Origin of the sequence: Jannaschia formosa (assembly GCF_003340555.1) — a bacterium.
GTDB classification, from domain to species: Bacteria; Pseudomonadota; Alphaproteobacteria; order Rhodobacterales; family Rhodobacteraceae; genus Jannaschia; species Jannaschia formosa.
Window position 1 is genome coordinate 1 of the sequence record NZ_QPLJ01000003.1, and the last position, 54,233, is coordinate 54,233.

Sequence of the window (54,233 nt, forward strand, 5' to 3'; positions counted from 1 at the left end):
GTCCGAAGTTGTCTGCCCAGGCCCTTCGAAGCTTCAGCCCCGTCGTTCCCTCCGGCTCCCAACCGCGCCCTCAGCGCCGCCGGTGAAGGGGGATTTACGGATGACACCGAAGACCCGCAAGGCCTTTTTCGCCCAAACATGTACTTTTTTTGAACGCGGCGCGAACATCGTTTATAGTCAGAGACTTGCGGGAAGATTTTTTCGGCGACGCGGCATGTCTGGCCGCTTGCGCCGTCTCGGATCCCCGACTCGCAAGGGAGAGATGCCCAACTCTTGGGCAGGTGACGCAGGGTCGGACAGGTCCCCCTGCCCTACCAGCGGCGAATCCAGAGCCCGCGCAGCCCCACCAGCAGCAGCGCCGCGGCGAGGTAGACCAGCGCCTCGGTCAGCCAGACCTTCTCCTGCATGACATGGTGGATGCCGCCGAGGATCACTGCCGGATAGACGAGCCGATGGAGACGCGCCCAGCCCGCCGCGCCGAGGCGCCTCATCGCGCCCTGCCAGCTGGTCGCGGCGAGGGGCAGCAGCATCACGAAGGCCGCGAAGCCGATGGTCAGATAGGGCCGCTTCACGATCTCGGAGCCGATCAGCCCCCAGCGCAGCTGCAGGTCCAGCAGCAGCCACACCGCGAAATGAAGCGACAGGTAGAGGACCGACAGAAGCCCCAGCGCCTTGCGGAACTTCACGAGGTTGATCCGCGCGAAGCGCAGCAGCGGCGTGACGACCAGCGAGGCGAGCAGGAACTGCAATCCGAGCTCGCCGAAGCCGTGAAGCAGCACGTCGACCCCGTCCGCGACCGCCGTGACCCCGTTCCAGGCGACGACCCCGCCGGGGACCAGCCCCAGGACGTAGACCGGCCAGGTCGGCAGCTTGCGGGCAAGGCCCGACAGGGTCGGGCCGAGAGCGGTCGCGGCCAGCGCCATCGCTCAGAACTTCTCCGTCAGGTCCATGCCCTCGTAGAGCGACGCGACCTGATCGGCATAGCCGTTGAACATCAGCGTGTCCTGGCGGCGCGCGAAGAGCCCGCTGCCGATCACCCGCTCGCTTGCCTGGGACCAGCGGGGATGGTCCACCTCCGGGTTCACGTTGGCGTAGTAGCCGTATTCGCTGGGCTGGCTCTGGTTCCAGGTCGCGAAAGGCTCCTCGGCGACGAGGCTGATGCGCACGATGCTCTTGATCGACTTGAAGCCGTATTTCCACGGCACGACCAGCCGCATCGGGGCGCCGTTCTGGTTCGGGATCGGGCGGCCGTAGATGCCGGTCGCCATGATCGTCAGCGGATGCATCGCCTCGTCCAGCCGCAGCCCCTCGCGATAGGGCCAGTCGAGGATCGGGTAGTTCACGCCCGGCATCACCTCCGGCAGCACCGCCGTCTCGAAGGCGACATGGCGCGCGCCCTCCTGCACGCCGACCTTGGCGAGCAGCCTGTTCAGCTCGAACCCGTTCCAGGGGATGACCATCGACCAGGCCTCGACGCAGCGGAAGCGGTAGATGCGTTCCTCGGTGGGGATGTCGCCGATCAGCTCCGCGAGGGAGTACTCGCCGGGATTGTCCACCAGCCCGTCGACCGTGACCGTCCAGGGATCGGTGACCATTTCGCCCGCGTATTGGGCCGGGTCGGTCTTGCCGGTCCCGAACTCGTAGAAGTTGTTGTAGCCGGTGATCTGCTCCCAGGTGTTGGGCTCCAGCGCCTCCTGCGCGCGGGCGGCGAAGCTCAGGCTCGCCCCCGCGACCGATCCGGCGCCCAGCGCCGCGATCAGCTGGCGGCGGTTGAGCCAGGCGGCTTCGGGCGTCACGTCCGCTCGGGTCAGGTCGGGCTTGTACATGCGGTGCTCCTCGGGTCTCGCGCTCGCGGAGACATAGCGCGTTTCCGACGGCCCGGGGGTGAAGGTTGCACCGGCTCACGACAATGTAAGCCGCCGCGAGGCCCAAAGCGGCGGTCAGGCCTGGGCGATCGCCGCCTCCAGCGCCTCGATCCGCGAACGCGGGCTTGGATGGGTCGCCAGGAACTCCGGTCCGCGACCGGAGCGCGCGCCCATCTTCGTCCAGAGCGCGATCGCCGCCCGCGGGTCGTATCCGGCACTCGCCATCGTCGTGACGCCCAGAAGGTCGGCCTCCGTCTCCTGGTCGCGGCCGTAGGGGCGAAGGATGCCGAACTCGATCCCGACGCCCAGCGCGCCCGCGATCTCCTCGGCATATTCGATCTCGCCCAGGTTCAGCAGCCACGCGATCAGCCGCATCGCGCCGGTCCCGGCCTTCTGCGCGCTCATCCGCTCGCGCGAATGGTCCGCGTCGAGATGCCCGATCTCGTGGCCGATCACCGCCGCCAGCTCCCCCTCGGAGGCCGCGAGCCGGACCATCCCTTCGTAGACGCCGATCCTGTTGCCGGGCAGCGCGAAGGCGTTGACGGTGTCCCCGGCGAAGACGCCCAGCTCCCAGCCGGCCGGGTCCTTGCCCGAGGCGGCCAGCAGGCGCGAGGCGACGCGGGCGACGGTCTCGCGCGCGGTGGCGTCCCGGCTGGCGGGGGTCCTGGCGCGGATGTCGTCCCAGGCGAGCCTTCCCATCTCGGCGGCCTCCGCCTCCGAGACCAGCAGGGGAAGCCGGTCGCAACCGGACAGGGCAAGCGGAGAGACGGCGGCGCCGGTCAGGAAGGCGCGGCGGGAGAAGCCGTGGCAGGAACAGGTCATGTGGAGGGAACCTCGGCCCGGGAAGGCGGTTCCCTGCCGCCGCGGTTTCACGGGTGGTCGCAGCCCGGGTCCGTGGACCCGGACCCCGCGAGGGAGGGGGCGCCCGTCGCCCCGGCGTCTTCTTCAGACCGGGACCCGGACGCAAAGGGGCGGGCCCGAAGGCCCGCCCCTGCATCGCATCGCGTCAGTGGACCACCGCATCCATCGGCGGCGTCCGGTCCGAGGAGGCGAGACGCTCGCCGATCATCAACCCGTCCGGCGTGGCGCGCACCGGGACGACGCTGTCGTCCGCGACCTCGCCGGCCAGGATCATCTCGGCCAGCTGGTTCTGCAGCGACCGCTGGATCACGCGCTTCAGGGGACGCGCGCCGAAGACCGGGTCGTAGCCCTCCTCGGCCAGCCACTTCCGGGCGCTGTCGTCCAGCTCCAGCCGGATCTTGCGCCCCGCCAGCCGCTTGGCCAGCCGCGCGATCTGGATGTCGACGATCCCGTCCATGTCCTCACGGGCGAGCCGGTCGAAGATGATCGTCTCGTCCAGCCGGTTCAGGAACTCCGGCCGGAAATGCGCCCGGACCGCGTCCATCACGTCCCGCTTGGCCCGGGCGGCATCCGCGCCCTCCGGCAGCTGGCTCAGCGCCTGGCTGCCGAGGTTCGAGGTCAGCACGATCAGCGTCTGCTTGAAGTCGACCGTCCGGCCCTGACCGTCGGTCAGCACGCCGTCGTCCAGCACCTGAAGCAGCACGTTGAACACGTCCGGATGCGCCTTCTCGACCTCGTCGAACAGCACGACCTGATAGGGCCTGCGCCTGACGGCCTCGGTCAGCACGCCGCCTTCGTCATAACCGACATAGCCCGGAGGCGCGCCGATCAGGCGGGCGACGGAGTGCTTCTCCATGAACTCCGACATGTCGATGCGCACCATCGCGTGCTCGTCGTCGAACAGGAACTCGGCCAGCGTCTTGGTCAGCTCGGTCTTGCCGACGCCGGTCGGCCCGAGGAACAGGAAGCTGCCCAGCGGCCGCGCCTCGTCGTTGAGCCCCGCACGCGCCCGGCGCACGGCGTTGGCCACGGCGGTCACCGCCTGGCGCTGCCCGATGACGCGGCGGCCCAGCTCGTCCTCCATGCGCAAGAGCTTGTCGCGCTCGCCCTCCAGCATCTTGGACACGGGCACGCCGGTCCAGCGCTCGACCACGGACGCGATCTGCTCGGGGCGCACGGCCTCCTCGACCATGACGTCGTTGTCGCCGGCCTCCGCCTCGCCCAGCTTGCGCTCAAGCTCGGGGATCCGGCCGTATTGCAGCTCGCCGGCGCGGGCGAAGTTGCCCTCGCGCTTGGCCTGGTCCAGCTCGACGCGGGCGTGGTCCAGCTCCTCCTTGAGGGTGCGGGCGGCATCCAGCTTGTCGCGCTCGGCCTGCCACTTGGCGGTCATCTCGGCCGATTGCTGCTGCAGGTCCGACAGCTCCCGCTCCAGCTTCTCCAGCCGGTCCTTCGAGGCCTGGTCGTCCTCCAGCCGCAGGGCTTCGACCTCGATCTGCTTCTGCAGGATGTCGCGGTCGAGCGCGTCCAGCTCCTCGGGCTTCGAATCGACCTCCATCCGCAGCCGCGAGGCGGCCTCGTCCATCAGGTCGATCGCCTTGTCGGGCAGGAACCGGTCGGTGATGTAGCGGTTCGACAGCGTCGCCGCCGCCACCAGGGCCGAGTCCGAGATCCGCACGCCGTGGTGCAGCTCGTACTTCTCCTTGATGCCGCGCAGGATCGAGATGGTGTCCTCGACCGTCGGCTCGTCGACGATCAGCGGCTGGAACCGCCGGGCCAGGGCCGCGTCCTTCTCGACATACTTGCGGTACTCGTCGAGCGTCGTGGCGCCCACGCAATGCAGCTCGCCCCGCGCCAGCGCCGGCTTGATGAGGTTGGCGGCATCCATCGCGCCATCGGCCTTCCCGGCCCCGACCAGCGTGTGCATCTCGTCGATGAACAGGATGATCTCGCCCGCGGCCGCCGTCACTTCGGACAGCACGGCCTTCAGCCGCTCCTCGAACTCGCCGCGATACTTCGCGCCCGCGATCAACGCGCCCATGTCGAGCGCCATCAGCTTCTTGTTGCGCAGGCTCTCCGGCACGTCGCCGTCGACGATCCGCAGGGCGAGCCCCTCGGCGATGGCAGTCTTGCCGACGCCCGGCTCGCCGATCAGGACGGGGTTATTCTTGGTCCGGCGGCTCAGCACCTGCATCGCGCGGCGGATTTCCTCGTCACGGCCGATGATCGGGTCGATCTTGCCGTCCCGGGCCGCCTCGGTCAGGTCGCGGGCGTATTTCTTCAGCGCCTCGTAGCTGTCCTCGGCCGAAGCCGTGTCGGCCTTGCGCCCCTGCCGCACCTCGTTGATCGCGCCGTTCAGGCCCTGCGCGTTCACCGCGCCGGCCTCCAGCGCTTCCCTGGCCTTGGACTTGACCATGGCCAGCGCCATCAGCACCCGCTCCACCGGAACGAAGCTGTCGCCCGCCTTCTGCGCAACCTTCTCGGCCTCGGCCAGCACCTGCGCCAGACCACGCGACATCATCACGCCGCCCGCGTCGCCCGACACGACCGGCAGCTTGCCGACGGCCAGATCGACCGCCTCGCGCACCCGCGCGGGCGCGCCACCGGCGGCGGCGATCAGATTGGCGGCCATGCCCTGCTCATCGTCCATGATGGCCTTGAGCAGATGCTCCGGCATCAGCTGCTGGTGCCCTTCGCGGGTCGCGATGGTCTGCGCGGCCTGCAGGAATCCGCGCGCGCGTTCGGTGAATTTCTCGAGGTTCATGCCTCACACTCCTCTGACAAGCGCCCGCTCCCGGTCCGCCCGACTTCGGCACGGACCCCTCGGGCCTCATCACGGAGATGGGAGGACTGTTGCGGATGTGCAACCTCGCCGCGGGGCAAAAAATGCCGGTCGTAGCAAGGCAGTCCGCCCCCGGCGGACCCGCGCGGACTCAGCCGCCGACGAGGCGCGGCGCGGCATGCACGACCGGCTCCAGCGGGGTGCCGTCGTTCTCGGTCGCGTGGCGCGCGTAGGTCCTGACCCCCGCCGGCAGGATCGTTCCCGGCCGCGCCTCGCCGGTGAAGATGTGCTTGCTGTTCTCCGGCGTGACCGCGATCGCGGCCGGATCATCGAGCGTGCCGATGTAGATCCCGATCCGGTCCGGCCAGCGCGCGAAGGTCAGCGCCAGCTTGGTCCCGCAATCGGCGCAGAAATGGACATGGATGTCCTTGCCGCTTCCCTCGGAAGGCAAGGTGTAGACGGCCGGCGCGGCCCCGGTGAAGGTCAGGTCGGCGCGCTCGAAGATCGGCTCGATCATTCGGTCCGACCCCGTCGCCCGCTGGCAGAACCGGCAGTAGCAGACCGTCACCCAGAGCGGATCGCCCGCCGTGGCGTATCCGACCCTGCCGCACAGGCAGCGCCCTTCGTGGCCCCTGTCCATGGCGTCCCTCCCCCTTCCGGCGAGGCGATCCGTCACCGGAAGACGGCTTCCTTCCCGAAATGCCGGGTCAGCAGATAGTAGAACACGGCGCGATACTTGGAGGTGTTGGAGCGGCCGTATCTCTCGATCACCGCCGCCAGCCCCTCGTCCAGCGACGGCCCGTCCGACAGGCCCAGCTTCCGGATCAGGAAGTTGTTCTTCACCGTCGCCATCTCGCCCGGCGAGCTGGAGGAGACGGTCTCGCTGTCGCGGTTGTAGATCGACGGCCCGCAGGCGATCGTGACCTTGCGGAGCAGGTCGACATCCGGGTCCGCCTCACCGGCCCTGGTCTTCAGGTCGTTGGTATACTTGCCGATCAGCTCGTCGCGCTTGCTCATGCCGTCCCCTTTCGCCTGGTCCCGGCCGCGTCCCCGCGCGGCCCCGGGGACAGTTCAGCCATGGCCGGCCGGGTGACGCAAAGGAAAACTCGCCCGGCCCCGGCTATCGGCAGGTGCCCCGCCCGCTCGACTGCAGGTGCAGGTGGTCGGCATGGTTGGCGTCGTAATCCGGGCCGAGCACGGTGCCGAACCAGTCGCAACCGCCGTCGCGCAGGGCGCGCCAGAACCGCGCCTCCGGGCCCTCGCCCTCCCAGTTGTCCAGAAGCGGCAGGCGGCGGCCATCCTCCAGGACGACCCCGTTGATGTCGATGGCGAGCGCGTTGGCGTGGCTGCTCATCCGTTCGCCGCCGCGGATCGCGCGGCAATTGTAACTGCCCTGGTGGCTCAACCCCGCGACCGGGCTGCCGAGCAGGGCGCCCGCCTCGGCGACCACGGCCTTCTCCCACATAGCGAGGCGCAGCGCCGTCCCGCAGGTCGTCTCCACCGGCGCGACCCACGCCCCGCCGACGCCGCGCAGGTCTACGCGCGGGACGATGCCGCAGCTCTCCCCGGACCGGAGCGGCGCCATGGCCTCGAACGCCGCCCCGGTCGACAGTGCCGCGAGACAGCTCTCCTCGCCCGCCAGCGCCCGGCGCAGCTTGAACCCGGTCAGGGGCGTGACCGGGTGGGTCAGGTCCAGCGCCTCGGTCGGGTTCCATTCGGGGGCGAGCGGCGTGTCCGGCGCCGTCAGCAGCCAGAAGCCCGCCCCGATCAACGCGGCCAGCGACAGGAGCGTCGGCACGATCTCCGCCAGCAGTCGCCAGGGCCGCCGCCGCCGCGGAGCGGGCGCGGCGTCCGGCGCCATCAGCGCGCGGCGCAGCTCCTCGGGCTCCGGCGGCGCGGGGCGCAGGATCGGGTGCGGCCTGTCGATCTCTGTCATGGTCATGCCCCGTGACATAGACGCCGCGGCGCGGCCCGGGAACGGCGCGCCGCGGCCCCGCCCCGCCCGCCGTGCAGGAGGTATCCCGAATCGGCGCATCGGCCACGCAAAAGGGCCCCGCCATGGCGGCGGGGCCCCGAAACCGTCACCGATGGGGCGTCTACAGCGCCTCGCCCACGGTCATCTCGGCCGGCATCTCCTCACCCGATTCGTCCCATTCCGGCATCGCCTCGAGCTCCTCCTCGGTCAGGGCGTCGAGCCTCAGCCCCTCCTCCGTCTGCGAGAAGCGGTCGAGCGGGATGGCGATGTCGCGCTCGCCGAAGCCGAGGAAGCCGCCGACGCCGACGATGGCGTTCGGCGTACCGCCGACATCGACGAGACGGTCGACCTCGCCAAGCCGCTCGCCGGTGCCGCCCAGCACGTTCATGCCCACCAGGTCCGAGACGCGCATATTGGCAAAGGCGCCATAGAGCCCTTCGCCCGCCGGCGCCTCCGCGTCCCCGGCGACCGCGGTGTCCGCTTCGGCGCCGTCGCCGGTCGCTGCGTCGCCCGATCCGGCGGCCATCCCCGTCTCGGGCGCGACCGTCGTCGCTTCCGCATCGCCGCCTTCGGCCATCGCAGGGCCGTCGGCCCCGGCATCGGAGCCTTCCTCGACGGCCTCGGTCCCGGCGGCCATCGCCCCGTCCTCCTCGTCCTCCCCGGCGGGAACGGTCTCAAGGGTCGCCGCGTCCGGGACGATGGTCTCCTCGGTTTCGAGTTCGCCTTCGGCGACGTCGCTCCCCCGGTTGCGCAGGATCAGCGTGCCGTCCTCGCTCTGGGCGGCGAGGTCGCCGTCCCCGGTCTCGACCTGGCTGTCGGCGGTCTGGGCGAATGCGGCGCCCGAGATCAGCGCCGCGGCGGCGATGCCGCTCAGAAGTGTGCTGTAGGTTTTCATGGGTTGGCGTCCATAGCTGGGTTGCTGTGCACAGCGAACGCCACGCCCTGCCCCGCGTTCCCGCCCCCCGGAAACATATGCGCCGGCCGGCGAGAGGCCGCCCGCGCCCCGGCGTACCGTCGGCACCCGGCCGCCCATCGGACCCACAAACGCAAAAAGGGCCCCGCTATGATGGCGGGGCCCTGTCCTCGTCCGGCTCAGGGTCCGGAGTCAGGCGCGATCAGTAGGAGTCGCCGATCATCGCGTCGAGCGGCATCACGCGGCCCGTCTCGTTCCATTCGGGCATCCGCTCCAGTTCGTCCTCGGTGACCGCGTCGAGGATCAGCCCGTCCTCGGTCAGCGAGAAGCGGTCCAGCGGGATGGCGACGTTGTGCTCGCCAAGGCCGAGGAATCCGCCGACGCCGACGATGGCCATCGGGGTGCCGTCCATGGCGATCAGGCGGTCGACATCGCCCACATCGCTGCCGGTCGAGCCCAAGACGCTCATGCCGACGACATCGGCGACGCGGGTCTCGGCGAAGGCGCCATAGAGACCACGGCCTTCCGCGACCTGACGCTCAGTCGTCAGCGTGCCGACCTCCTGAGTGTCCATCATGCGCTCCTGATCGGAGACGATGATGTTGGCCTCTTCGGACTGCTCGACCTGAACCCGGGGCTCGGCCTGCTCGACCGCAACGGCGGCTTCTTCGGCCTCTTCGATGTTCACGACCGGATCGGCCTCGGAGACGCGGACCTGGCCGTCGCCCTCGGACTGGATCTCGACATTGGCTTCCGCCTGCTCGATCGCCACGGCCGCGGCGCCGGCCTCGTTCACGCGAACCTCAGGCTCGGCCGAGGTGACGCGCACGTTCGGCTCGGCTTCCTCGATCGTGATGCTCGGCTCGGGGCGCACGAAGCGCACGATCGGCTGGGGCTGCTCGACGTTGACGCTGGGCTGCGCGGTCGCGACGTTCACGTCGGGCTCGGGCATGCGCACGGTGACGGTCGGCTCGGGAATGCGGACGGTCACTTCGGGCTGCGCCTGCTCGATCGTGATGATCGGAGCCTGCTGCTCGACCGTGACGGTCGGCTCGGCGACGGTCACGACGACCTCGGGCTGGGCCTGCTCGACGAGCACCTCGGGCTGCGCCTGGTCGACGGTCACCTGCGGGTCGGCCACGTCCACCGAGACCTGAGCGTCGGGCTGCTCGACCACGATCTGGCCGCCCATCGCATCGGCGGTCGCGGTGGTCGTCTCCACCTGGCTCGTCTCGTCCATGAGGACGAAGCCGGCCAGTTCGACGGTCACTTCGGAACCGGAGGTATCGACGACGCGGTTACCTTCCATGTCGACGACGTAGCCTTCGACATCGGCGTAGAGCGGGTTGCCCTCGGGGTCGAGCGCGGGCGCGCCGGACGGGTCCATCAGGGCGTTCTCAAGATACGAATCCTGATATTCGGTGTTGCCATCGAGATCGGCTTGCTGGGCGAAGGCCGAACCGGCGAGAAGCGCGGCCGTAGCCACGCCACTCAACAAAAGCTTGTGCGTGTTCATGGGAATCTCCCGTTGCGTGTTTGCAGTGGCTAGACAACGGTTGATCGGGGGCTGCGTTCCCGGATTCGCATCAAAAAGTGACGCGGGAACAACGTGCGGTTTCGTGCGTTGGGATCGTTACGATCCGGTGCGGAAATCGCGGACCCGGGGTCGCAAACCCCACCAAAACGCCGCAAGGCGGCGAGGCTCTCCCCGCCGCCCCAGGGGGACCGCCGCCCGCACCGGGCGCGGCCCTCCCCCGCTCAGTAGCGGTAATGCTCGGGCTTGTAGGGGCCCTCCTGCGGCACGCCGATATAGTCCGCCTGCTCCTTCGAGATCTGCGTCAGCTTCACGCCGATCCGGCCCAGATGCAGCCGCGCGACCTTCTCGTCGAGATGCTTGGGCAGGATGTAGACGCCGGGCGCATACTCGTCGCCCTTCTGCCAGAGCTCCATCTGCGCCAGCACCTGGTTGGTGAAGCTGGCCGACATCACGAAGGACGGGTGCCCCGTCGCGTTCCCGAGGTTCAGAAGACGCCCCTCGGACAGGAGGATGATGCGATTGCCCGAGGGCATCTCGATCATGTCGACCTGTTCCTTGATGTTCGTCCACTTGTGGTTCTTCAGGCTGGCGACCTGGATCTCGTTGTCGAAATGGCCGATGTTGCCGACGATCGCCATGTCCTTCATCTCGCGCATGTGCTCGATGCGGATGACGTCCTTGTTGCCGGTGGTGGTGACGAAGATGTCGGCGGTCTTGACCACGTCCTCCAGCACGGTGACCTGAAAGCCGTCCATCGCGGCCTGCAGCGCGCAGATCGGGTCGACCTCGGTGACGATGACCCGCGCGCCCGCGCCCGCCAGCGACGCGGCCGATCCCTTGCCGACGTCGCCATAGCCCATCACGACCGCGACCTTGCCGGCCATCATGGTGTCGGTGGCGCGGCGGATGCCGTCGACCAGCGATTCCTTGCAGCCGTACTTGTTGTCGAACTTCGACTTGGTGACGGAATCGTTCACGTTGATCGCCGGGAAGGGCAGCAGCCCCTTCTTGTGCAGTTCATAGAGCCGGTGGACGCCGGTCGTCGTCTCTTCCGAGACGCCCCGGATCTGGTCGCGCGTCTTCGTGAACCAGCCCGGGCTCTCCTTCATGCGCTTCCGGATCTGCGCCTTGATGACCTCTTCCTCCTCGGAGGTCGGCACGGCCAGCACGTCCTCGCCCGCCTCCATCCGCGCGCCGAGCAGGACATAGAGCGTCGCGTCCCCGCCATCGTCGAGGATCATGTTCGGGCCGTCGGGGAACTGGAACGAGCGGTCGAGATAGTCCCAGTGCTCCTCCAGCGACTGGCCCTTGATCGCGAAGACCGGCGTGCCGCCCGCGGCGATGGCGGCGGCGGCATGGTCCTGGGTCGAGAAGATGTTGCACGACGCCCAGCGCACGTCGGCGCCCAGCGCGTTCAGCGTCTCGATCAGGACGGCGGTCTGGATCGTCATGTGCAGCGAGCCGACGATGCGCGCGCCCTTCAGCGGCTGCGCCTCGCCATATTCGGAGCGCAGCGCCATCAGCCCCGGCATCTCCGTCTCGGCAATGTCCAGTTCCTTGCGGCCATAGCCGGCGAGGTCGATATTCTTGACGACGTAGTCCTTCATCGCGCGCTCCTGCGAAATCTGCTTGGGGCGCGGCGTAACAGGCGACCGCCGGCGCTTCAATGCGGCCGGGTGCAGCGGGACGGGCTGTCAGGCAGGGGTGTTCGGGTCGGTCGACCTTCCCGGGGCGCAGGCTCCGCCCCGGGTGTGCGTCTTCAGGACTCGACGCCCTTGACGATGTGCCGCTCCAGCTGCGGCCGCCAGTCGGTGCCCGCCGCCATCACGCAGGAGATGCCGTTGGGCCGCGTCAGCAGGATCGTCCAGGTGCCCTGCTCGGCCGAGGTCCAGACCTCGTAGACGGCGCTGTCGCTCTGCAGGCCGCCGCCCGAGAAGTTCTCGCCATAGGTGTCGAGCAGCTTCTCCACGATCCTCTCGCGCGGGGCGCAGGACAGGCCCTGCGCCTGGGCGAGGCCGGGGGTGAGGAGCATCGCCGCGGCGATGAGGGTTGGGATCGTCGTCTTCATTCCGGTCTTCCTCCGGTGATTGAGGGCGCCGTGGCACCGTTATCCCTCGCCTCCCTCTAAATCCTTACCCCCGGGCCGCCGATTTGGTTGCATCACGGCTTCGCCAGCGGCAGGCATCGGCCATGGCACGGATGCGCGCATGGCAGAGGATGCTGTCGGGCCGCAGGCTCGACCTGCTGGACCCGACGCCCATGGATATCGAGATCGCGGACATCGCCCACGGTCTCGCCTTCGTCGCGCGCTGGAACGGCCAGACCCTTGGCGACTGGCCCTATTCCGTCGCCGAGCATTCGCTGCTCGTGGTCGACATCCTGGACCGGCTCGGCCCCTCCACGCCGGCGGAGCGGCTGGCGGCGCTGCTGCACGACGCCCCGGAATACGTGATCGGCGACATGATCTCGCCCGTAAAATCGGCGGTCGGGCCCGATTACGAGGCGCTCGACGAACGGCTGCAGACCGCGATCAACCTCCGCTTCGGTCTTCCGGCGGCGACGCCGCAGCGGCTCAAGCGGCGCATCAAGAAGGCCGACCGGATCTCGGCCTGGCTTGAGGCGACGCAGATCGCAGGCTTCACCGAGGCCGAGGCCGACCGCTATTTCGGCCGCCCCAACCTGGCCTCGCTGCGCGGCCTCGGCGTCACGCTGCGCCCCCCGGCCGAGGCGCGGGCGGCCTTCCTCGACCGCCACGCCACCCTCTCGGCCGAACGGGACGCCGCATGACCCGCCTCCATGTCCGCCCGGCGCGCCCCTTCGACGCGGGCGCGATGGCGACGCTGCTCAACGCGATCATCGCCCAGGGCGGCACGACAGCGATGACCGAGCCGGTGACCGGCGCGGACCTGCGCGACTGGATGCAGGAGGCCGATATCTGGCACGTGGCCGAAAGCGACGGCGAGATCCTCGGCTTCCAGTGGATCGGGCGCCATCCGGGCCTGCCCGAGGACGCCTGCGACATCGCCACCTTCGTGGCGCTCGGCTCGCACGGGCTGGGCGTCGGCAGCCGCCTGTTCGACGCCACCCGCGCGGCGGCGAAGGCGGCGGGCTTCGCCTGGATCGCTGCGCGGATCGCGCCCGGGAACGAGGGCGGGCAGGCCTACTACCGCTCGCGCGGCTTCGAGGATTGGCTCCGGACCGGGGACAAGGTCATCAAGCGCTTCGACCTCTGACGCCGGACCCGCGACCCGGGGCACGCGGCCCTGGCGCCAGCTTCGCCGGAACGATCTCCGGCGCCCCCCCCGCCCGTGGCGCCGGCCCCATCGCTTCCAGAACGCGCCGCCATGTGAGAAAGGGCAGCGAAGCCTCCGTCGACTCCCCTCCCGGGCCGACGCTTTTGCAAACCATCCGGAGCAATCCGGCAAGACATGTGCAGAAATCGCGTATGACCCAGATCACCCCTTCGTCACCCGTGGATCACCCATGAGAATCGCCGCCTGGTCCGGCCCCCGGAACCTCTCGACCGCGATGATGTATTCCTTCGGCAACCGGCCCGATTGCGACGTCATGGACGAGCCCTTCTACGCCGCCTTCCTCGCCCGCACCGGCCTTCCCCACCCGATGCGCGAGGCGGTCCTGGCTTCCCAGCCGACCGAGCCCGAGGCGGTCGCCGCGCTCTGCGCGCAGGAGGGGAATCCCCATGTCTATCAGAAGCATATGGCCCAGCACATGGACGGCATGCCGCTCGGCTGGGCCGAGGGCTGCGCCCATGTCCACCTGATCCGCCACCCCGCCCGCGTCATCGCCAGCTTCCGCGAAAAGCACGACGCGCTGAGCGAGGAGGCGATCGCCTTCGCCGGGCAGGCCACGCTCTACGACCGGCTCGGCGGCATCGTGGTCGACACCGAGGACCTGCGCCGCAACCCACGGGCGATGCTGCAGAAACTCTGCGCCGAGATCGGGCTCCCCTGGTCAGAGGCGATGCTTTCCTGGCCCGCCGGAGGGCATCAGAAGGACGGCGTCTGGGCCGCCCACTGGTACGGCGCCGTCCACCGCTCCACCGGCTTCGCCGGCCCCGAGGGCCCCATGCCGGAGGTCGACACGCCCGACCTCCTCCGCGCCGCCCTGCCCTTCTACGAGGCCCTGCGCAGCCGCGCCTTGCGGGTCTGAAACACCAGATATGCCACGGGGTTAGGACGCCTCGTCCCGAACCTGCATCCCGTGCAGCTGCGCGTAGATTCCGTCGCGCGCCAGCAGTTCCTCATGCGTCCCCCGCTCGACCACGCGCCCCTTGTCGAGCACGACGATCTGGTCCGCGTCCTGCACCGTCGACAGCCGATGCGCGATCACCAGCGTCGTCCGGTTCGTCGACAGCGCCGCCAGCGCCTCCTGCACCAGCTTCTCGGACTTCGTGTCCAGCGCGCTCGTCGCCTCGTCCAGAAGCAGGATCGGCGTGTCCCGCAACAGCGCCCGCGCAATGGCCACCCGCTGGCGCTGCCCGCCCGACAGGTTGGCGCCGCGCGGGCCTGCAGGCGACTCGAGGCCGGCGGGCAGATCGGCAAGAAAATCCGTGACATGGGCCGCGTCGAGCGCGGCCTGCAACCGCGCCTCGGGCACCTCGCGGCCCAGCGTCAGGTTCTCGCGCAGCGTCTCGTCGAAGAGCAGCGTGTCCTGGCTGACGACCGAGAACAGCGCCCGCAGGTCGGCCAGCTTGCGGTCGCGGATGTCGCGCCCGCCGATGGTCACGCGCCCGGAGGACGGGTCGACAAGGCGGGTCAGCACGTTGAAAAGCGTCGACTTTCCCGCCCCCGACAACCCGACCAGCGCCGTCGTGGTCCCCTGCGGCACCTCGAAGCTGACCCCGCGCAGCACCGGGTTGTCGCCGTAGGACAGCGCCACGTCCTCGAAGACGATCCCGACCTCCCCGGTCTCGGCGACGGACGCGGGAGGCTCGAGGATCGTCGGCACGGTGTCGCGCAGGGCATAGATCCGCTCCAGCGAGGCCATCATCGTCTGCCAGCTGCCCGACAGGTCGGCCAGCCGCCGCAACGGCTGGAAGGCCAGCGCCATGGCGGTGAAGAAGGACATGAACTCGCCGATGGTCTTCTCGCCCGCGATGATCTGCGGCCCGCCATACATCAGCACCGCGAAGAACCCGGCCCCGACCGAGAAGTCGACCAGCGCCGGCACCGTCGCCTGCCCGGCCCGGGCGCGCACCGTGGCACGGACCATGGCCTCGGTCGAGGCGCGGAAGCGGCCTTCCTGGTAGGCTTCCATCGCGTTCAGCTTGATCGGCGCGATGCCGTGGAAGATCTCGTCCAGCCGCGTCGTCCGCCGCCCGGCGATGTCGCGCAAGGCGGTGGACTTCTTGCGGATGTAGCGCTGCACGATCAGGCTGGGCAGCACCAGCAGCGGCGCGCCGACGATGGCGATCAGCGTCCAGAGCGGATCGACCAGCACCGCCACCACCGTCAGCGAGACCAGCCCCACGAAGTCCCGCCCCGCCGAGGTCAGGATCCCGGTCCACATCAGCTGGATCGCCTGCACGTCGCCCTGCACCCGCTCGATCAACTGGCCGGGCGAGTTGACGGCGTAATAGGCGCTGTCGAGCCGGAGGACGTGGCCCAGCAGGTCCTGCTGCAACCGCGCCGAGGCGTCGAAGGACACGCGCGTCATGATGATCCGGTGCGCCACGCTGACCACGCCGCGCAGCGCGAAGAGGCCGAAGATGGCAAGGCCGACCAGCGCGACCAGATCGGACCGGCCCTGCACGAAGACCACGTCGAACATAGGCTCGAGCATGTAGGCCAGTGCGCCGACGCTGCTGCCCTCGATCGCCATCAGCAGCGCGGCGAGCAGGATCCAGGGCCAGTGCCGCCGGAGATAGCCCGTCCAGAGGCGGGCGAAGGGATGGCGGGGTCTGGTCACGGCGCGGGCTTAGACCATCGGGCGCCCGTGCGGCAATGGCCGCCGCCGCCCCCGCAGGCGTGATCCCGCGCGGGGCGACAGGGAGGCGTTTCCCCGCGCGGCCGGCCCGCCTGCCGGCCGTCGCGGCGAGGGCCCCGCTCTCGCCTGAAGGTCAGGGGCTGGCGGGAGGGTCGCTCCGGACCTTCGCCCTCATCTCGCGGTCGCGCGGGGTCAGGCCGTAGGGGGCGGCCAGGGTCCAGACGTGGTCCGGCACCATGTGGCGCAACCGGTTCGGCGCGGCACGGCGCAGATGCAGGATCGTTTCGACGGCCTTCATCTCCAGCCGGGCGCGGGCGAACTCCATGCCCCGCGGCCCGATCCTCGGCTGAAGCCAGGCCACCACGGGCCGCAACCAGCCGGGCATCCGCCGCAACGGCAGCCCGCCCGCCGCCCGCTCGGTATTGGCGGCGAAGCCCTTCACCGCCGAAGCGCGTCTGCCTCGCGTGGTCAGGCCGGTCAGCGCGACCCGGTCGCCGAGCCCATCCAGCATCTCGGCCCCCCGCGCGTTGCGCACGATCAGCCACTGCGCCCCGTCGCCGCCCATGTAGCCCACGGTCACGTCGGCCAGACGGTTGGTGTAGTCGGTGCAGGTCCGGCAGGTCAGCGGGAAGAAGTCGCGCGGCAGGTCCGAGAGCGGCAGCTTGAGGAACGGGATCAGCCGGACGGCCCCGTCGTCGAAGCGCATCTCGACGCGGTAGTCTGCGCGGAACTCCAGATAGGTTACGCGGTCCGGGCGGTCGGTCAGCCGGGAGAGGAAGGCGTGGAAATTGGCGGTGGTCGTGTTGTCGGAACAGGGCGTGCCGATGACATAGAGCCGCTCCAGCCCCAGCTCCGCCTCGATGGCGCGCAGGGCGTGGACCTGGCAGGGGATGCCGACGATGCCGATGCGGGTATGGCCCTGGGCGATGGCCGGCTCCAGCAGGGCCAGCAGCGGGGCATAGCCCATCCGCATCCCGCGAACCCGCGCCATGTCGGCGGGATCGGTGACGATGACGGGGACGGGCCGGAACGGATCGTCCGGCGCGGGCGCCAGCGTCAGCACCGCAGTCACGGTCCCGCGCTCCAGCAGATCGGCGGCGAGCGCGGTGGTGATGCCGGTCCACTGCGCGCCGGGCGCCGGATCGCGCAGCGCCGCGCGATGCATCGCGACGACATGGCCGAAATGCGGGTCGGCGCCCGCCGCCCCGTGGGTCGCGAGTTCGGAGGCGGGGTAGTCCGGCACGGTGAACTGGCAGGCTGTGCCGCAGCGCGGCGCCAGCTTCATCCGCGACAGACCGCAATCGGTGCACATGTCGCCGCGCAGGGCGGCCTTCGGCAGGATCGGCGCGTCGAGGGGCTGAGTGTCACGCATGGTTGACACTTTGCGCCCCGCGCACGGACCTGTCCAGTGCCCGCGTCGGACCTTGTGCGCTCCGCCGCCCCATGCCACCGGAGCGGCCGGAGGAGAACCGATGAAAGCCGGACTGACTGCCCTGACGCTGGCCTATGTGCTCAGCCAATTCTACCGCGCGTTCCTCGCGGTGCTCGCGCCCGAGTTGACCGCGGAGCTCGGCATTTCGCCGGCGCAGTTGAGCCGGGCCTCGGGCATCTGGTTCGTTGCCTTCGCCGCGGCGCAGATCCCCATTGGCTGGGCGCTGGACCGGATCGGGCCGCGCCGGACTGCGGCGGCGCTGCTGGGGCTTGCCGGCGGAGGCGGGGCGCTGCTGTTCGCGGGGGCACAGGCGGGCTGGCACGTCACCGCCGCGATGGCGCTGATCGGGGTCGGATGCGCGCCGGTGCTGATGGCGAGCTACTACATCTTCGCGCGCACCTTCTCGGCTGCCGTCTTCGCGACGCTGGCCTCGGTGCTGATTGGCGTGGGGTCCTTGGGCAACATCGCGGCCTCGGTTCCGCTCGGCTGGGCGGTGGAGGCGATGGGCTGGCGCGGCACGATGACAGCGCTCGCAGCCGCAACCCTCATCATCGCAGTGAGTTGCTGGCTTTTCGTCAACGATCCGAAGATCGTTCGGGACGGCCCGAAAGGGTCGCTGCTCGACGTGCTGCGCATCCCGGCGCTCTGGCCCGTCCTGGCCATGATGCTGGTGAACTACGCCCCGGCGGCGGGCATCCGCGGGCTCTGGGCCGGGCCCTATGTTGCCGAGTTCTACGGCGTGGCACTCGTCGGCACGGTCACGCTGGCGATGGGGCTGGCGATGATCCTGGGCAACTTCGTCTACGGGCCGCTCGACCGGGTGACGGGCACGCGCAAGGGGGTGGTGATGGCCGGGAATTTGCTGGGCGCTGCGGCCTGTGGGGTCCTGTGGTGGTCGCCGGTGCCGGGGCTCTGGCAGGCCGCGGCGCTCTTCGCGCTGATCGGGGCGCTGGGCTCCAGCTACGCCGTCTGCATGGCGCATGGCCGGGCCTTCGTTCCGCCGCACCTGACGGGGCGCGGGGTAACGCTGCTCAATCTCTTCTCGATCGGTGGGGTGGGCGTGATGCAGTTCGCGACCGGCCCCCTGTTCGAGGCGGCGGGTGGCGGGGTCGACGGATTCCGCACCCTGTTCGGCCTCTTCGCCCTCGCCCTGCTGGCGGGCTGCGCGATCTACGCCCTGGCGCCGGACCGGACGGACTGAAGCGCGGCAGGCGGTCGCGGAAACCGGATCACGGGGCGGGCCGTTGTAACGCGACTCACGACGGAGGCCCTGATGGCGGATGCGCAGAAGACCGAGCCCGAACTCTGGGAGACGGTGAAGCAGGAAATCACCGATGGCGACAAGGGCGGAGAGCCGGGCCAGTGGTCCGCGCGCAAGGCGCAGATGGCCGTCCAGGAATACAAGAAGCGCGGCGGCGGCTATGCCGAGGAGGGCCCCGACCGGAAGGAGACCAGCCTGCACGAGTGGACCGAGGAGGATTGGGGCACCAAGTCCGGCGAGGAAAGCGGCGAGACCGGCGAGCGCTACCTGCCCAGGAAGGTGCGGATGTTGCTGACCGAGGAGGAATACGCCCGCTCCACTCAGAAGAAGAAGGGCGGCGATCGCCAGTTCGTCGACCAGCCAGGCGACGTGCGCGACAAGGTCGCGCAGATCAAGAAGGACGGTCCCACGAAAGAGATGCTGATGGAGCGGGCCCGCGACCTCGACATCGCCGGCCGCAGCGACATGACGAAGGACGAACTGCTGGACGCCATCGAGGACGCCACCGACGAGAACGGGCGCGGCAAGGGGGCGAAGACGGCGCTGGAGCAGAAGACCGTGAGCGAGTTGCAGGACATGGCCCGGGAGCGCGAGATCGAGGGCCGCTCGAAGATGGACAAGGACGCGCTGGTGGAGGCGCTGGCGCAGGGAGAGTGACGCGCTCCGGGTCACGCACCCTGCCGGAGCTGGAACAGGCGCCCTGCGAGGAACGCGAGCGACGGCGCGGTGTCGAGCGCGGAGACCGGCGGGCCCGGCCGATCACGGGAGCCGCCCTCGCCGCCGGGAGAGGCACGCCTATCGCCCGGGGTGCCGCAATCAGCGGGATCGCCGTCGAGGCTATCCAGACGCGCTGGCGCTTTCACAGCGTCAGGAAGGCAGAGGGTCCCGGCCGGGGAGGCTGCCATTGGTCACGGATCAGGCTCCGGGCGGGGCGTGACCCTGCCGTTCCCGGATCACGAGCCCCCTGTGGAGGAGGTGCGAGAGATGGGCCGAGGCTCTCGGGCAGCAGGCCAACATGGGCGCCGATCCCGCCCATGTTCCGCCCCCCTCGCCCGCGCACACGAGCAGGCGCAAGATCGTGAGCCGAGCGTCATGCGTCACGCCGGCCGTGCCTCCGCCGACCCGCCGTCCGGTCCTGCAGGAACGTTGCCGCGCTTGCCCCCGCGTCCCATCGGGTATAGCCCCCGCGGCGTTTCCCACCCACCAGGAGAATTCGGAATGGGCTACAAGGTCGTCGTCTGCGGCGCCACGGGGAACGTGGGCCGCGAAATGCTGAACATCCTGGCCGAGCGCCAGTTCCCCATCGACGAGATCGCGGCGCTGGCGTCGCGCCGGTCGCTGGGCACCGAAGTCTCGTTCGGCGACAAGACCTTGAAGACCAAGGATCTGGATCAGTTCGACTTCACCGGCTGGGACATCGCCTTCTTCGCCATCGGCTCGGACGCGTCGAAGAAATACGTGCCCATGGCGGCCAGGGCGGGCTGCATCGCGATCGACAACTCCTCGCTCTACCGCTACGACCCGGACGTTCCGCTGGTGGTGCCGGAAGTGAACCCCGAGGCCGTCGAGGGCTATGCGAAGAAGAACATCATCGCAAACCCCAACTGCTCGACCGCGCAGATGGTGGTGGCGCTCAAGCCGCTGCACGACCGGGCGCGGATCAAGCGCGTCGTCGTGTCGACCTACCAGTCCGTCTCGGGTGCCGGGAAGGAGGGGATGGACGAGCTCTGGGACCAGACCAAGGCTGTCTACAACCCGGTGACCGAGGTCGCGCCGTCGAAGTTCCAGAAGCAGATCGCCTTCAACGTGATCCCGCATATCGACAGCTTCATGGAGGACGGCTCCACCAAGGAAGAATGGAAGATGGTCGCGGAGACGAAGAAGATCGTCGACCCGTCGATCAAGGTGACCGCGACCTGCGTGCGCGTGCCCGTCTTCGTCGGCCATTCCGAGGCGGTGAACGTCGAGTTCGAGGAGTTCCTCGACGAGGACGAGGCCCGCGACATCCTGCGCGAGGCGCCGGGTGTGCTGGTCGTCGACAAGCGCGAGGACGGCGGCTACGTGACGCCGATCGAATGCGTCGGCGACTATGCGACCTTCGTGTCGCGGATCCGCCAAGACAGCACGATCGAGAACGGTCTGAACCTGTGGATCGTCTCCGACAACCTGCGCAAGGGCGCGGCGCTGAACGCGGTCCAGATCGCCGAGACCCTCGGCACGAGAGTGCTGAAGAAGGGGTGAGCGCCGGATCGGGCCGCAGGCCCGACGGAGGCCCCGGTGGGGCCTCCGAGGCGCGAACGGGCGAAGCCCCAGCCGGATCGGGCCGCAGGCCCGACGGAGGCCCCGGTGGGGCCTCCGAGGCGCGAACGGGCAGCCCCAGCCGGATCCGGCCGCAGGCCCGGCGGAGGCCCCCGTGGGGCCTCCGAGGCGCGAACGGGCGAAGCCCCAGCCGGCCCGGGCAGCCGAAGGCGTCCGACGCCGGAAGGGAAGCGCCCGCTCAGGGCGCGGGACGGTCGCATTACCGATCCCTTGGCGCGTCTGTCGGACGAATGTTCCCTCGAGCCGAAGATACCGCGCCACCTGGAATGCTGAGCAGTCCCGAGGGCACAGCGATCTGGCAAGGCGTGGTGCCCGGACCGAAGGCCGACTTGGCAGGGTAGTCGCGAACGGCATCGCGCGACCGGCGGACCGCCCATGCACCGCGACGAGGGACCCCTGTCCTTCACCAAGGAGAACGCGACGCCCCCCACGTGAAGCCCCACGGCTCAGACGGCATGCAGGCCCCGCAGCCGGAAGCCTCCGCGCGGAAGCCCTGGCGGGTGGCGCAGGTCCGGCTCCGCCTCGGGCGTGGCCACGGTGTACCCGATGCGGGCCGTCAGCCATTCCGCCGCCGCTTCGCACTGGCGCATCGTCACCCATTCCCCGGCGCAGCGATGGGTCTCGTGGAAGCCGCCGCCTCCCTGCGCGATCATGTCGAAGGGGCCGGGGTCTCCCTCCTGATGGCGCGACGGGCGGAAGAACTCGGGGGCTTCCCAGACCGCGTCGTCGCGGTTCGTGCCCCAGATCGACAGCACGGCCCGGGCGCCCGGCTTGAGGGGCCTGCCGCGCCACGCGACCCCGTCTCCGACGATGGCAGCGAGCACGGGGAAGAACGGATAGAGCCGGCGCACCTCCAGCACGAAGGCGTGTCGGTAGGCCGCGTCCTCGGCCACGCGCGGGGCCATCGCCGGATGGGCGTGGAGCGCGTGGGCGATGTGGACGACCCAGACCGCGTTCGCCACGGTGGGGCGCAGGAAGGACATGAGGTCTGCGGCGGCCACGGGCACGTCCAGCAGGCGCCCGTCGGCATGGGTCCACCGCGCGGCCCGGGCGGCGGGCGCCTCGGGCGGGACGGGGGCCGCGCCCGCCCGGATATCGCGGATCAGCGGCTCCAGCCAGCGCTGCGCCGCGCGCCGCGCCCTGGCGCCGCGCAGGCGACCGGCCGGCGTCTTGGCGCCCGCCTCGAGGAACATCGCGGACAGCATCCGGCCGCGGGCGGAGACCTCGCCCTCGTCCAACGGTACCCCGGCCCAGCCGCAGACGGCGCGGGTCAGGGCGTCGCGGGCGATCTCGAACAGGTCGACCTCGCCGGGCCAGCCGGGACGCGCGGCCTCCAGCGCGTCGATGAAACGGAGGGCCAGGTCGTCCGCGGTGCCGCCCTGCACCAGTTCCATGGCCCGACGCTTGCGATGGGCATGCTCCGCCCCGTCGGTCCCCTGGATGACGCCCCGCGGCCCGAACAGGGTGCTCGCCGGTATTCGCGGGACCGCTCCCTCGCGATGCATTCCGGGGCCGTAAAAGACTCCCGCCGCCTCCCGCCCGGTCATCAGATAGGCGGGCCGGCCGAGCAGCCGGGCACGGAGGACCGACGCACCGGCCTCGGCGCAGTGGCGCGGAATGCAGGTGTAGGGCTCGTGCAGCAGCGGCAGGGTCGCATCGAGCCAGGAATCATGGGGAAGCTCCCGCATCGCCCGCTCCGTCGTTCAGGAAAGACGTCGGCCCAACGCCCCGGCACTGGCGCGGTTCCGGGACCGGGCCGGGGGCTGACAAGCGCGGACGCCGGGTCCACACTCCGCCTCGTGGCGCCCCTCGGAGGCCGGTTAGCCAGCCGCGCGTCGAATTCCGGGCCGTCGGCCCCCGTCCCGCAGGAACGCGGCAGCCAGGGCCGACGGGTCCAGCTGAATGTGCCGGTCAGCGCGCCCCAAGGTCTTCGGCGCACCGTCCCGCGCGCCCGGTCCCCGCCCGTCAGCCCTCACGAAGAATGCAGGACAGCGCTTCAACCTCATTCGATGCTCCTGAAATATGCCGGGGGGGCGAGCGAAGCGAGCGGGGGCAGAGCCCCCTCCGACCGATCCGCCGGACACCCCCGGCAGGACAGGAATCCCGGCAGCAGAGCCGCTACAGCGCCACGAACCCGTCCACCCGTGCGTCGTAGATCTGCAGCGCACCCTCGGCCAGGTCGTTCCAGAGGCCGTGGAGCGCCAGCTGCCCCGTCTCGACGGCTTCGGCGACGAAGGGGAAGGTCAGCAGGTTGTCGAGCGAGACCAGCACGGACTGCTTCTCGAAGGCTTCCAGCCGCATGCGGCCCTCGGGCAGGTCCTTCACCCCGTCCCAGCCGGGGCGCAGCAGGTCCATCCAGCGGCCGACGAAGCTGTCCTCCCGCTCCAGGTCGGGGGCGCGGCCCGCGCACATCTCGGCGCAGCCCGCGACGCCGCCGCATTCGGAATGGCCGACCACCATGATCTGCGAGACGTGCAGCGCCGTCACCGCGTATTCGACCGCCGCCGAAGTGCCGTGATGCAGGCCGTCGGGCTCGTAGGGCGGCACGAGGTTGGCGATGTTGCGGTGGACGAAGAATTCGCCCCGCTCGGCCCCGAACAGCGACAGCACGTCGACGCGGCTGTCGCAGCAGGCGATGACCATCGTGCGCGGGCGCTGCCCCTCGGTCGCGAGGCGCCGATACCAGGCGGCGTTCTCCACGTAGTCCGTGGCCTTCCAGCCGTGGAAGCGCTGGACGAAGGATTTCGGCAGGGGCTTGGTCGGTCTCATGCGGGAAGGTCCTTGCGGGTCGGCGCGTTCTTAGGGCTCAATTTGACCGGTATCGAGCGTTTTCTGACGCGCCCCGACGCCGGCCCGCCCCGTTTCCGCCCCGGTTGGGCCGGAGACCGGGGCCCGTGCCGTGGGGGCACAACCGAACCAGCCGAGACAGATCATGACCGAGACCCTGACCCTTCCCACCCGGACCGAGACGGTCGAGTTCGACCGTGACGTGCTCTCTGCGCTCTGCGACGAGCACGGCGCGGGGATCGAGTCCTTCCTGACCGGATGCCTGTTGCAGATCGGCCAGGCCATGGAGCGGGCCATGCTGTCGCTGCGCCTCGGCGATACCGACGCGCTGGACGCGACCTGCGTCGATCTCGGCCGTCTGGCCGACCTGATCGGGATGCGTACGGTCGCCACCGCCGCACGCGCCGTGCGCGCGGCCATAGCTGCCGGGGACGCGACGGCGCTGGCCGCCTGCGGCACGCGACTGGTGCGGCTGGGCCACCCCTCGGCCGTCGAATCCTGGACGGTACGCACCGGCATCTCCGCCTGAGGGCGCCTGCGGCCTTGCAGCCGTGGGCCGGCGGGGTATCGTGGCCGCCGCCCTGCCCCGACGCCGAGATGCCCATGCCCGCCGCCCGTTTCGCTGCCCCCGATGCCGCCGCCATCCCGATCCGCATCGTCGCGGCGGAGGAGCTGGAGCCGTGGCTCGCCACCCAAGACCCGTCCCTGCGCAGCTGGGTGACGGCGCACGGTTTCACCGGCGCCGCGGGCGATCTGCTGCGCGTGCCCGGCCCGGACCTGTCGGTCGCCCGCGTCCTCTTCGGCTGGGGCACTCCGCGCGACCACGCGCGGGAGCGGTTCCACTTCGCCAGGGCCGCCGCCGCGCTGGGTCCCGGGACCTACGCGCTGGAAGGCACGCTCGACCCCGACGCCCTTGAAGAGGCGGCGCTCGGCTGGCTGCTCGCCGCCTACCGCTTCACCCGCTACGCCGGATCCGAGCGCGAGGCGCCCGGCCTCGTCGCGCCCGAGGGCGTCGACGCCGCGCGGCTGGAGGCGATCGCGGCCGGAGAGGCGCTGACCCGCGACCTGATCAACACCCCCGCCAACGACATGGGCCCCGCCGAGCTGGAGGCCGCCGCGCACGAACTGGCCGAGGCGCATGGCGCGCAGGTCGAGGTCACCGAGGGCGAGTCCCTGCTGGAGCGGAACTTCCCCCTGATCCACACCGTCGGCCGCGCCTCGACCCGGGCCCCGCGCCTGATCGACCTTCGCTGGGGCGATGCAGGGCCGACCCTGACGCTGGTCGGCAAGGGCGTCTGCTTCGACACCGGCGGGCTGAATCTCAAGCCCGGCGCCTCGATGGGGCTGATGAAGAAGGACATGGGCGGGGCGGCGACGGTGCTGGGTCTCGCCGCGATGCTGATGGCGACGAAGGCTCCGCTGCGCCTGCGGGTCCTGATCCCCGCAGTCGAGAACGCGGTCGCGGGCGACGCCTTCCGCCCCGGCGACATCCTGACCGCCCGCAACGGCCTGACCGTCGAGATCAACAACACCGACGCCGAGGGGCGACTTGTCCTCGCCGACGCGCTGGCGCTCGCCGCCGAGACGCCCGCCGACCTGACGGTCTGCATGGCGACCCTGACCGGCGCCGCCCGCGTCGCCGTGGGGCCCGACCTCGCCCCGTTCTACACCGACGACGAGGGGCTGGCCGAGGCGCTGATGCAGGCGGGCGGGCGGGTGCGCGACCCGCTCTGGCGGATGCCGCTGCATCGCCCCTACGAGACGATGATCGAGCCGGGCATCGCCGATCTGGACAATGCGCCGAAGGGCGGCTTCGCGGGCTCGATCACGGCGGCACTGTTCCTCGACCGCTTCGCGGGGCCGGGGCGCTTCGCACATTTCGACATCTACGGCTGGAACCCCAATGCCGCCCCCGGCCGCCCCAAGGGCGGCGTCGGCATGGGCGCGCGCGCCATCCTAGACGCGCTGCCCCGGATCCTGCCCCGAGACGGCGCCGCATGAGCCAGCTCGACCCCCGGCTGACGCCCGCCAACGGCCATGCCGCCGCGCATGAGCTGCGCGGCGTGATCGAGGCCACGCGCTACGTCAAGGGCACGGTCCGCTCGGTCCAGCAGCCGCTGGTCAATCTGTCGGACGCGCCCCGGGGCGACCGCGCCAGCCAGCTTCTCTTCGGCGAGGCCTTCCGCGTCATCGACGAGCGTGACGGCTACGCCTTCGGGCAATCCCTGCGCGACGGCTATTGCGGCTATGTCCTGTCCGGCGCGCTCACCCGGCAGGAGGCTGCGACCCACTGGGTCGCCGCCCCGGCCACGCATCTCTATCCGAAGGCCAAGGTGAAGGCGCCGCCCGAGGTCTCGATCTTCTTCGGCAGCCATGTCCGCGTCGTCTCCGACCATGGCGAGTTCCAGAAGGTCTCCACCGGCCACTTCGTCCCGACCCAGCACCTGCAGCGCCTGCGCGCGCGCTTTTCGGACCCCGTGGGCGTGGCCGACATGTTCCTCGGCACGCCCTATCTCTGGGGCGGCTGCTCGCGCTGGGGGATCGACTGCTCCGGCCTCGTCCAGCAGGCGCTGGTCGCCTGCGGCATCGACTGCCCGCGCGACAGCGACCAGCAGATGGGCCTTGGGCGGGAGCTGCACGAGAGCGAGCCGCTGCGCCGCGGGGACATCGTCTTCTGGCGCGGCCATGTCGGGATCATGGCCTCCGAGACGCTGCTGCTCCACGCCAACGCCCACCACATGGCCGTCGCCTACGAACCGCTGGACGAGGCCCGCGCCCGGATCGCGGCAAGCCAGGCGGAGTCGACCGGCGCGGGCCAGATCACGGCGCGCCGGCGGGTGGAGAAGAGCTGAGACCGCCCCCCCCCCCCGGGGGGCGCGGTCGGACGGGACGGATCTGGTGGCGGCGCTGGTTCGATGGATCCGGTGGCGGAGGCGCCAGGCCGCGAGGCTGGCGGCCCGGTAGAGAATCACGGTGAGCAGGCCCTTTGGCTCCGGCTCTTCGGGCATCTGTCCGACGATCAGCCGGGCGAGGCAGGGCGCCGGCCCCGGGCAGCGCGAAGGCAATCCTGGCGTCGCGGATGCGCGCCGTGGCCTGGCCCAGCCGCTGCGACACCGTCGCGGCCGAAACGAGGATGGCGGCGGCGAGGCGGGCCGCCTCGGTCGCGTCGCTCCCGCGGGGTGGGGCCGGCATCGGCAGAATTGACCGCAGCTTGACCGACGCCGTCAGCGCCGGGGGCGCCTTCGCCGCCCAGTCGCGGGCCGCGTCCAGGTCCGAGCGGACCGGCACCCCGGGCCGGGCGGCGGCCCCGGCACGGAAGCCACCCGCGGGCCTCAGCGCCGGGTGCCCGCGCTACCGGCCCGATCCCGCGATCAATGCGTCGATCATCTCGGCGCACATGACGATGCGCTCGTCGAAGCGATAGTAGAAGGCATTGTCCTCGTCGCAGGCCTCCTCCGCCACCGGCACGTCGCGGGACAGGCCCAGATTGCCGTTGATCCAGCGGATGTCGCCGGCCAGCAGCCGCACCGCCTTGCCCCGCCCGGGCCGCAGGCGCCCCTGGGCGGTCTCCGGATCGAGCAGGGCGATGATCGGGCGCCAGGCCTCCCGGAGGTTCCCGGCGATCTCCTCGCAGGGGCTGGCCAGGTCAGGCGGCAGGCCCAGCGCGCGGGCATGATCGCCGCCGCGCCACGGCTGCAGCCCGTGATAGAGGCAGATCGCATAGGCCAGCCGCTGGCTCGTCGGCATGTACTCCGCCCAGGGGTCGAAGATCTCCGTCTGCGCCTCGATTCGCGACAGGCGGGTGATCGACTCCATCATCGAGGCCATCGCCTCGGCCGAGAGCAGCCGGTCCGCCAGCACCAGCGCGAAGCCGTCGGCGGCGATTTCCTCCGGCCCGAAGAGCTTGATCTCCTGCTGGTCGATCACCGCGTGGCCGAGCTCGTGGAAGAGCGTGAAGCGCAGGTTGTCGAGCACGAAGTCGGCACGCGCCGGAGCGGCGCAGGCGAGCAGGATCAGAAGGGCGCGGAGCATGGCCCGACCAAGGCAGAGACGCCGGACGAGGGCAAGCCGGGCGCTGGGCCAAGCTTCGGAAGCCTCACGGCACGAGGCCCCGGCCGCCCGGGCGGCGGGTGCCCCCCGCAATCGACCGAGGCACGTCCTCGTTAACGAACCATCAAGGTTAACGCCCCCTGCCCCCCTCATCTCGCCTCAAATACCTCGGGGGGAGTCGGCGCAGCCGACGGGGGGCAGAGCCCCCCTTCCCGCCCCCGGCAGGCGCAACGCCGGAGGGACGCGGCGTTCAGGCCGGCAGCAGCGCCCAGTAGTCGAGGTCCAGCAGCACGTCGGGCAGATAGGCCCCATCCTCGCCCCGCAGGCCGAAGGCCGCCCCCCGCGTCGCCACCAGCCGCAGGCGCAGGGCGGCGATGCCCGGCGCGACCGCGGCCTTGTCGATGACCTCGGACCAGGCCCGGACGGTGTCGCCCGCGAAGCAGGGATTGGCATGGGCGCCCGCATTGATCGCCGCGATCGTCTGCGCATTGGCCAGCCCGTTGAAGCTGAGCGCGCGGGCGAGGGAGATCACGTGGCCGCCATAGATCAGCCGCCTGCCGTCCTCGCGATGGGTCGCGTCGAAGTGCACCCTGGCGGTGTTCTGCCAGAGGCGCGTGGCGAGCATGTGCTCCGCCTCTTCGATTGTGACGCCGTCCACATGGTCGATCCTCTCGCCGATCTCGTAATCGGCGGCGCGGTGGCGTTCGCCGGCGAGGTCGAAATCGTAGCCGGCGAAGCTCAGCCCCTCGGGCACGATCAGGTCCTCGGCGGCGACATGCGGGGCGAGGTCCGGCACCACCGTCTCGGGCGCCGGCGCCTCCGGGTCGCGCTTGCGGACCATGACCCAGCGCACGTAGCGCAGGACCGGCATGTCGGTCTGGTCGAAGCCGGTCGTCCTGACCCAGACGACCCCGCTCCGGCCGCTGGAATTCTGCTTCAGCCCGATCACCTCGGATTCCGCACGCAACGTGTCGCCGGAGAAGACCGGTTTGAGGAACCGCCCCTCGGCATAGCCGAGATTGGCCACGGCATTGAGCGAAACGTCCGGCACGGTCTTGCCAAAGACCGTATGGAACACGAGCAGGTCGTCCAGCGGCGCCCCGTCGAGGCCGCAGTCGATGGCGAAGGCGTCCGAGGAATGGAGCGCGAAGCGCTGCGGATAGAGCGCGTGGTAGAGCGCCCGCTCCCCTTCCGCGACGGTGCGGGGGACCGCATGGCGGATGGTCTCGCCCAGCCGGTAGTCCTCGAAGAATCGGCCCGGATTGGTCTTGCTCATTGCGCCCCCAGCTTCATCGACGGGTCGTAATCGGCCTCGACGTCCTTGGTCACGGCCTGGGCGCAGCGCATCACCCCCGCCACCGGGTCGTGCGCGTAGGCTGGCGATCCGTGCAGCACCCAGCCCTTCGCCAGCGCCTCCGACACCTTGTGGCAGAAGGCCGACGTATCCTCGGCGGTCAGCAAGCGGTAGAGCGTCGCCATCACATCCCCCAGGGCGTCGCGCCCAGCCAGTAGTGGATCAGCATCACGACGATCACGACGACGATCGTGACAATAACGGCCGTGACCTCCTTCTTCGCGGGCGCGCGCGGCGGCGGCGTCCAAGGCCCTTCCTGGGTGTTGATCAGCGCCATCTCGACCAGTGCCCAGACGAGCAGCCCGCCGAACAGCACGAAGGACGGCACGTCCCCGTTGACCAGCAGATGCGCCACCGCCCAGAGCGAGAAGCCGGTCAGCTGCGGATGCCGCAGCTTGGTGCCCAGCCAGATCTTGGCGCCCTTCGCGGCGCTGGCGGCGTAGCAGTAGAAGGCCAGCACCATCAGCAGGTTGTTGATTCCGACCAGCGCCGGGGACCGGCCCCAGTAGACGGCTCCGTCGGCCTGCCGGTAGCCGATCACCATCAGCACGACCGACGCCACGATCAGCAGGGCCACGAGCCCCTTGCCGGGATCGCCCAGCCGCGCCCGCGCGCCCGGCGCCACCCGCTTGAACAGATGCGCACCCCACCAGAGCGCGACGCCGAGGATCAGGATCGGCATGGCTCAGCCCTCTAGTTCTTCGATGGCGGCCTGCCGCGCGAGCGTCTTGCGGGCGGTCTCCACATGCAGGTTCTCGACGATCTTCCCATCCAGCACGGCGACGCCCTGCCCCTCGGCCAGCGCCGCCTCATGGGCCGCGATCACCGCCTGCGCCTGGGCGATCTCGGCCTCGGTCGGCGCGAAGGCGGCGTTGGCGATGGCGACCTGCGCGGGATGGATCAGCGTCTTGCCGTCCATGCCGAGGTCGCGGCCCTGCTCGCATTCCGCACGCAGCCCCTCCTCGTCGCGGAAGGCGTTGTAGACGCCGTCGATGCAGGGCACGCCCGCCGCCCGCGCGGCCAGCACCGTCGCCGACAGGCAATGCAGCAACGGCATCCGGTCCGCCCGGTCGCGCACGCCCAGGTCCTTGGCCAGGTCGTTCGTCCCCAGCACCAGCCCGCCCAGCCGCAGCGCGCGGGCGATGGCGGCGGCGTTCAGCACGCCGGCGGGCGATTCGATCATGGCCCAGACCCGCATGCCGGAGCCCGCCGCCTCCAGCACGCGGACAGCGGCGGCGATGTCCTCCGGCCCGGCGACCTTGGGCAGCAGCACCGCCTCGGCCTCCATCCCGCAGGCGGCGGCGAGGTCGTCGGCGCCCCATTCGGTGTCGGCCCCGTTTACCCGTATGATCCGCGCGCGGGGCCCGTAGGCGATCCGCGCCAGGGCGCGGCCCAGGGCCTCGCGCGCGGCGGCCTTCTCGGTCGGCGCGACCGCGTCCTCCAGGTCGAAGATGATCGCGTCGACGGGCAGGCCGGCGGCTTTCTCGAGCGCCCGCTCCTTCGAGGCGGGGATATACAGAACGGAACGGTAGGGGCGGGCGGGTTCGGTCATGCGGGTCTCCGTCGGTCGCCGCCTTAATGCAGGTCGCGCAATCAATCGCAAGGCCCGGAGCCTCCGGCAGCCCGTTCGTTGCGCAGGTGCCGGGCGGCCAGCGCGGCGCCTCCGGCCGTTAACCGTTCCTTGGGAGATTTCTGACAACACTGGGACACCAGCACGCCCGGCACGGTCCGGGCCCCCACGAGAGATCGGCATCGGCCCGGCTCTCGCGCGGGCCGGTTCGACCCCGAAACCCCGAAGGATGAAGGAACGTGCCATGACCAGAACCCAGAAACTGAATGCCGCGCTGATCGCGCTCGCCTCGGCGGTGCTGCTGCTCTTCGCGATCCCGGCGGGCGCCCAGGGCCAGAATTGCGGCCCGAGAGAGATGGTCGTCGAACGTCTGGCCGATCGCTTCGGCGAGACGCGGCGCGGCATCGGCCTCGCCACGCAGAACCGCGTGGTCGAGATCTTCGCCTCCGAAGCGACCGGCACCTGGACCGTCACCGTGACCCTGCCCTCGGGCCGGACCTGCCTGCTCGCTTCCGGCCAGGCATGGGAGGACCGGATGGACGACCTCGCCCATCTGTCCGACGCCGACACCTGAGCGCCCCCTGCCGGGCCACCTGCGGCCCGGCCCACCGGCGCCGCGACCCCGGCACCGTCCACGGTCTGAAGGCCCCCGGCGCGTCCGTCTCCCCTGCCCGCCGCGGCGCAGCGCCCTTGCGCCCCCCCCGTCGCCGGGGGTAGCCAAGCGCGGACTTCACGACGGACAGACCGGAGACACCAAAATGGCCCGACCCAAGATCGCGCTCATCGGCGCGGGACAGATCGGCGGCACCCTCGCCCACCTCGCCGCGATCAAGGAACTGGGGGACATCGTCCTCTTCGACATTACCGAGGGCGTGCCGCAGGGCAAGGCGCTCGACATCGCCGAAAGCGGCCCTGTCGAGGGCTTCGACGCCGTCCTCAAGGGCACCAACGACTATGGCGATATCGCCGGCGCCGATGTCTGCATCGTCACCGCGGGCGTCCCGCGCAAGCCGGGCATGTCGCGCGACGACCTGCTGGGCATCAACCTCAAGGTCATGAAGGCCGTGGGCGAGGGCATCCGCGACAATGCCCCCGACGCCTTCGTCATCTGCATCACCAACCCGCTCGACGCGATGGTCTGGGCCCTGCGCGAGTTCTCGGGCCTGCCGCACGAGAAGGTCGTCGGAATGGCCGGCGTGCTCGACTCGGCGCGTTTCCGCCACTTCCTGTCGCTCGAGTTCGACGTCTCGATGCGGGACGTCTCCGCCTTCGTGCTGGGCGGCCATGGCGACACGATGGTCCCGCTCGTCCGCTACTCGACCGTCGGCGGCATTCCCCTGCCCGACCTGGTCGAGATGGGTTGGACCTCGCAGGAGAGCCTCGACGCCATCGTTCAGCGCACCCGCGACGGCGGAGCCGAGATCGTCGGCCTGCTCAAGACCGGCTCCGCCTTCTACGCCCCGGCCGCTTCGGCGATCGAGATGGCCGAGGCCTACCTCAAGGACCAGAAGCGCCTGCTGCCCGCCGCCGCCTATGTCGACGGCGCGCTGGGCCTCAACGGCATGTATGTCGGCGTCCCCACGGTGATCGGCGCGGGCGGCATCGAGCGGATCGTGGACATCAAGCTCACCCGAGAGGAGCAGACGATGTTCGACAAGTCGGTCGACGCGGTGAAGGCCCTCGTCGAGGCCTGCAAGGGCATCGACCCTTCGCTGACCTGACATTCGGGCGGCCCGCGCCTCCGGGTGCGGGCCGCAACTCCGCCGATGCCGCCGCGTCGCCGCGTCCGCGCCCTGCATCTCCCGCAAAAGCTTCTTTTCACGCAGTCTCCCCCGGCTTGGGGACGCGACCGGCCTGTCTCCGGTTGCGGCGGCGCCTTGCCGCGCGGACTGGTGTGATCACAGCTTTGCGTCGTGTGATCACAAATGCCGATTTTCCCGCAGGACCTGTAACAATTCCCTCTTCCGGTATTCCAAGGGACCTCGGCCCGTGCTTTCCCCGTTTGCGACCGACACCAAAGCGACCGGGGGCGCGACCCATGAACATCCACGAGTATCAGGCCAAGGCTCTCCTGCGCGATTACGGCGCCCCGGTCAGCGACGGCGTGGCCGTCACCAAGGCCGCCGAGGCCAAGAACGCCGCCAGCCAGCTCGACGGGCCGCTCTGGGTGGTGAAGGCGCAGATCCACGCCGGCGGCCGCGGCAAGGGCAAGTTCAAGGAGGCCGAGGCCGGCGAGAAGGGCGGCGTCCGCCTCGCCAAATCCGTCGAGGAGGCCGCGGAAGAGGCGCGGAAGATGCTCGGCAACACGCTGGTCACGCACCAGACGGGCCCCGCGGGCAAGCAGGTCAACCGCATCTATATCGAGGACGGCTCCGGCATCGCGCGCGAGCTGTATCTGGCGCTGCTGGTCGACCGTCAGACCAGCCGCATCGGCTTCGTCTGCTCGACCGAGGGCGGCATGGACATAGAAGAGGTGGCCGCCTCGACCCCCGAGAAGATCGTCAGCTTCTCGGTCGATCCCGCCACCGGCTACCAGCCCTGGCACGGCCGCCGCGTCGCCTTCTCGCTGGGGCTGGAAGGCGCGCAGGTCAAGCAGTGCGTGCAGCTCATGGGGCAACTCTACAAGGCCTTCACCGAGAAGGACATGGAGATGCTGGAGATCAACCCGCTGATCGTCACCGACGAGGGCAACCTCAAGGTGCTTGATGCCAAGGTCGGCTTCGACGGCAACGCGATCTACCGCCACAAGGACATCGCCGAACTGCGCGACGAGACCGAGGAGGACGCGAAGGAACTCGCCGCCTCCAAGTACGACCTGAACTACATCGCGCTCGACGGCGAGATCGGCTGCATGGTCAACGGCGCCGGGCTGGCGATGGCGACGATGGACATCATCAAGCTCTATGGGGCGGAGCCCGCGAACTTCCTCGATGTCGGCGGCGGCGCCACCAAGGAGAAGGTGACGGAGGCGTTCAAGATCATCACCTCGGACCCGAACGTGAAGGGCATCCTGGTCAACATCTTCGGCGGCATCATGCGCTGCGACGTCATCGCCGAGGGCGTGGTGGCCGCCGTGAAGGAGGTCGGGCTGAAGGTCCCGCTGGTGGTCCGGCTGGAGGGCACGAACGTGCAGCAGGGCAAGGACATCATCAACAATTCCGGCCTGGACGTGATTGCTGCCGACGACCTCAAGGACGGCGCACAGAAGATCGTGAAGGCCGTCAAGGGCTGAGCCCCTGGCGGGGCCGCCGCCCCCTCAACCCGAAGGACGACCCATGTCCCCGCGCCGCCCCATCGCCTGCCGCCCCGCCCGGGCCGCCCCGACCGCACCCCGGTCGGCAGCGGCGCGCGCATCGGCATCGGCGGGGCGGGCGAAGGCCGTCCGGCGCGCGACCGGCCATTGCGCCGCGCTCGGCATCGCGCTCACCTTCGCGGCTTGCGGCTTGGCTGCCGCCAACCCCCTCCGCGCCGCCGCCCTCGACGCCTTCGCGCGCAACTGCTTCTCGCCGCACCTGACCGCCCGGGCGGCAGAGGCCGAACTCGCCCCCCACGGGCGGCACGACTTCTACGACCTGCGCCCATTCTCCGCCCCCGCCCCCTCCAAGCCGGCAACCGAGGCCACCCCCGGCACCGACCGCCGCTGCGAGATCGCCTTCGACGGCGCCCACGGGGAAGCCGCGGCCGAGATCGCGCTCGCCGCCCTGCAAGCCGAGGGCATCCGCGCCGAGGCCCCGCTCCCCCTCCCCGCCCGCCCAGACGAAACCACCACCCTCCGCGGCGCCCGCTTCCTCAACCCCGCCCGCATCGCCGTTGTCGAGACCGGCACCCGCCCCGGCCCGAACGGAACCGAGACCTTCCTGCGCGTCGAGCGCCTGACCCCCGAGGCATCCGCGGAGGCCATCCGATGATCCGTCCCCTGATCCTCCTGGCCGCGGCGCTGCTCGCCAGCTGCGCGCAGGACGGCGCCTTGCGCGTCCCCTCCGGCGTCGAGGAGATCGCGGTGCAGCGCATGCGCTTCGCGACCGAGGCGGTCTGCCTCAACAACACCACGCAGGCCGCGCAGGACCGCGCCGCCCGGGCGCTCGACTTCCCCGTCCGCAACCGCGAGAACGGGGCGACGGTCTACGTAAACCCGGGCACGTTGACCTTCCTGCGCCTTGGCCCCGCGCCCGACCAGGCGATCACGACCGAGGACGGGCGCCGGGTCGTCTATCGCGGCTCCGGCTGCTCGGTCGGCTCGCCCGCCATCGGGGTGCGCGCCGCCAATCGCATCGCGGGCGAGATCCTCGCACCGCGCCTCGTCGACGGCTCGGCCCTGACCGCCGCGCCCGTCGGGGCGGGCACGAACGAGCGCGGCGGCATCGGCTTCTTCTTCGACGACGTGTCGCTGACGCAGCCCATCGCCACCACCACGATCACCAATCCGGAGACCGGGCAGGCCGAGACGTTCCTGCACCCGGTCATCCTCGTCATCCACCGCTAGACTATCGCGCGACCGCGCAAGACGGAGAGAAGAATGGCCATCCTGATCGACAAAGACACAAAGGTGATCTGCCAGGGCCTCACCGGCTCCCAGGGGACCTTCCACACGGAGCAGGCCATCGCCTACGGCACGCAGATGGTGGGCGGCGTGACGCCCGGAAAGGGCGGCCAGACCCATCTCGACCTGCCCGTCTTCGACAGCTGCCACGAGGCGGTCGCGAAGACCGGCGCCAATGCGAGCGTCATCTACGTCCCGCCCCCCTTCGCCGCCGATTCCATCCTGGAGGCCATCGACGCCGAGCTGCCGCTGGTCGTCTGCATCACCGAGGGCATCCCGGTGCTCGACATGATGAAGGTCAAGCGCGCGCTCGACGGGTCGAAGACGCGGCTGATCGGGCCGAACTGCCCGGGCGTGATCACGCCGGACGCCTGCAAGATCGGCATCATGCCGGGCCATATCCACAAGCGCGGGTCCGTCGGGGTCGTGTCGCGCTCCGGAACGCTGACCTACGAGGCGGTCAAGCAGACGACCGACATGGGGCTGGGCCAGTCGACCGCCGTCGGCATCGGCGGCGACCCGATCAAGGGGACCGAGCATATCGACGTGCTGGAGATGTTCCTGGCCGACCCCGAGACGACCTCGATCATCATGATCGGCGAGATCGGCGGCACCGCGGAGGAAGACGCCGCGCAGTTCCTCGCCGACGAGCGCAAGGCCGGCCGCTGGAAGCCCACCGCCGGGTTCATCGCCGGCCGCACGGCGCCTCCGGGCCGCCGCATGGGCCATGCCGGCGCCATCGTCGCGGGCGGAAAGGGCGACGCGGAGTCGAAGATCGAGGCGATGAAGGCCGCCGGCATCGTCGTCGCCGACAGCCCCGCCACGCTGGGCGAGGCGGTGAAGGAGGCCATCGACAAGGGATGAGACAGATCACGGCCCTTTTTCTCACCGCTGCCGCCCTTTCCGCCTGCCAAGGCGAGGGGCTGGGTGCGCAAGGCTCTGCCGGAATGGTCACGGAGGTCGCGAAGGGAGTCTTCTACATGGAGCTTCCCGACGCGCCGGGCGGCTTGAAGGGTGCGAGGGTTCCGCTGCCCACCTCGGTCTTCGACGTTCGCGGCGTCAGGGGCAGCTATACGGTCCGCGCGCTGAACGACGCCTTCGCGCCAAACGACTTCCGGACGGCGGGCGTGTCGCTCTGCCAGACATGGGGCCGTCCGCTGGCCTCCATCTCGGAGCCGCGCCGCTTCGGAGGCCTTCGGTCGCGCGAGATCGCCGCCGATGTGAGGTGTGGCTGAGCGATGGGCTTTACGGAGGCGATAGGCACCTGCTTTCGCAAGTATGCGACATTCTCCGGCCGCGCCTCGCGGTCGGAGTTCTGGTGGTTCGTGCTCTTCCTGCTCCTCGGCTCCGTTGCCCTGGCGATCCTCGACGGCCTGATCTTCGGCGGATCCGCCTCGCTCGAACAGGTTATTCGCACCGACGCGAACGGGAACGAGACCGTCTCCTACGGGCGCATCACGAATTACGACGGCGGCTGGCTGGAGACGATTTTCTCGATCGTGACCTTCCTGCCGTGGCTTGCGGTGACGTGGCGCCGTCTGCACGACCGCGACATCCGCGGATGGTGGGCATTCCTGCCGCACGGGCTGGGGATCGTGACGATGCTCGCTCTGGTGGCGACCACGGTCGGCTTCGACGGGTTTCTATCCGGCGGGCCAGAGATGGCTTCCGCGATGATGCGCGCCTTCAGAGAGGACCTTCCCATGGCCGTATCCGTGACGGGAGCTTTCGCGAGCTTCGCGGCTTCGATCTGGCTTGTCGTGACCCTCGCAAGCCGCGGAACTCCCGGTCCGAACCGTTTCGGCCCGCCCCCTGCGGATGCTGCCGCTCAACCGACGATCATCCGTGTCGGTAACATGCCACACATCGGGAAGCGCTCATGATGCGCCTCGCCGCGCCGCACTTCGCTGGCGGGCAGGTCGCCGTCGGCCTCACTCCGCCCGCGACCACCTTCCACCGGACCCTCCAGCCGGCGACGGAGGCGCCCTGCTGACCCATGCTCGTCTCCCACCCCCACCAGTTCGTCTACCTCAAGACGCGCAAGACCGCAGGGACCTCCGTCGAGATGGCGCTCCAGCCGCTCTGCACGGATGCCCCGGCGCCGGTCGTCGAGGAGACGCATGCGGTTCTCGGGGCGCGCGGCGTTGTCGGGATGCGGCGGGTCGAGGCGCCGCGGCGCGATGCGCTCGACGAGATCTGGTACAACCACATGCCCGCCGCGGCGATCCGGGGCCTGATCGGCAAGCGGCTCTGGGACCGTTATGCCAAGGTCGCCTGCATCCGGGACCCGTTCGAGCGGATGGTCTCCATGTTCCACTGGCGCCGGGACCTGGCGCGTCGGGGCGCCTCCCCGGACGCCTCGCAGGCCACGCTCGTCGCCGAGTTCCGCGACTTCGTGCGGACGGGCACCTGGAACGACGACAGGGAGATCGTCCAGATCGACGGCCGGTCCTGCGTCGACGTCGTGCTGCGGCAGGAGCATCTCGCCGCCGACCTCGCGGGCCTCGAATCGCGGCTGTCGCTCGCCCCGGGCACGCTCGACCTGCCCCGGACCAAGGTCGGACGGGCCTTCCGCCAGGGCTTCGCCACCGCCGACTATTACGACGCGCCGACCATGCGCCTCGTGCGCGACCGGCTGGCCTGGGTCTGGGACCTGCACCCCTATCCCGAGACGCCGATGGAGATGGCCCATGACGACTGACCTGCGCGCGATCCTTCTGGCGGCCCTCTGCCTCGCCGCGCCTGCCGCGGCCCAGCCCTGCGCCGAACCCGGCTTCGACGCCGCCCTCGCCGCGCTGGAGGCGCAGGGCTGGACCCGCGCCGAGGCCCTGACCCCGGCCCAGGCCGACGCGCTCGCCTGGACCCGCGCGATCACCTATATCGAGGGCGACGACGGCGGCCGGACACCCGCCGAGATCCTCGAGCTTCAGCGGAAGGCCGGCGCCGGCCTCCTGCGCCGCGTCGACACGGACAGCACCCGCTCCGCCGTGCTGACGCGCGGCGACGAGGCGATGACCCTGACCCAGACCGTCACCGCCCCCGGCCGGATCGAGCGGCAGTGCCGCCTCGCCACCGCCGCGCCGGTTCCCGGCACCGACCCCATCGACACGACCGGCTGGCCCGGAGCGCCCCTGCTCGCGGACCTGACCTTCATCTTTCCGGAGGAAACGGAATGACCGACCAGTCCCCCAACGACGCCTTCCACTCCACGTCCTTCCTGCAGGGGCACAACGCCGAATATCTGGAACAGATGTATGCCCGCTACGCCTCCGACCCGTCGGCGGTGGACGAAAGCTGGCAGGCGCTGTTCCGGCAGCTCGCCGATGACGCGGCCGATGCGAAGGCCGAGGCCGAGGGGCCGTCCTGGGCCCGCGCGGACTGGCCGCCGATGCCCTCGGACGACCTGACGGCGGCGCTGACGGGCGAATGGCCCGCGCCAAAGGTCGACCCGAAGGATGCGAAGGCCGCCGCGCAGAAGATCGAGAAGAAGGCCGAGGCCACCGGCAACCTGCTCAGCCAGGACCAGGTCCGGCGGGCCGTGCTCGACTCGATCCGGGCGCTCATGCTGATCCGCGCCTACCGGATCCGCGGCCACCTCGCCGCCGATCTCGACCCGCTGGGCATGCGCGCCGCGGACCCGCATCCGGAGCTCGACCCGAAATCCTACGGGTTCAGCGAGGCCGACATGAACCGGCCGATCTTTATCGACAACGTGCTGGGGCTGGAGGTCGCGACCCTCAACGAGATCATCGCCATCCTCAAGCGCACCTATTGCGGCACCTTCGCGCTGCAGTACATGCACATCTCCGACCCCGAGCAGTCGGCCTGGCTCAAGGAGCGGATCGAGGGCTACGGCAAGGAGATCAAGTTCACCCAGAACGGCCGCCGCGCGATCCTCAACAAGCTGGTCGAGGCCGAGGGCTTCGAGAAATACCTCCACGTCAAGTACATGGGCACCAAGCGCTTCGGCCTCGACGGCGGCGAGGCGCTGATCCCCGCGATGGAGCAGATCATCAAGCGCGGCGGGCAGCTGGGCCTCTCGGACATCGTCATCGGCATGCCCCACCGGGGCCGGCTGTCGGTCCTCGCCAACGTGATGGGCAAGCCCTACAAGGCGATCTTCAACGAGTTCCAGGGCGGCAGCTTCAAGCCCGAGGACGTCGACGGCTCGGGCGACGTCAAGTACCACCTCGGCGCCTCGTCCGATCGGGAGTTCGACGGCAATACCGTCCACTTGTCGCTGACCGCGAACCCCTCGCATCTGGAAGCGGTGAACCCCGTCGTTCTGGGCAAGGTCCGCGCCAAGCAGGACCAGCTCAACGACACGACCCGCCAGAAGGTGACCGGCGTCCTGCTGCACGGCGACGCGGCCTTCGCGGGCCAGGGCGTGGTCGCGGAATGCTTCGCGCTCTCGGGCGTGCGCGGGCACCGGACGGGCGGCACGATCCATATCGTGGTGAACAACCAGATCGGCTTCACCACCGCGCCGCATTTCTCGCGGTCGAGCCCCTACCCGACCGATAACGCGCTGGTCGTCGAGGCGCCGATCTTCCACGTCAACGGCGACGATCCCGAGGCGGTGGTCCACGCCGCGAAGGTCGCCACCGAGTTCCGGCAGAAGTTCAACAAGGACGTCGTCATCGACATCTTCTGCTACCGCCGCTTCGGCCATAACGAGGGCGACGAGCCCATGTTCACCAACCCGATGATGTACAAGCGCATCAAGGGCCACAAGACGACCCTCTCGCTCTATACCGAACGGCTGGTGAAGGACGGGCTGATCCCCGAGGGCGAGATCGAGGACATGAAGGCCGCCTTCCAGGACCGGCTCGCGCAGGAATTCGAGGCCGGGCGCGACTACAAGCCGAACAAGGCGGACTGGCTGGACGGACGCTGGTCCCATCTCGACCGCCGCGCCGAGGACGACTACGTCCGCGGCGAGACGGCGATCGCGGACGAGACCTTCAACCAGGTCGGCCATGCGCTGCAGAACGTTCCCGAGGACCTGCCGATCCACAAGACCGTGGGCCGCCTGCTCGACGCGCGCCGCAAGATGTTCGACGAGGGCGAGAACTTCGACTGGGCCACCGCCGAGGCGCTGGCCTTCGGGTCGCTGCTGACCGAGGGCTATCCCGTCCGCCTCGCGGGCCAGGATTCGACCCGCGGCACGTTCAGCCAGCGCCATTCCGGCATCGTCAACCAGGAGACGGAGGAGCGCTACTACCCGCTCAACCACATCCGCGACGGCCAGGCCCATTTCGAGGTGATCGACAGCGCCCTGTCGGAATACGCGGTGCTGGGCTTCGAATACGGCTACTCGCTGGCCGAGCCCAACGCGCTGGTCATGTGGGAGGCGCAGTTCGGCGACTTCGCCAACGGCGCGCAGATCATGTTCGACCAGTTCATCTCGTCGGGCGAGTCGAAGTGGCTGCGCATGTCGGGCCTCGTCTGCCTGCTGCCCCACGGCTTCGAGGGCCAGGGGCCGGAGCATTCCTCGGCCCGGCTGGAACGCTTCCTGCAGCAATGCGGCTCCGACAACTGGATCGTCGCCAACTGCACGACGCCCGCGAACTACTTCCACATCCTGCGCCGTCAGATCCATCGCGACTTCCGCAAGCCGCTGATCCTGATGACGCCCAAGTCGCTGCTGCGCCACCGGCTCGCCGTCTCCCGGCGCGCCGAATTCACCACGGGGTCCAGCTTCCACCGGGTCCTCTGGGATGACGCGCAGCAGGGCAACTCGACGACGAAGCTGGTGGCGGACGACCAGATCAAGCGGGTCGTCGTCTGCTCGGGCAAGGTCTACTACGACCTCCTGGAGGAGCGGGACGAGCGCGGGCTCGACGACGTCTACCTGCTGCGGCTCGAGCAGTTCTATCCGTTCCCGGCCAAGTCGATGGTCGACGAGCTGAGCCGCTTCAAGCAGGCGGAGTTCGTCTGGTGCCAGGAGGAGCCCAAGAACCAGGGCGCCTGGACCTTCGTCGAGCCCAACATCGAATGGGTCCTGACCCGGATCGGCGCCGCGAACACGCGGCCCCGCTACGTGGGCCGCGCCGCCTCGGCCTCGCCCGCGACGGGTCTGGCCTCGCAACACAAGGCACAACAATCGGCGCTGGTGAACGAAGCGCTGAGCATGGAGTAACGGCATGACGATAGACGTGAAGGTCCCCACCCTCGGGGAATCCGTGACCGAGGCGACGGTGGCCACCTGGTTCAAGAAGCCGGGCGATGCCGTCGCCACCGACGAGATGCTCTGCGAGCTGGAAACCGACAAGGTCACGGTCGAGGTCCCCTCGCCCGCCACCGGCACCCTGAGCGAGATCGTCGCCGAGGAAGGCTCGACCGTCGGCGTCGACGCCCTGCTCGCCACCATCTCCGAGGGCGCGGGCGCTTCCGCTTCCTATGCTTCCGCTCCCGCCGCCGTGGCGCAGCCCGGCTCCGAGGAAGGCACCTCGGAGGCCGGCGGCGCCGCCTCCGCCCCCGCGGACGGCGGCGAGGAGGTCGCGGTCATGGTCCCCGCCCTGGGCGAGTCCGTGACCGAGGCGACCGTCGCCACCTGGTTCAAGGCCGAAGGCGACGAGGTCGCGCAGGACGAGATGCTCTGCGAGCTCGAGACCGACAAGGTCTCGGTCGAGGTCCCCGCCCCCGCGGCCGGGACGCTGGGCAAGATCCTCGCCGAGGAAGGCGCGACCGTCAAAGCCGGCGGCCAGCTCGCCACCATCCTGGGCGGCGCGGGCGCCACCCCCGGCGCGGCCAAGCCGCCTGCGATGAACCCCGAGCCGAAGCCGGACGCGGGCAAGGCGGAGGTCGAGGAGGCCCGGCACAACGTCGAGGCCGCCGCGCCGAAGGCGGACGTGGAGAACGCGCCCTCGGCCAACAAGCTGATGGCCGAGAAGGGACTCGACCCGGCTCAGGTCAAGGGCACCGGCCGCGACGGCCGCATCATGAAGGAGGACGTGCTGACCGCGAAGTCCCCCGCCCAGGCCCCCGCGCCGGAGCCCGCCCCGGCCCCCCGCGCGCCCGTCGCAGCCAAGGACGAGGCGCGGGAGGAGCGGGTGAAGATGACCCGCCTGCGCCAGACCATCGCGCGCCGCCTGAAGGACGCGCAGAACACCGCCGCCATGCTGACGACCTACAACGAGGTCGACATGAAGGCGGTCATGGACCTGCGTTCTGAATACAAGGACCTCTTCGAGAAGAAGCACGGCACCCGCCTCGGCTTCATGTCCTTCTTTACCAAGGCCTGCGTCCACGCCCTGCAGGAGGTCCCCGAGGTCAATGCCGAGATCGACGGCACGGACGTCGTCTACAAGCGCTTCGTCCACATGGGCATCGCGGCCGGAACCCCGCAGGGCCTCGTCGTGCCGGTCATCCGCGACGTCGACCGGATGAGCTTCGCCGAGATCGAGAAGGCCATCGCCGAGAAGGGCAAGGCCGCCCGCGACGGCAAGCTTTCCATGGCCGACATGCAGGGCGGGACCTTCACGATCTCGAACGGCGGCGTCTACGGCTCGCTGATGTCCTCGCCGATCCTGAACCCGCCGCAATCGGGCATCCTCGGCATGCACAAGATCCAGGACCGGCCCATGGTCGTCGGCGGCGAGATCGTCATCCGCCCGATGATGTATCTTGCGCTGAGCTACGACCACCGGATCGTCGACGGCAAGGGCGCGGTGACGTTCCTCGTCCGGGTAAAGGAAGCGCTGGAGGACCCGCGGCGGCTCTTGATGGACCTGTGAGTGCCGCGGCCGCCCTACGACTGGGATGACGACAAGGCGAAGGCGAACCTCGACAAGCACGGGGTTCCCTTCGAGGCCATCTTCGGGTTCGACTGGGACGGGGCGCTGCGCGCCGAGGACACGCGATACGACTACGGCGAGACGCGGTTCCAAGCGCTTGGAAAGATCGGCGACCGCGCCCATGTCGTGGTATATGTTCTGCGCGAAGAGACGATCCGCGTGATCTCGCTCCGCAAGGCCAACCGAAGGGAACAGCGATGACCCGTCCGCCCCCGCCCGCCGATTTCGATGATAACCCGCCTCTCGACGAGAATTTTTTCTCTCGTGCAATTCCGGCGCGCCGCGAAGCGGATATCCTTGGCAGAGCCACGGAAAAAAACGCGCGCCTGCGCACCGCGCTGGAAGAGATCGTCCGGGCCGATGCAGAGGGCCGATCCGTCCGCGAACCGATAGACCGAGCGCGTGCGCTGCTCGCGCAGGAGTAGGGCGTCGCCAGGGGTGCGCAAGCCGACGCGCCTTAAAGACTAGGCGTTTGCGCCACCTGATCACGCTGAGGAAAACAAAATGCTGTCACCTTCATCGGAGAACGAATTGAAGCGCAGCGAGATGGCGAACGAACTGGGGCTAGCATTCGCACGGACCATCGTGTTGCTGAACGGCGGAGCCTTTGCCATCCTTCTTGCCTATCTCGGAAGTGCTTCAAGCACATCGGCGTTTGTCGTCTCGATCGATGGCTTGCAACGAGCATTGTCGTCGTTCCTCCTTGCGCTGCTACTGATGCTTGCCGCAATCCTGTATTCCTATGTTCGTTATGCGCTACCTCCGGAAATGGGGACGGCACGTTATTTAGAGAATTCCGTCGTCGGAGTGAATGCGGTCTGCGGCATCGGTGCAGTGATCTGTTTCGCATATGGTGTGATCGTGCTGATCGGATCGACCGGAGTATCAATGCCTTTGCGTTAGCAGGTTCGAGCTTGGAGAAACCAACCGCTAACATGCGGGGTTTCATAGCAGCCCAACCCGGAGCTTCCCCATGCACCTCCTCCTCCACCTCACCCCGCCCGACTACGACGCCTGGAAGCGCGACTTCGACGCCAGCGCGGAGACGCGGATGCAGGCCGGCCTGACCCTCATGCAGCTCTGGCGCGCGGCCCTGGGCCCGGAGGTCACCGCGCTCTTCGAGGCCAACGACCGGAAGCGCGCCGAGGCCTGGATCGACCGCGAATCCGCGACCGGCCCGAAGATCGAGGCGCGGTTCCTCCGAACCGCCTGACCGGCGCGACGATCCGTGCCCGCCGCACGGGCTTCCGTCCGGCGGGCGGACGGGCTACGAGCGCCCCATGTCACCGACCCGCCGCGCCATCGCCTTCTGGATCATCCGCGTCGCCATCGCGGTCTTCCTCGTCATCCTGCTCCAGGCCTGGGCCGGGCCCGATCCCGTGCTCTGGTACGCCGCCGGCGTCTATGCCGTGTTGTCGGGCCTGCTGACGCTGTTCCTGATCCGGCGCGGCAAGTGACGCAGACCGAGGCCCGCCCATGACCCCCGAACTCACCGCCCTCGCCCTCGCCCTGCTGCTGCAGGCCGTCCAGTTCGCGGCCTACTCCATCCGCGCCAATCTCGACGTCGGCCCCGGCTACGCCATGTCCGCCCGCGACCGAGAGCCGTCGCGCCCGCTCTCGCCGCTGGGCGGGCGGCTGCAGCGGGCGCTGACGAACCATTTCGAGGGGCTGGTCCTGTTCACCGCCGCGGTGACGCTCGTCACCCTGTCGGGACAGGCCAGCGGGTTCACCGCCGCCTGCGCCTGGACCTACCTCGCCGCGCGGGTCGTCTACGTTCCCGCCTACGCGCTGGGCTGGCGGCCCTGGCGGTCGGTGGTCTGGATGGTGGGGTTCCTCGCGACCGTCCTTATGGTTATCTCGACCCTGATCTGATCCGCGCCGCGTCGGACGCATATCCGACGCGCATCACCCGCGGATCACCCGCCGAATACGACCCCCGGAGACATCATGGCCCAATACGACGTCATCATCATCGGCAGCGGCCCCGGCGGCTATGTCTGCGCCATCCGCTGCGCGCAGCTCGGCCTCAAGACGGCCTGCGTCGAGGGGCGCGACACGCTGGGCGGCACCTGCCTCAACGTCGGCTGCATCCCGTCCAAGGCGCTGCTGCATGCGACGCACCAACTGCATGAAGCGCAACATAATTTCGCGAAGATGGGCCTCACGGCGCCCGCGCCCGAGGTCGATTGGGAGAAGATGCTGGCCTACAAGGACGACGTCATCGGCCAGAACACCAAGGGCATCGAGTTCCTGTTCAAGAAGAACAAGGTAGACTGGCTGAAGGGCTGGGGCTCGATCCCCGGACCCGGCAAGGTCAAGGTCGGCGACGAGGTCCACGAGGCGAAGCACATCGTCATCGCCTCGGGCTCCGAGGCGTCGGGTGTGCCGGGCGCCGAGGTCGAGATCGACGAGAAGACCGTCGTGACCTCGACCGGCGCGCTGGAATTGCCGAGCATTCCCAAGAGCATGGTCGTCGTCGGCGGCGGCGTGATCGGGCTGGAGATGGGCTCGGTCTACGCCCGGCTCGGCACGGAGGTGACGGTGATCGAGTATCTCGACGCGATCACCCCGGGACAGGACGCCGAGATCGCCAAGCAGTTCCAGAAGATCCTGAAGAAGCAGGGACTTTCCTTCGTGCTGGGCGCCGCCGTCAAGAAGGTGTCCGTCGCGGACGGGCGCGCGACCGTCGACTACACGCTGCGCAAGGACGACAGCGCGCAGTCGATGGAGGCGGATGTCGTTCTGGTCGCCACGGGCCGCAAGCCCTTCACCAAGGGGCTGAATCTCGACGCGCTGGGCGTCACGCTGACGCAGCGCGGCCAGATCGAGGTCGATGACCGCTACAAGACCAGCGTCGAGGGCGTCTACGCCATCGGCGACGTGATCGAGGGCCCGATGCTGGCCCACAAGGCCGAGGACGAGGGCATGGCCGTGGCCGAGATTCTGGCCGGGCAGCACGGGCATGTTAACTATACGGTCATCCCCGGCGTGATATACACCCATCCCGAGGTCGCCTCGGTCGGCCTCACCGAAGAGATGCTCAAGAAGGAGGGCCGCGCCTACAAGGTCGGCAAGTTCTCGTTCATGGGCAACGGCCGGGCGAAGGCGGTCTTCGCGGGCGAGGGCTTCGTCAAGCTCTTGGCCGACAAGGAGACCGACCGCATCCTCGGCTGCCACGTCATCGGCCCGATGGCGGGCGACCTGATCCACGAGGTCTGCGTCGCGATGGAATTCGGGGCCGCCGCCGAGGACCTGGCGCGGACCTGCCACGCGCACCCGACCTTCTCGGAGGCGATGCGCGAGGCGGCGCTTGCCTGCGGCGACGGCGCGATCCACGCCTGACGGTCCCTTGGGGAAACGGAGAGGGGGGGCTCTGCCCCCCGCCTTCGGCTCCCCCCGGCATATTTCGAGAGCATCGAAGGCGGGGGCATCAACCTTGACAGAGGGTTACGGCCACTGCACCCCGCGCCGGGCCAGGCTCACCCGGTAGAGCGAGGTCGTGGCCGTGATGTAGAGCTCGTGCTTCGCCCGGCCCCCGAAGCAGAGGTTCGACACCAGCTCCGGCACCAGGATCTTGCCGAGAAGCCGTCCGTCGGGGGCGATGCAGTGCACCCCGTCGGCGGCGGAGGTCCAGAGGTTCCCGTCGCTGTCGAGCCGGAAGCCGTCGGCCTTGCCGGGCGAGACCGCGTGGAAGAGGCGCCCGTTCGTGCAGCCCCCGGCGCGCACGTCGTAGACGCGGATATGGGTCGGATCGCCCTCGCCCCGGCGGCCGGTATCCGCGACGTAGAGCAGGCTTTCGTCGGGCGAGAAGGCCAGCCCGTTGGGCGCGTTCATGTCGTCCACCATCACGTCCAGCGCGCCCGTCGCGGGATCGGCCCGATAGACGACCAGCGGGTTCTCGGACGGGGCCTTGTGGCCTTCGTAATCCGTCACGATCCCGTAATGCGGATCGCTGAACCAGATCGTGCCGTCCGACTTCACGACCACGTCGTTGGGCGAATTGAGCGGCTTGCCGTCGAAGCCGTCGGCGATGACCGTAATCGATCCGTCCGGCTCGGTCCGGGCGACCCGGCGCGCGCCGTGCTCGCAGCTGACGAGCCGGCCCTGACGGTCGCGCGTGTGGCCGTTGGCGAAGTTCGACGGCGACCGGAACACGCTGACGCCCTCCGCCGGATGCCAGCGGTGGATGACGTTGTTGGGGATGTCCGAGAACAGCAGGCAGTTGTGGTCGCCGAACCAGACCGGCCCCTCGACCCAGTCGAACCCGGTCGCGAGCCGCTTGACCGGCGCGTTGTGCAGGACGAAGCGGTCGAAGACCGGATCGTGGCTTTCGAAGAAGGGCATGGTCGCTCCTCAGGCGGTAAAGTCGATCTGGGCCTTCATCGCGCGGCTCCGGTCGCCCGCGAGGTCGAAGGCGGCCTGCGCCTGCGAGAGCGGCACGGTCTGGGTGATGAGCGGCTTGACGTCGATCAGCCCCTTCCGCATGAGGCTGACGCCCGTGTGGAACTCGGGGTGGAACCGGAATGAGCCGCGGAAAGTGAGCTCCTTCGCGGTCATGGCCTGCACCGGCAGGGTCATGTCGCCGCCGAGCCCGAGCTGCACGATCGTGCCGCGCGGCCGGATCGCGGGGATGGCGGCAGAGAGCGCCGCGGCGGCGCCCGAGCACTCGAACAGCACGTCGAAGCGGCCCTTGTCCTTGACATAGGGCGCCAGCCCTTCGCGCGCGTCCCAGGCCTCGTCGGCGCCGAGCCTGCGGGCCATGTCCAGCGTGAACTCCGACAGGTCGGTCGCGACGATCAGGTCGGCCCCGGCACGGCGCGCGGCGAGGATGCAGAGCGCGCCGATCGGGCCGACGCCGGTGACGAGAACGGCCTTCCCGACCAGCCCGCCCGCCTGCCGCATCGCGTGGAGACAGACGGCGAGCGGCTCAGCCATGGCGGCCTCGCCCGGGGTCAGGCCGGTCGCGTCGGCGCATTGGGAGGCATCGGCGATCAGATGCTGGCGGAACGCGCCCTGGATGTGCGGGAAGGGCATGGCCGAGCCGTAGAACCGCATGTTCATGCAATGGTTCGGCGCGCCCTCCAGGCAGAAGGCGCAGGCACCGCAGGGGCGCGAGGGCGAGATCGCGACGAGCTGGCCCTCGGACAGGGTCTCGACCCCGTCTCCCACGGCCGTCACCCGGCCCGAGACCTCGTGGCCGAGGATCATCGGCTCGCGCAGGCGGATCGCCGTGCCGATGCCGCCATGCTGGTAGTAATGCAGGTCCGAGCCGCAGATGCCGCCCACGGCCATCTCGACCGCGACCTCTCCGGGACCCGGGGCGGGGGGCGGCGCGCGGTCCTCCAGGCGCAGGTCTCGGGCGGCGTGGATGACGATGGCCTTCATCTGGGACTTTCCTGGCGGGCCGGTTGCACCGGCAGGCGACGCCGCTAACCTAGGCCGCGCCGCCTCCGGCTGTCGAGGCGCGAGGAGATCGACATGAGCCTGACCCTGTTCGACCTGACCGGCCGGCGCGCCCTCGTGACCGGATCGTCACAGGGCATCGGCTATGCGCTGGCCCGGGGGCTGGCCGAGGCGGGCGCCGAGATCGTGCTGAACGGGCGCGACCCGGCACGGACCGAGGCCGCCGCCGAGGCGCTGCGGGACGGCGGCGCGACCGTTCACGCCCTGCCCTTCGACGTGACCGACCATGCCGCCGCGCGGGCGGCCGTGGACGGGTTCGAGGCCGGGACCGGGGCGATCGACATCCTGGTGAACAATGCCGGCATGCAGCACCGCACCCCGCTGGAGGATTTCCCGGCCGAGGCGTTCGAGCGGCTGCTCCAGACCAATATCGCCAGCGTCTTCCATGTCGGGCAGGCCGTGGCGCGGCACATGATCGGGCGCGGGCGGGGGAAGATCGTCAACATCTGCTCGGTCCAGTCTTCGCTCGCGCGGCCTGGGATCGCCCCCTACACCGCGACAAAGGGGGCGGTTGCCAACCTGACAAAGGGCATGGCGACCGACTGGGCCAAGCATGGGCTGCAATGCAACGGGCTGGCGCCGGGCTATTTCGACACCCCGCTGAACGCCGCGCTGGTGGCCGACCCGGACTTCTCGGCCTGGCTGGCCAAGCGCACGCCCGCGGGTCGCTGGGGCCGGGTCGAGGAACTGGTCGGCGCCTGCATCTTCCTCGCCTCCGACGCGTCCTCCTTCGTGAACGGCACCGTCGTCTATGTGGATGGCGGCATCACGGCCTCGCTGTGAGCGGCTATGTCGTCATGGGCGTGTCCGGGGCGGGCAAGAGCACCGTCGGAGAGCTCTTCGCGCAGCGGATGGGGCTGAGCTATCTCGACGGGGACAGCCTGCACCCGCAATCGAACATCGACAAGATGAGCCGCGGGCAGCCCCTGACCGATGCCGACCGCTGGCCCTGGATCAATGCGGTCGCGGCGCGGCTGGCCGGAGAGGTGGACGTGGTCGCCTGCTCGGCCCTCAAGCGCGCCTATCGCGACCGCATGCGGGAGGTGGCCGGGGCGGTCACCTTCCTGTTCCTCGACGGCGCACGCGAGGTTCTGGAGGAGCGGATGGGCCATCGGAAGGGGCATTTCATGCCGGAGAAGATGCTCGACAGCCAGCTCGCCACGCTGGAGCGGCCCGGGCCGGACGAGAGCGTCGTCCGCGTCGATATCGACCGGCCGCCGGAGGAGATCGTGGACGAGCTGGTCGCGCGGGTGCGGGCGGACTGACGGCGCCGTCAGGCGGGCGCCTTCGGCGCATAGGTCGCGTCGAGCCGGGAGCGGAGGTAGTCCGCGGCCAGGATCGGCGCGTATTTCGGCGTGCCGGTGCCGGGAAGGGCCTTCACCAGCGCATCGGGATTGGCCTCGACGAAGAAGGCAACCGAGCGGCGGGTGCGGGCGGGCGGCAGCACCCGGTGCGGGGTCGAGACATAGGTGTCGTTCGACCAGCGCATCAGGCAGTCTCCGACATTGACGACATAGGCGCTCGGGACATGCGGCACGTCCGTCCAGTCGCCGCCGCGGGGCCGGACCTGAAGGCCCGGCTCTCCGTCCGTCATCAGCAGCGTGATCGCTCCGTAATCGGTATGCGCCCCCGCCCCGATCTCCGAGGGCGCGCCGGTGGCAGGCGGGTAGCGCAGGAGCCGCAGCGCCGAAAGCGGCCGGTCGAAGAGCGGGTCGAAATGGTCCGGCGCAAGCCCCAGGTCCCGCGCGATCAGCGACAGCAGCCCGAGGCCCTGCGCCTGGGCCGCGCCGTAATAGGCCAGCATCGTCTCTCGGAAGCCGGGCAGGTCGGGCCACTGGTTCGGGCCGCGAAAGGGCTGGCCCATCGCCGGGTCGTCCGGGGCGAGCTCCAGCCCGATGTTGAAGCTCTGCTTGGTGTCGATCTCGGGCCGGGTCTCATCGAGCGATTCGGTCCCCGGCCCGGCCCAGCCGCGGAAATGCGGCGTGTTGCCGATGTCGACGGCGCGCTTCGCATCCTCGGGCAGGTCGAAGACCGCGTCGGCCTGGCCGAACACCTCGGCGCGCAGCTCGGCCGGAACCTCAGGGTTGGCGAGCAGCAGGAAGCCCGTGTCCCGCAAAGCGCGCCCCACTTCGGAGGCGAGCGCGGCAGGATCGGAGGCGTGGCGGGACCAGTCGAGAACGGGGATCATGGCCGACCGTCCCGCGCCCCGTCGCGGCGGTCAAGCGCGAAGCACATCCGGGGCTTATGTCCCGGACGGGAAAGGGCTAGGTTCGGAGGGAAGCGAGGCTGCAAGACCGGAGGCCCAGGATGGACACCCCGACCGAGGCCGGCGAGACGCGGGAGGCCGTCCGCGCCCGCCGGACGCTGTTCCGGTTTCCCCGGGCCCGGATCTGGTGGAGCCTCGCCAAGCGGGTCTGGCTGCAGATCGACGAGATGAACATGATGCTCATCTCGGCCGGGGTCGCGTTCTACGGGATGCTGGCGCTGTTCCCCGCGCTCGCGGCGATCGTCGCGCTCTGGGGGATGTTCAACGATCCGGCGAACGTGCTGCCGCAGCTGGAATATTATCGCTCGATCATCCCCGCGGACGCCTATTCGCTGGTGGCGACGCAGATCCAGGCCCTGACCTCGGCCGAACCGGAGGCGCTCGGCTGGGCCTCGGTCCTGTCGCTGCTGGTCGCGCTCTGGTCGACGCGGGCCGGGGTCGCGGCGCTGATGATGGGGATGAACGCGGTCTACAAGCAGCGCAACCGCCAGGGCTTCGCGCATTACCGCACGGCGATCCTGCTGACCGTGTCGCTGGTCTTCGTGGCGCTGGTGGCCATCGCGGCGATCATCGTCGCGCCGATCGTCATGGCCTTCGTCCCCCTCGGCCCGGTCGCGGGCATGGCGATCGAGGCGGTCCGCTGGATGCTGGCCGTCGGCGTGCTGCTGCTGGGGTCTGGGATCATCTACCGCTACGGTCCCAACCGGCGCAACGCGCGGATCGGCTGGATCACCCCCGGCTCGGTGATGGCGGTCGCGCTCTGGGGTCTCGCCTCCTGGGCGTTCGGCGTCTATCTCGCGGAGTTCGGCCGCTACAGCGAGGTCTACGGCTCCATCGGCGCGGTCGTGGCCCTGCTCATGTGGCTGTTCATCTCGGCCTTCCTGCTGCTTCTGGGCGGCGCCGTGAACGCCGAGCTGGAGCGGCATACCCTCGACGACAGCACGGTCGGCCCGCCCAAGCCCCTGGGCCAGCGCGGCGCGCAGGCGGCAGATACCTATATCGAGGTCTGACCGGACGGCAGGGCGGAGGGGCTCTTTGAAACCGTCACGGTGACGCGCTAGGGTCGCGCATGACGCCGCGCATTCCCTCTTCCGTCGCACCGGCCCGGCAGCCCGGCCCATGACCGCGGTTTTCCTGATCCTCGACCCCGACCCCTACGTCGCCGAGGACCTGTCGGAGATCGTGCGCGAGACGGTGCCCGGCGCGCAGGTCATCCACGCGCCCGAGATCGACCGGCACACGATGACCATCGTCGACGAGATGTCGGTCGTCGGCGTCTTCCTCTCCGGCTTCGCGGAGGACGAGGCCAGTCGCGCGATCGTCGCGCGGTTGAGCCAGAGGGGCGTGGCCCTGGCGCGGATCGGCACGACCGGGGAGCGGCGCGTCACCTCGGGCGGTCCGGGCGCATGCGTCCAGGCGCCCTTCACCGGCGAGGCAGTCGCCAATCTGCTGCGGCAATGGACCCGGGATCGCGACCGGCCCGTCGCGCCGCCGGATCCCGGGCTGGTGTGACGGCCGCTCTACGTCAGGCGCCGTGCAGCGTCTCGGTCGACGAGAAGAACATCGCCTGGCTGACGGCCGACCGGACCTGATCCTCCTTGTAGGGCTTGGAGATCAGGAAGGCCGGCTCAGGCCGGGAGCCGGTCAGCAGACGCTCGGGGAAGGCGGTGATGAAGATCACCGGCAGCGTGCCGAAGACGCCCAGCAGGTCGTTGACCGCATCGATTCCGGACGAGCTGTCGGCCAGCCGGATGTCGGCGAGGATCAGGTTCGGCTTGTCCGCGCTGCCGATCTCCACCGCCTCGTCGCGGGTGCGGGCGACGCCCGTCACCTGGTGGCCAAGCTCGGAGACGAGGTTCTCGAGATCCATCGCGATCACCGGCTCGTCCTCGATGATGAGGACGCGGCCCGCGACGCTGTCGGCCATCTCGCGGCGGGCGATGCGGACCAGCTCCTCGGCCTCCGACCGCTCGACGCCCATGATCGTGGCGACCTGGTCGAAGTCGAACTCCTCGATGGTGTGGAGCAGCAGGGCCTCGCGCGTGTCGTCGGTCAGCCGCGCCAGGTGCCTCTGCGCCGCCGCATGCAACACGTCGCCACCCATGTCCGGCGCGACCTTGCTGGCCTGCCAGATGGTGTGCAAGACCTTGAAGAGGCCGGTGCGCGTGTCCGTCGCGGACTTCATCGCCGAGCTGTCCGCCAGGATGGCCTCGAGCGTCGCGGCGGCGTACCGGTCGCCGCTGTCCTGCGACCCGGTCAGCGCGCGCGCGTAGCGGCGAAGGTAAGGCAAGTTGGCAGCAATTCGGCTGGAGAGATCGCCACCTGTCATGTCCATCGTCATAGGAATATTTTAACCCGGTTTGCCGTTTTCTTGGAACCCAACCCGCCAACCGGCGTTCAGTTCCCGATCAACAGGCAAGTTCCGCAAGTTTCGAGGCCTTCCCCTTCATGAACGAACAACAACCGAAAGCCCGGACAGACGTGGAAATCGATGAGAACCTTCGGCGCGTCTTCAGGCAGATGGAAGAAAGCAGCCTACCGGACCGCTTCACCGATCTGTTGCAGCAACTGCGCGAGAAGGACCGGGGGACCGGGAGCCAGTCATGAAGAAGCCAAAACACGGCGATCCGCGCGACGAGCTGGTCGAACACCTGCCCGCCCTGCGCGCCTTCGCGCTGTCCCTGACCCGGAACGGGGCCACTGCCGACGACATGGTGCAGGACACCGTCGTCAAGGCGTGGACCAATATCGACAAGTTCACCGCCGGCACGAACATGCGCGCCTGGCTGTTCACGATCCTGCGGAACACCTACTATTCCAGCCGCCGCAAGGTAAAGCGCGAGGTCGCGGATGTCGACGGCGTGCTGACCGACGCGATGGCCGAGAAGCCGGCTCATGACGGCCGGCTGCAGATGGACGACTTCTGGAAGGCCTTCCAGAAGCTGCCGGACGAGCAGCGCGAGACGCTGATCCTGGTCGGCGCCTCCGGCTTTTCCTACGAGGAAGCGGCAGAGACCTGCGGCGTCGCGGTCGGCACGATCAAGTCGCGGGCCAATCGCGGGCGCAAGCGCCTGGCGGAATTGATGCATCTGAGCGATGACGAAGCGGTGGAACTGACGGACACGGCAACGGTTGCAGTGGTCTCTGCGAACGGCACCACCGCCTTCTGATGCAACCGGGCGAGGACGACGCATCAGGCGGGCAGTCCTTCTTCCGGGGCCTGCGGTTCAGGGTCGCGGCCTTTCTGGCGCTGTCGCTGCTGCCGCTGGGTCTGGTGATGATCCTGCAGACGCAGGCCCTGTCGGAGGCGGCGCAGCGGCGTGAGGAGCTGACGCTGCTCAGCATGACGCGGCAGGCCGCGCATGGCGAGCGGACCGTGGCCGAACGCGCGCTCGGCGCCGCCGAGGCGCTGACCGTCGTGCTGGACCTTCTGGCGGACGATCCGGACGCGTGCCGGGACTATCTCTCCAGCTACATCGAGCGATCCGACCGGTACAGCTTCGTGGGCTTCATCGG

At 69.8% G+C, this 54,233-nt stretch carries 59 protein-coding genes (1 of these 59 running past the window's edge); 35 read left to right on the top strand and 24 right to left on the bottom strand.

Annotated features, from left to right (window positions below; translation table 11 throughout):
* Positions 1–311 precede the first annotated feature (311 nt).
* The 11 genes from DR046_RS04405 to DR046_RS04455 form a co-directional block, all read right to left on the bottom strand.
* Positions 312–923 (bottom strand): protein-methionine-sulfoxide reductase heme-binding subunit MsrQ, encoded by a 612-nt coding sequence (locus DR046_RS04405; RefSeq protein WP_115380399.1) that lies wholly within the window; start codon positions 921–923, stop codon positions 312–314.
* Between the two features lie 3 nt (positions 924–926).
* On the bottom strand, positions 927–1,826 hold the full coding sequence (gene msrP, locus DR046_RS04410; protein WP_115380401.1) for a protein-methionine-sulfoxide reductase catalytic subunit MsrP: 900 nt from the start codon (positions 1,824–1,826) through the stop codon (positions 927–929).
* A gap of 114 nt (positions 1,827–1,940) precedes the next feature.
* Entirely contained in the window at positions 1,941–2,687 is a 747-nt protein-coding gene (locus DR046_RS04415) for a M48 family metallopeptidase (protein ID WP_115380403.1), read from the bottom strand.
* A gap of 184 nt (positions 2,688–2,871) precedes the next feature.
* Complete coding sequence (clpB, locus tag DR046_RS04420) at positions 2,872–5,487, bottom strand: ATP-dependent chaperone ClpB (protein WP_115380405.1); 2,616 nt, start codon at positions 5,485–5,487, stop codon at positions 2,872–2,874.
* Between the two features lie 169 nt (positions 5,488–5,656).
* The gene (locus tag DR046_RS04425) at positions 5,657–6,145 is read right to left on the bottom strand and encodes a GFA family protein (protein ID WP_115380407.1); all 489 of its coding nucleotides are present in this window, start codon (positions 6,143–6,145) and stop codon (positions 5,657–5,659) included.
* 32 nt (positions 6,146–6,177) lie between these two features.
* Positions 6,178–6,522, bottom strand: a complete 345-nt coding sequence (locus DR046_RS04430; RefSeq protein WP_115380409.1) for a DUF2853 family protein — start codon at positions 6,520–6,522, stop codon at positions 6,178–6,180.
* 103 nt (positions 6,523–6,625) lie between these two features.
* Positions 6,626–7,447: an extensin-like domain-containing protein gene (locus DR046_RS04435; RefSeq protein ID WP_167766877.1), complete on the bottom strand. Its 822-nt coding sequence runs from the start codon at positions 7,445–7,447 to the stop codon at positions 6,626–6,628.
* Between the two features lie 154 nt (positions 7,448–7,601).
* Positions 7,602–8,375, bottom strand: coding sequence for a PRC-barrel domain-containing protein (locus DR046_RS04440; protein ID WP_115380413.1), 774 nt, complete (start codon positions 8,373–8,375; stop codon positions 7,602–7,604).
* A gap of 220 nt (positions 8,376–8,595) precedes the next feature.
* Complete coding sequence (locus tag DR046_RS04445) at positions 8,596–9,909, bottom strand: PRC-barrel domain-containing protein (RefSeq protein ID WP_115380415.1); 1,314 nt, start codon at positions 9,907–9,909, stop codon at positions 8,596–8,598.
* A gap of 242 nt (positions 9,910–10,151) precedes the next feature.
* Positions 10,152–11,537, bottom strand: coding sequence for an adenosylhomocysteinase (gene ahcY, locus DR046_RS04450; RefSeq protein WP_115380417.1), 1,386 nt, complete (start codon positions 11,535–11,537; stop codon positions 10,152–10,154).
* A 152-nt stretch (positions 11,538–11,689) separates the two neighbouring features.
* On the bottom strand, positions 11,690–11,998 hold the full coding sequence (locus tag DR046_RS04455) for a hypothetical protein (protein WP_115380419.1): 309 nt from the start codon (positions 11,996–11,998) through the stop codon (positions 11,690–11,692).
* Positions 11,999–12,120: 122 nt separating this feature from the next.
* On the opposite strand from DR046_RS04455, the gene DR046_RS04460 reads away from it, so the two are divergent.
* The 3 genes from DR046_RS04460 (at position 12,121) to DR046_RS04470 (ending at position 14,100) form a co-directional block, all read left to right on the top strand.
* The gene (locus tag DR046_RS04460) at positions 12,121–12,717 is read left to right on the top strand and encodes an HD domain-containing protein (RefSeq protein ID WP_115380421.1); all 597 of its coding nucleotides are present in this window, start codon (positions 12,121–12,123) and stop codon (positions 12,715–12,717) included.
* Positions 12,714–13,163: a GNAT family N-acetyltransferase gene (locus tag DR046_RS04465; RefSeq protein WP_115380423.1), complete on the top strand. Its 450-nt coding sequence runs from the start codon at positions 12,714–12,716 to the stop codon at positions 13,161–13,163. Before DR046_RS04460 ends, DR046_RS04465 begins: the two co-directional genes overlap by 4 nt.
* Positions 13,164–13,413: 250 nt before the next feature.
* Positions 13,414–14,100 (top strand): sulfotransferase-like domain-containing protein, encoded by a 687-nt coding sequence (locus tag DR046_RS04470; protein WP_115380425.1) that lies wholly within the window; start codon positions 13,414–13,416, stop codon positions 14,098–14,100.
* A gap of 21 nt (positions 14,101–14,121) precedes the next feature.
* Here DR046_RS04470 and DR046_RS04475 read toward each other — a convergent pair whose 3' ends face one another.
* Positions 14,122–15,858, bottom strand: coding sequence for an ABC transporter ATP-binding protein (locus DR046_RS04475; protein WP_280652821.1), 1,737 nt, complete (start codon positions 15,856–15,858; stop codon positions 14,122–14,124).
* Positions 15,859–16,009: 151 nt separating this feature from the next.
* Complete coding sequence (locus DR046_RS04480; RefSeq protein ID WP_115380427.1) at positions 16,010–17,248, bottom strand: Coenzyme F420 hydrogenase/dehydrogenase, beta subunit C-terminal domain; 1,239 nt, start codon at positions 17,246–17,248, stop codon at positions 16,010–16,012.
* Positions 17,249–17,348: 100 nt separating this feature from the next.
* Here DR046_RS04480 and DR046_RS04485 point away from each other — a divergent pair, with 100 nt between their 5' ends.
* The 3 genes from DR046_RS04485 to DR046_RS04495 all read left to right on the top strand — a co-directional run bounded on the left by DR046_RS04485 (position 17,349) and on the right by DR046_RS04495 (position 20,810).
* Positions 17,349–18,509 (top strand): MFS transporter, encoded by a 1,161-nt coding sequence (locus tag DR046_RS04485; protein ID WP_115380429.1) that lies wholly within the window; start codon positions 17,349–17,351, stop codon positions 18,507–18,509.
* A 72-nt stretch (positions 18,510–18,581) separates the two neighbouring features.
* Positions 18,582–19,226 (top strand): Rho termination factor N-terminal domain-containing protein, encoded by a 645-nt coding sequence (locus tag DR046_RS04490; RefSeq protein ID WP_115380431.1) that lies wholly within the window; start codon positions 18,582–18,584, stop codon positions 19,224–19,226.
* A 561-nt stretch (positions 19,227–19,787) separates the two neighbouring features.
* Positions 19,788–20,810 carry an aspartate-semialdehyde dehydrogenase gene (locus DR046_RS04495; RefSeq protein WP_115380433.1) on the top strand — a complete coding sequence of 341 codons (1,023 nt, stop codon included), beginning with the start codon at positions 19,788–19,790 and terminating at the stop codon, positions 20,808–20,810.
* A 524-nt stretch (positions 20,811–21,334) separates the two neighbouring features.
* Here the strand turns inward: DR046_RS04495 and DR046_RS04500 are convergent.
* Complete coding sequence (locus tag DR046_RS04500) at positions 21,335–22,576, bottom strand: cytochrome P450 (protein ID WP_115380435.1); 1,242 nt, start codon at positions 22,574–22,576, stop codon at positions 21,335–21,337.
* 430 nt (positions 22,577–23,006) lie between these two features.
* Positions 23,007–23,657, bottom strand: coding sequence for a carbonic anhydrase (locus DR046_RS04505; protein WP_115380437.1), 651 nt, complete (start codon positions 23,655–23,657; stop codon positions 23,007–23,009).
* Positions 23,658–23,820: 163 nt separating this feature from the next.
* Here DR046_RS04505 and DR046_RS04510 point away from each other — a divergent pair, with 163 nt between their 5' ends.
* The 3 genes from DR046_RS04510 to DR046_RS04520 all read left to right on the top strand — a co-directional run bounded on the left by DR046_RS04510 (position 23,821) and on the right by DR046_RS04520 (position 26,527).
* On the top strand, positions 23,821–24,204 hold the full coding sequence (locus DR046_RS04510) for a hypothetical protein (protein ID WP_115380440.1): 384 nt from the start codon (positions 23,821–23,823) through the stop codon (positions 24,202–24,204).
* A gap of 74 nt (positions 24,205–24,278) precedes the next feature.
* Complete coding sequence (locus DR046_RS04515; protein ID WP_115380442.1) at positions 24,279–25,676, top strand: leucyl aminopeptidase family protein; 1,398 nt, start codon at positions 24,279–24,281, stop codon at positions 25,674–25,676.
* Entirely contained in the window at positions 25,673–26,527 is an 855-nt protein-coding gene (locus DR046_RS04520; protein ID WP_115380444.1) for a C40 family peptidase, read from the top strand. The genes DR046_RS04515 and DR046_RS04520 overlap by 4 nt, the downstream gene beginning before the upstream one ends.
* A 499-nt stretch (positions 26,528–27,026) precedes the next feature.
* Here DR046_RS04520 and DR046_RS04525 read toward each other — a convergent pair whose 3' ends face one another.
* From DR046_RS04525 to DR046_RS04545, 5 genes are all read right to left on the bottom strand, one after another.
* On the bottom strand, positions 27,027–27,707 hold the full coding sequence (locus DR046_RS04525) for a DUF4344 domain-containing metallopeptidase (RefSeq protein ID WP_167766879.1): 681 nt from the start codon (positions 27,705–27,707) through the stop codon (positions 27,027–27,029).
* 268 nt (positions 27,708–27,975) lie between these two features.
* Complete coding sequence (locus tag DR046_RS04530; RefSeq protein WP_115380448.1) at positions 27,976–29,001, bottom strand: MaoC family dehydratase; 1,026 nt, start codon at positions 28,999–29,001, stop codon at positions 27,976–27,978.
* Positions 28,998–29,204: a DUF1737 domain-containing protein gene (locus DR046_RS04535; RefSeq protein ID WP_115380450.1), complete on the bottom strand. Its 207-nt coding sequence runs from the start codon at positions 29,202–29,204 to the stop codon at positions 28,998–29,000. The genes DR046_RS04530 and DR046_RS04535 overlap by 4 nt, the downstream gene beginning before the upstream one ends.
* Positions 29,204–29,761, bottom strand: coding sequence for an NnrU family protein (locus DR046_RS04540; protein ID WP_115380452.1), 558 nt, complete (start codon positions 29,759–29,761; stop codon positions 29,204–29,206). The genes DR046_RS04535 and DR046_RS04540 overlap by 1 nt, the downstream gene beginning before the upstream one ends.
* 3 nt (positions 29,762–29,764) lie before the next feature.
* The gene (locus DR046_RS04545) at positions 29,765–30,631 is read right to left on the bottom strand and encodes an HpcH/HpaI aldolase/citrate lyase family protein (RefSeq protein WP_115380454.1); all 867 of its coding nucleotides are present in this window, start codon (positions 30,629–30,631) and stop codon (positions 29,765–29,767) included.
* Positions 30,632–30,893: 262 nt separating this feature from the next.
* On the opposite strand from DR046_RS04545, the gene DR046_RS04550 reads away from it, so the two are divergent.
* The 19 genes from DR046_RS04550 to lpdA all read left to right on the top strand — a co-directional run bounded on the left by DR046_RS04550 (position 30,894) and on the right by lpdA (position 46,330).
* Positions 30,894–31,223 carry a hypothetical protein gene (locus tag DR046_RS04550; protein WP_115380456.1) on the top strand — a complete coding sequence of 110 codons (330 nt, stop codon included), beginning with the start codon at positions 30,894–30,896 and terminating at the stop codon, positions 31,221–31,223.
* Positions 31,224–31,407: 184 nt separating this feature from the next.
* A complete protein-coding gene (mdh, locus tag DR046_RS04555) occupies positions 31,408–32,370 on the top strand; it encodes a malate dehydrogenase (protein WP_115380458.1) in 963 nt (320 codons plus the stop codon).
* A 317-nt stretch (positions 32,371–32,687) separates the two neighbouring features.
* Positions 32,688–33,881, top strand: coding sequence for an ADP-forming succinate--CoA ligase subunit beta (gene sucC / locus DR046_RS04560; protein WP_115380460.1), 1,194 nt, complete (start codon positions 32,688–32,690; stop codon positions 33,879–33,881).
* Positions 33,882–33,924: 43 nt separating this feature from the next.
* Positions 33,925–34,557: a succinyl-CoA synthetase subunit beta gene (locus DR046_RS04565; RefSeq protein WP_245190803.1), complete on the top strand. Its 633-nt coding sequence runs from the start codon at positions 33,925–33,927 to the stop codon at positions 34,555–34,557.
* On the top strand, positions 34,554–35,132 hold the full coding sequence (locus DR046_RS04570; protein WP_115380462.1) for a hypothetical protein: 579 nt from the start codon (positions 34,554–34,556) through the stop codon (positions 35,130–35,132). The genes DR046_RS04565 and DR046_RS04570 overlap by 4 nt, the downstream gene beginning before the upstream one ends.
* Before the next feature lie 33 nt (positions 35,133–35,165).
* A complete protein-coding gene (sucD, locus tag DR046_RS04575; RefSeq protein ID WP_115380464.1) occupies positions 35,166–36,053 on the top strand; it encodes a succinate--CoA ligase subunit alpha in 888 nt (295 codons plus the stop codon).
* On the top strand, positions 36,050–36,424 hold the full coding sequence (locus DR046_RS04580) for a hypothetical protein (protein ID WP_115380466.1): 375 nt from the start codon (positions 36,050–36,052) through the stop codon (positions 36,422–36,424). Before sucD ends, DR046_RS04580 begins: the two co-directional genes overlap by 4 nt.
* 3 nt (positions 36,425–36,427) lie before the next feature.
* A complete protein-coding gene (locus tag DR046_RS04585) occupies positions 36,428–37,072 on the top strand; it encodes a DUF805 domain-containing protein (protein WP_115380468.1) in 645 nt (214 codons plus the stop codon).
* Positions 37,073–37,185: 113 nt separating this feature from the next.
* Entirely contained in the window at positions 37,186–37,890 is a 705-nt protein-coding gene (locus DR046_RS04590) for a sulfotransferase family 2 domain-containing protein (protein ID WP_115380470.1), read from the top strand.
* Positions 37,880–38,365, top strand: coding sequence for a hypothetical protein (locus DR046_RS04595; RefSeq protein WP_115380472.1), 486 nt, complete (start codon positions 37,880–37,882; stop codon positions 38,363–38,365). Before DR046_RS04590 ends, DR046_RS04595 begins: the two co-directional genes overlap by 11 nt.
* Positions 38,362–41,331, top strand: a complete 2,970-nt coding sequence (locus DR046_RS04600) for a 2-oxoglutarate dehydrogenase E1 component (RefSeq protein WP_115380474.1) — start codon at positions 38,362–38,364, stop codon at positions 41,329–41,331. The genes DR046_RS04595 and DR046_RS04600 overlap by 4 nt, the downstream gene beginning before the upstream one ends.
* A gap of 4 nt (positions 41,332–41,335) precedes the next feature.
* Positions 41,336–42,928: a 2-oxoglutarate dehydrogenase complex dihydrolipoyllysine-residue succinyltransferase gene (odhB, locus tag DR046_RS04605; RefSeq protein ID WP_115380476.1), complete on the top strand. Its 1,593-nt coding sequence runs from the start codon at positions 41,336–41,338 to the stop codon at positions 42,926–42,928.
* Positions 42,929–43,189 carry a BrnT family toxin gene (locus DR046_RS04610; RefSeq protein ID WP_115380478.1) on the top strand — a complete coding sequence of 87 codons (261 nt, stop codon included), beginning with the start codon at positions 42,929–42,931 and terminating at the stop codon, positions 43,187–43,189.
* Positions 43,186–43,413 (top strand): hypothetical protein, encoded by a 228-nt coding sequence (locus DR046_RS23215; protein ID WP_135227255.1) that lies wholly within the window; start codon positions 43,186–43,188, stop codon positions 43,411–43,413. The genes DR046_RS04610 and DR046_RS23215 overlap by 4 nt, the downstream gene beginning before the upstream one ends.
* 121 nt (positions 43,414–43,534) lie before the next feature.
* A complete protein-coding gene (locus DR046_RS23220; RefSeq protein ID WP_135227256.1) occupies positions 43,535–43,891 on the top strand; it encodes a hypothetical protein in 357 nt (118 codons plus the stop codon).
* A gap of 70 nt (positions 43,892–43,961) precedes the next feature.
* On the top strand, positions 43,962–44,201 hold the full coding sequence (locus DR046_RS04615) for a DUF3303 family protein (RefSeq protein WP_115380480.1): 240 nt from the start codon (positions 43,962–43,964) through the stop codon (positions 44,199–44,201).
* A 67-nt stretch (positions 44,202–44,268) separates the two neighbouring features.
* A complete protein-coding gene (locus DR046_RS23500; RefSeq protein ID WP_167766880.1) occupies positions 44,269–44,445 on the top strand; it encodes a hypothetical protein in 177 nt (58 codons plus the stop codon).
* Positions 44,446–44,464: 19 nt separating this feature from the next.
* Complete coding sequence (locus DR046_RS04620) at positions 44,465–44,860, top strand: MAPEG family protein (protein ID WP_115380482.1); 396 nt, start codon at positions 44,465–44,467, stop codon at positions 44,858–44,860.
* Between the two features lie 75 nt (positions 44,861–44,935).
* Entirely contained in the window at positions 44,936–46,330 is a 1,395-nt protein-coding gene (gene lpdA / locus DR046_RS04625) for a dihydrolipoyl dehydrogenase (RefSeq protein ID WP_115380484.1), read from the top strand.
* 105 nt (positions 46,331–46,435) lie between these two features.
* Here the strand turns inward: lpdA and DR046_RS04630 are convergent, their stop codons facing one another.
* Positions 46,436–47,332: an SMP-30/gluconolactonase/LRE family protein gene (locus DR046_RS04630; protein WP_115380486.1), complete on the bottom strand. Its 897-nt coding sequence runs from the start codon at positions 47,330–47,332 to the stop codon at positions 46,436–46,438.
* A gap of 9 nt (positions 47,333–47,341) precedes the next feature.
* A complete protein-coding gene (locus tag DR046_RS04635) occupies positions 47,342–48,373 on the bottom strand; it encodes an L-idonate 5-dehydrogenase (RefSeq protein WP_115380488.1) in 1,032 nt (343 codons plus the stop codon).
* Positions 48,374–48,466: 93 nt separating this feature from the next.
* Here DR046_RS04635 and DR046_RS04640 point away from each other — a divergent pair, with 93 nt between their 5' ends.
* Positions 48,467–49,234: an SDR family oxidoreductase gene (locus DR046_RS04640; protein ID WP_115380490.1), complete on the top strand. Its 768-nt coding sequence runs from the start codon at positions 48,467–48,469 to the stop codon at positions 49,232–49,234.
* Positions 49,231–49,716, top strand: a complete 486-nt coding sequence (locus tag DR046_RS04645) for a gluconokinase (protein WP_115380492.1) — start codon at positions 49,231–49,233, stop codon at positions 49,714–49,716. The genes DR046_RS04640 and DR046_RS04645 overlap by 4 nt, the downstream gene beginning before the upstream one ends.
* An 8-nt stretch (positions 49,717–49,724) precedes the next feature.
* Here the strand turns inward: DR046_RS04645 and DR046_RS04650 are convergent, their stop codons facing one another.
* Positions 49,725–50,639 carry an isopenicillin N synthase family dioxygenase gene (locus DR046_RS04650; RefSeq protein ID WP_115380494.1) on the bottom strand — a complete coding sequence of 305 codons (915 nt, stop codon included), beginning with the start codon at positions 50,637–50,639 and terminating at the stop codon, positions 49,725–49,727.
* A gap of 119 nt (positions 50,640–50,758) precedes the next feature.
* Between DR046_RS04650 and DR046_RS04655 the strand changes: the two genes are divergently transcribed.
* Together DR046_RS04655 and DR046_RS04660 are read left to right on the top strand one after the other, a co-directional pair.
* A complete protein-coding gene (locus tag DR046_RS04655; RefSeq protein ID WP_115380496.1) occupies positions 50,759–51,727 on the top strand; it encodes a YihY/virulence factor BrkB family protein in 969 nt (322 codons plus the stop codon).
* 109 nt (positions 51,728–51,836) lie between these two features.
* Positions 51,837–52,229 carry a hypothetical protein gene (locus tag DR046_RS04660; protein WP_115380498.1) on the top strand — a complete coding sequence of 131 codons (393 nt, stop codon included), beginning with the start codon at positions 51,837–51,839 and terminating at the stop codon, positions 52,227–52,229.
* A 13-nt stretch (positions 52,230–52,242) separates the two neighbouring features.
* Here DR046_RS04660 and DR046_RS04665 read toward each other — a convergent pair whose 3' ends face one another.
* The gene (locus DR046_RS04665; RefSeq protein ID WP_115380848.1) at positions 52,243–53,046 is read right to left on the bottom strand and encodes a response regulator; all 804 of its coding nucleotides are present in this window, start codon (positions 53,044–53,046) and stop codon (positions 52,243–52,245) included.
* 119 nt (positions 53,047–53,165) lie between these two features.
* Between DR046_RS04665 and DR046_RS23505 the strand changes: the two genes are divergently transcribed.
* The 3 genes in view from DR046_RS23505 to DR046_RS04675 are tightly spaced (each overlapping or abutting the next) and all read left to right on the top strand, a layout consistent with a single transcriptional unit that may run on beyond the window.
* The gene (locus tag DR046_RS23505; protein WP_167766882.1) at positions 53,166–53,324 is read left to right on the top strand and encodes a NepR family anti-sigma factor; all 159 of its coding nucleotides are present in this window, start codon (positions 53,166–53,168) and stop codon (positions 53,322–53,324) included.
* Positions 53,321–53,887, top strand: coding sequence for an RNA polymerase sigma factor (locus tag DR046_RS04670; RefSeq protein WP_115380500.1), 567 nt, complete (start codon positions 53,321–53,323; stop codon positions 53,885–53,887). Before DR046_RS23505 ends, DR046_RS04670 begins: the two co-directional genes overlap by 4 nt.
* A protein-coding gene (locus DR046_RS04675; RefSeq protein ID WP_115380502.1) for a sensor histidine kinase crosses the window boundary here: on the top strand, positions 53,887–54,233 show its start. 1,396 nt of this gene lie beyond the right edge of the window; only the first 347 of its 1,743 coding nucleotides appear in the window; the start codon lies at positions 53,887–53,889; its stop codon lies beyond the right edge, outside the window. The genes DR046_RS04670 and DR046_RS04675 overlap by 1 nt, the downstream gene beginning before the upstream one ends.

Bases quoted from the DNA above. Each gene is read 5' to 3' on its own strand.
- DR046_RS04405 (WP_115380399.1), bottom strand. From the start codon at position 923: ATGGCGCTGGCCGCGACCGCTCTCGGCCCGACCCTGTCGGGCCTTGCC.
- msrP (WP_115380401.1), bottom strand. From the start codon at position 1,826: ATGTACAAGCCCGACCTGACCCGAGCGGACGTGACGCCCGAAGCCGCC.
- DR046_RS04415 (WP_115380403.1), bottom strand. From the start codon at position 2,687: ATGACCTGTTCCTGCCACGGCTTCTCCCGCCGCGCCTTCCTGACCGGC.
- clpB (WP_115380405.1), bottom strand. From the start codon at position 5,487: ATGAACCTCGAGAAATTCACCGAACGCGCGCGCGGATTCCTGCAGGCC.
- DR046_RS04425 (WP_115380407.1), bottom strand. From the start codon at position 6,145: ATGGACAGGGGCCACGAAGGGCGCTGCCTGTGCGGCAGGGTCGGATAC.
- DR046_RS04430 (WP_115380409.1), bottom strand. From the start codon at position 6,522: ATGAGCAAGCGCGACGAGCTGATCGGCAAGTATACCAACGACCTGAAG.
- DR046_RS04435 (WP_167766877.1), bottom strand. From the start codon at position 7,447: ATGACCATGACAGAGATCGACAGGCCGCACCCGATCCTGCGCCCCGCG.
- DR046_RS04440 (WP_115380413.1), bottom strand. From the start codon at position 8,375: ATGAAAACCTACAGCACACTTCTGAGCGGCATCGCCGCCGCGGCGCTG.
- DR046_RS04445 (WP_115380415.1), bottom strand. From the start codon at position 9,909: ATGAACACGCACAAGCTTTTGTTGAGTGGCGTGGCTACGGCCGCGCTT.
- ahcY (WP_115380417.1), bottom strand. From the start codon at position 11,537: ATGAAGGACTACGTCGTCAAGAATATCGACCTCGCCGGCTATGGCCGC.
- DR046_RS04455 (WP_115380419.1), bottom strand. From the start codon at position 11,998: ATGAAGACGACGATCCCAACCCTCATCGCCGCGGCGATGCTCCTCACC.
- DR046_RS04460 (WP_115380421.1), top strand. From the start codon at position 12,121: ATGGCACGGATGCGCGCATGGCAGAGGATGCTGTCGGGCCGCAGGCTC.
- DR046_RS04465 (WP_115380423.1), top strand. From the start codon at position 12,714: ATGACCCGCCTCCATGTCCGCCCGGCGCGCCCCTTCGACGCGGGCGCG.
- DR046_RS04470 (WP_115380425.1), top strand. From the start codon at position 13,414: ATGAGAATCGCCGCCTGGTCCGGCCCCCGGAACCTCTCGACCGCGATG.
- DR046_RS04480 (WP_115380427.1), bottom strand. From the start codon at position 17,248: ATGCGTGACACTCAGCCCCTCGACGCGCCGATCCTGCCGAAGGCCGCC.
- DR046_RS04485 (WP_115380429.1), top strand. From the start codon at position 17,349: ATGAAAGCCGGACTGACTGCCCTGACGCTGGCCTATGTGCTCAGCCAA.
- DR046_RS04490 (WP_115380431.1), top strand. From the start codon at position 18,582: ATGGCGGATGCGCAGAAGACCGAGCCCGAACTCTGGGAGACGGTGAAG.
- DR046_RS04495 (WP_115380433.1), top strand. From the start codon at position 19,788: ATGGGCTACAAGGTCGTCGTCTGCGGCGCCACGGGGAACGTGGGCCGC.
- DR046_RS04500 (WP_115380435.1), bottom strand. From the start codon at position 22,576: ATGCGGGAGCTTCCCCATGATTCCTGGCTCGATGCGACCCTGCCGCTG.
- DR046_RS04505 (WP_115380437.1), bottom strand. From the start codon at position 23,657: ATGAGACCGACCAAGCCCCTGCCGAAATCCTTCGTCCAGCGCTTCCAC.
- DR046_RS04510 (WP_115380440.1), top strand. From the start codon at position 23,821: ATGACCGAGACCCTGACCCTTCCCACCCGGACCGAGACGGTCGAGTTC.
- DR046_RS04515 (WP_115380442.1), top strand. From the start codon at position 24,279: ATGCCCGCCGCCCGTTTCGCTGCCCCCGATGCCGCCGCCATCCCGATC.
- DR046_RS04520 (WP_115380444.1), top strand. From the start codon at position 25,673: ATGAGCCAGCTCGACCCCCGGCTGACGCCCGCCAACGGCCATGCCGCC.
- DR046_RS04525 (WP_167766879.1), bottom strand. From the start codon at position 27,707: ATGCTCCGCGCCCTTCTGATCCTGCTCGCCTGCGCCGCTCCGGCGCGT.
- DR046_RS04530 (WP_115380448.1), bottom strand. From the start codon at position 29,001: ATGAGCAAGACCAATCCGGGCCGATTCTTCGAGGACTACCGGCTGGGC.
- DR046_RS04535 (WP_115380450.1), bottom strand. From the start codon at position 29,204: ATGGCGACGCTCTACCGCTTGCTGACCGCCGAGGATACGTCGGCCTTC.
- DR046_RS04540 (WP_115380452.1), bottom strand. From the start codon at position 29,761: ATGCCGATCCTGATCCTCGGCGTCGCGCTCTGGTGGGGTGCGCATCTG.
- DR046_RS04545 (WP_115380454.1), bottom strand. From the start codon at position 30,631: ATGACCGAACCCGCCCGCCCCTACCGTTCCGTTCTGTATATCCCCGCC.
- DR046_RS04550 (WP_115380456.1), top strand. From the start codon at position 30,894: ATGACCAGAACCCAGAAACTGAATGCCGCGCTGATCGCGCTCGCCTCG.
- mdh (WP_115380458.1), top strand. From the start codon at position 31,408: ATGGCCCGACCCAAGATCGCGCTCATCGGCGCGGGACAGATCGGCGGC.
- sucC (WP_115380460.1), top strand. From the start codon at position 32,688: ATGAACATCCACGAGTATCAGGCCAAGGCTCTCCTGCGCGATTACGGC.
- DR046_RS04565 (WP_245190803.1), top strand. From the start codon at position 33,925: ATGTCCCCGCGCCGCCCCATCGCCTGCCGCCCCGCCCGGGCCGCCCCG.
- DR046_RS04570 (WP_115380462.1), top strand. From the start codon at position 34,554: ATGATCCGTCCCCTGATCCTCCTGGCCGCGGCGCTGCTCGCCAGCTGC.
- sucD (WP_115380464.1), top strand. From the start codon at position 35,166: ATGGCCATCCTGATCGACAAAGACACAAAGGTGATCTGCCAGGGCCTC.
- DR046_RS04580 (WP_115380466.1), top strand. From the start codon at position 36,050: ATGAGACAGATCACGGCCCTTTTTCTCACCGCTGCCGCCCTTTCCGCC.
- DR046_RS04585 (WP_115380468.1), top strand. From the start codon at position 36,428: ATGGGCTTTACGGAGGCGATAGGCACCTGCTTTCGCAAGTATGCGACA.
- DR046_RS04590 (WP_115380470.1), top strand. From the start codon at position 37,186: ATGCTCGTCTCCCACCCCCACCAGTTCGTCTACCTCAAGACGCGCAAG.
- DR046_RS04595 (WP_115380472.1), top strand. From the start codon at position 37,880: ATGACGACTGACCTGCGCGCGATCCTTCTGGCGGCCCTCTGCCTCGCC.
- DR046_RS04600 (WP_115380474.1), top strand. From the start codon at position 38,362: ATGACCGACCAGTCCCCCAACGACGCCTTCCACTCCACGTCCTTCCTG.
- odhB (WP_115380476.1), top strand. From the start codon at position 41,336: ATGACGATAGACGTGAAGGTCCCCACCCTCGGGGAATCCGTGACCGAG.
- DR046_RS23215 (WP_135227255.1), top strand. From the start codon at position 43,186: ATGACCCGTCCGCCCCCGCCCGCCGATTTCGATGATAACCCGCCTCTC.
- DR046_RS23220 (WP_135227256.1), top strand. From the start codon at position 43,535: ATGGCGAACGAACTGGGGCTAGCATTCGCACGGACCATCGTGTTGCTG.
- DR046_RS04615 (WP_115380480.1), top strand. From the start codon at position 43,962: ATGCACCTCCTCCTCCACCTCACCCCGCCCGACTACGACGCCTGGAAG.
- DR046_RS23500 (WP_167766880.1), top strand. From the start codon at position 44,269: ATGTCACCGACCCGCCGCGCCATCGCCTTCTGGATCATCCGCGTCGCC.
- DR046_RS04620 (WP_115380482.1), top strand. From the start codon at position 44,465: ATGACCCCCGAACTCACCGCCCTCGCCCTCGCCCTGCTGCTGCAGGCC.
- lpdA (WP_115380484.1), top strand. From the start codon at position 44,936: ATGGCCCAATACGACGTCATCATCATCGGCAGCGGCCCCGGCGGCTAT.
- DR046_RS04630 (WP_115380486.1), bottom strand. From the start codon at position 47,332: ATGCCCTTCTTCGAAAGCCACGATCCGGTCTTCGACCGCTTCGTCCTG.
- DR046_RS04635 (WP_115380488.1), bottom strand. From the start codon at position 48,373: ATGAAGGCCATCGTCATCCACGCCGCCCGAGACCTGCGCCTGGAGGAC.
- DR046_RS04640 (WP_115380490.1), top strand. From the start codon at position 48,467: ATGAGCCTGACCCTGTTCGACCTGACCGGCCGGCGCGCCCTCGTGACC.
- DR046_RS04650 (WP_115380494.1), bottom strand. From the start codon at position 50,639: ATGATCCCCGTTCTCGACTGGTCCCGCCACGCCTCCGATCCTGCCGCG.
- DR046_RS04655 (WP_115380496.1), top strand. From the start codon at position 50,759: ATGGACACCCCGACCGAGGCCGGCGAGACGCGGGAGGCCGTCCGCGCC.
- DR046_RS04660 (WP_115380498.1), top strand. From the start codon at position 51,837: ATGACCGCGGTTTTCCTGATCCTCGACCCCGACCCCTACGTCGCCGAG.
- DR046_RS04665 (WP_115380848.1), bottom strand. From the start codon at position 53,046: ATGACAGGTGGCGATCTCTCCAGCCGAATTGCTGCCAACTTGCCTTAC.
- DR046_RS23505 (WP_167766882.1), top strand. From the start codon at position 53,166: ATGAACGAACAACAACCGAAAGCCCGGACAGACGTGGAAATCGATGAG.
- DR046_RS04670 (WP_115380500.1), top strand. From the start codon at position 53,321: ATGAAGAAGCCAAAACACGGCGATCCGCGCGACGAGCTGGTCGAACAC.